General features: G+C 71.9%; 49 protein-coding genes, 1 tRNA gene and 1 pseudogene (1 of these 51 running past the window's edge). 20 read left to right on the top strand and 31 right to left on the bottom strand.

Translation table 11 applies throughout. The annotated features are described in order from the left end of the window. A pseudogene (locus tag HGA03_RS18480) lies at positions 1-320 on the top strand (hypothetical protein); the annotation flags it as partial. Positions 321-508: 188 nt separating this feature from the next. Here HGA03_RS18480 and HGA03_RS12760 read toward each other — a convergent pair. Together HGA03_RS12760 and HGA03_RS12755 are read right to left on the bottom strand one after the other, a co-directional pair. Next, positions 509-1600 (bottom strand): sensor histidine kinase, encoded by a 1092-nt coding sequence (locus HGA03_RS12760; RefSeq protein WP_168630661.1) that lies wholly within the window; start codon positions 1598-1600, stop codon positions 509-511. 83 nt (positions 1601-1683) lie between these two features. Beyond that, on the bottom strand, positions 1684-2340 hold the full coding sequence (locus HGA03_RS12755; RefSeq protein WP_168630660.1) for a response regulator transcription factor: 657 nt from the start codon (positions 2338-2340) through the stop codon (positions 1684-1686). Between the two features lie 153 nt (positions 2341-2493). Here HGA03_RS12755 and HGA03_RS12750 point away from each other — a divergent pair, with 153 nt between their 5' ends. Then, positions 2494-3225 carry a hypothetical protein gene (locus HGA03_RS12750; RefSeq protein WP_168630659.1) on the top strand — a complete coding sequence of 244 codons (732 nt, stop codon included), beginning with the start codon at positions 2494-2496 and terminating at the stop codon, positions 3223-3225. A 46-nt stretch (positions 3226-3271) separates the two neighbouring features. Then, positions 3272-3673: a hypothetical protein gene (locus HGA03_RS12745; RefSeq protein WP_168630658.1), complete on the top strand. Its 402-nt coding sequence runs from the start codon at positions 3272-3274 to the stop codon at positions 3671-3673. A gap of 8 nt (positions 3674-3681) precedes the next feature. Here HGA03_RS12745 and HGA03_RS12740 read toward each other — a convergent pair whose 3' ends face one another. Beyond that, complete coding sequence (locus HGA03_RS12740; protein WP_168630657.1) at positions 3682-4290, bottom strand: TetR/AcrR family transcriptional regulator; 609 nt, start codon at positions 4288-4290, stop codon at positions 3682-3684. A gap of 183 nt (positions 4291-4473) precedes the next feature. Between HGA03_RS12740 and HGA03_RS12735 the strand changes: the two genes are divergently transcribed. Further along, positions 4474-5727, top strand: a complete 1254-nt coding sequence (locus HGA03_RS12735) for an MFS transporter (RefSeq protein ID WP_168630656.1) — start codon at positions 4474-4476, stop codon at positions 5725-5727. Between the two features lie 47 nt (positions 5728-5774). Next, a complete protein-coding gene (locus tag HGA03_RS12730; RefSeq protein ID WP_168630655.1) occupies positions 5775-7298 on the top strand; it encodes an alpha-N-arabinofuranosidase in 1524 nt (507 codons plus the stop codon). Position 7299: 1 nt separating this feature from the next. Here HGA03_RS12730 and HGA03_RS12725 read toward each other — a convergent pair whose 3' ends face one another. The 6 genes from HGA03_RS12725 to HGA03_RS12700 all read right to left on the bottom strand — a co-directional run bounded on the left by HGA03_RS12725 (position 7300) and on the right by HGA03_RS12700 (position 14227). Beyond that, positions 7300-8655, bottom strand: coding sequence for a sensor histidine kinase (locus HGA03_RS12725; RefSeq protein ID WP_168630654.1), 1356 nt, complete (start codon positions 8653-8655; stop codon positions 7300-7302). Further along, the gene (locus HGA03_RS12720; protein WP_168630653.1) at positions 8648-9325 is read right to left on the bottom strand and encodes a response regulator transcription factor; all 678 of its coding nucleotides are present in this window, start codon (positions 9323-9325) and stop codon (positions 8648-8650) included. Before HGA03_RS12720 ends, HGA03_RS12725 begins: the two co-directional genes overlap by 8 nt. Positions 9326-9394: 69 nt before the next feature. After that, positions 9395-10270: a PRD domain-containing protein gene (locus HGA03_RS12715; protein ID WP_168630652.1), complete on the bottom strand. Its 876-nt coding sequence runs from the start codon at positions 10268-10270 to the stop codon at positions 9395-9397. 49 nt (positions 10271-10319) lie between these two features. Continuing rightward, positions 10320-10811, bottom strand: coding sequence for a PTS sugar transporter subunit IIA (locus HGA03_RS12710; protein WP_168630651.1), 492 nt, complete (start codon positions 10809-10811; stop codon positions 10320-10322). A gap of 13 nt (positions 10812-10824) precedes the next feature. Continuing rightward, the gene (locus HGA03_RS12705; protein WP_168630650.1) at positions 10825-12714 is read right to left on the bottom strand and encodes an oxidoreductase; all 1890 of its coding nucleotides are present in this window, start codon (positions 12712-12714) and stop codon (positions 10825-10827) included. A 73-nt stretch (positions 12715-12787) separates the two neighbouring features. Further along, positions 12788-14227 carry a PTS transporter subunit EIIC gene (locus tag HGA03_RS12700; RefSeq protein ID WP_168630649.1) on the bottom strand — a complete coding sequence of 480 codons (1440 nt, stop codon included), beginning with the start codon at positions 14225-14227 and terminating at the stop codon, positions 12788-12790. A 410-nt stretch (positions 14228-14637) separates the two neighbouring features. Here HGA03_RS12700 and HGA03_RS12695 point away from each other — a divergent pair, with 410 nt between their 5' ends. From HGA03_RS12695 to HGA03_RS12690, 3 genes are all read left to right on the top strand, one after another. Continuing rightward, the gene (locus HGA03_RS12695) at positions 14638-15060 is read left to right on the top strand and encodes an SRPBCC family protein (protein ID WP_168630648.1); all 423 of its coding nucleotides are present in this window, start codon (positions 14638-14640) and stop codon (positions 15058-15060) included. 46 nt (positions 15061-15106) lie between these two features. Next, complete coding sequence (locus tag HGA03_RS19705) at positions 15107-15193, top strand: putative leader peptide (protein ID WP_373307672.1); 87 nt, start codon at positions 15107-15109, stop codon at positions 15191-15193. 66 nt (positions 15194-15259) lie between these two features. Continuing rightward, positions 15260-16636: a dicarboxylate/amino acid:cation symporter gene (locus HGA03_RS12690; RefSeq protein WP_168630647.1), complete on the top strand. Its 1377-nt coding sequence runs from the start codon at positions 15260-15262 to the stop codon at positions 16634-16636. A 63-nt stretch (positions 16637-16699) separates the two neighbouring features. On the opposite strand, the gene HGA03_RS12685 is transcribed toward HGA03_RS12690, so the two are convergent. From HGA03_RS12685 to HGA03_RS12645, 9 genes are all read right to left on the bottom strand, one after another. After that, a complete protein-coding gene (locus HGA03_RS12685; protein WP_168630646.1) occupies positions 16700-17449 on the bottom strand; it encodes a FadR/GntR family transcriptional regulator in 750 nt (249 codons plus the stop codon). 144 nt (positions 17450-17593) lie between these two features. Then, the gene (locus tag HGA03_RS12680; protein ID WP_168630645.1) at positions 17594-18271 is read right to left on the bottom strand and encodes an N-acetylmannosamine-6-phosphate 2-epimerase; all 678 of its coding nucleotides are present in this window, start codon (positions 18269-18271) and stop codon (positions 17594-17596) included. A gap of 2 nt (positions 18272-18273) precedes the next feature. Continuing rightward, positions 18274-19212, bottom strand: a complete 939-nt coding sequence (locus HGA03_RS12675) for an ROK family protein (RefSeq protein ID WP_168630644.1) — start codon at positions 19210-19212, stop codon at positions 18274-18276. Next, complete coding sequence (locus tag HGA03_RS12670) at positions 19205-20131, bottom strand: dihydrodipicolinate synthase family protein (RefSeq protein ID WP_168630643.1); 927 nt, start codon at positions 20129-20131, stop codon at positions 19205-19207. Before HGA03_RS12670 ends, HGA03_RS12675 begins: the two co-directional genes overlap by 8 nt. A gap of 23 nt (positions 20132-20154) precedes the next feature. Then, positions 20155-20982, bottom strand: a complete 828-nt coding sequence (locus HGA03_RS12665) for an ABC transporter ATP-binding protein (RefSeq protein ID WP_203767353.1) — start codon at positions 20980-20982, stop codon at positions 20155-20157. A gap of 2 nt (positions 20983-20984) precedes the next feature. Continuing rightward, entirely contained in the window at positions 20985-22928 is a 1944-nt protein-coding gene (locus HGA03_RS12660; protein WP_168630641.1) for a dipeptide/oligopeptide/nickel ABC transporter permease/ATP-binding protein, read from the bottom strand. Between the two features lies 1 nt (position 22929). Continuing rightward, positions 22930-23886 (bottom strand): ABC transporter permease, encoded by a 957-nt coding sequence (locus HGA03_RS12655; protein ID WP_168630640.1) that lies wholly within the window; start codon positions 23884-23886, stop codon positions 22930-22932. Between the two features lie 103 nt (positions 23887-23989). Next, positions 23990-25525 (bottom strand): ABC transporter substrate-binding protein, encoded by a 1536-nt coding sequence (locus HGA03_RS12650; protein ID WP_239073534.1) that lies wholly within the window; start codon positions 25523-25525, stop codon positions 23990-23992. Between the two features lie 286 nt (positions 25526-25811). Beyond that, positions 25812-30965 carry an SdrD B-like domain-containing protein gene (locus HGA03_RS12645; protein WP_168630638.1) on the bottom strand — a complete coding sequence of 1718 codons (5154 nt, stop codon included), beginning with the start codon at positions 30963-30965 and terminating at the stop codon, positions 25812-25814. A 207-nt stretch (positions 30966-31172) separates the two neighbouring features. Between HGA03_RS12645 and HGA03_RS12640 the strand changes: the two genes are divergently transcribed. From HGA03_RS12640 to HGA03_RS12630, 3 genes are all read left to right on the top strand, one after another. Beyond that, complete coding sequence (locus tag HGA03_RS12640) at positions 31173-33038, top strand: sigma-70 family RNA polymerase sigma factor (protein WP_168630637.1); 1866 nt, start codon at positions 31173-31175, stop codon at positions 33036-33038. 225 nt (positions 33039-33263) lie between these two features. Then, complete coding sequence (locus HGA03_RS12635; protein WP_168630636.1) at positions 33264-34532, top strand: endo-1,4-beta-xylanase; 1269 nt, start codon at positions 33264-33266, stop codon at positions 34530-34532. Beyond that, positions 34529-34915, top strand: a complete 387-nt coding sequence (locus HGA03_RS12630; RefSeq protein ID WP_168630635.1) for a VOC family protein — start codon at positions 34529-34531, stop codon at positions 34913-34915. Before HGA03_RS12635 ends, HGA03_RS12630 begins: the two co-directional genes overlap by 4 nt. On the opposite strand, the gene HGA03_RS12625 is transcribed toward HGA03_RS12630, so the two are convergent. Continuing rightward, entirely contained in the window at positions 34905-35834 is a 930-nt protein-coding gene (locus HGA03_RS12625) for an aldo/keto reductase (RefSeq protein ID WP_168630634.1), read from the bottom strand. The two genes, HGA03_RS12630 and HGA03_RS12625, sit on opposite strands and share 11 nt — an antisense overlap. A gap of 24 nt (positions 35835-35858) precedes the next feature. After that, positions 35859-36719, bottom strand: coding sequence for an aldo/keto reductase (locus HGA03_RS12620; protein WP_168630633.1), 861 nt, complete (start codon positions 36717-36719; stop codon positions 35859-35861). Positions 36720-36819: 100 nt separating this feature from the next. Between HGA03_RS12620 and HGA03_RS12615 the strand changes: the two genes are divergently transcribed. Then, positions 36820-37695: a LysR family transcriptional regulator gene (locus HGA03_RS12615; RefSeq protein ID WP_239073523.1), complete on the top strand. Its 876-nt coding sequence runs from the start codon at positions 36820-36822 to the stop codon at positions 37693-37695. Positions 37696-37746: 51 nt separating this feature from the next. On the opposite strand, the gene HGA03_RS12610 is transcribed toward HGA03_RS12615, so the two are convergent. From HGA03_RS12610 to HGA03_RS12595, 4 genes are read right to left on the bottom strand one after another with little or no spacing between them, the layout of a single operon-like run. Next, positions 37747-38676: a carbohydrate ABC transporter permease gene (locus HGA03_RS12610; protein ID WP_168630632.1), complete on the bottom strand. Its 930-nt coding sequence runs from the start codon at positions 38674-38676 to the stop codon at positions 37747-37749. Continuing rightward, positions 38673-39803 (bottom strand): carbohydrate ABC transporter permease, encoded by a 1131-nt coding sequence (locus HGA03_RS12605; RefSeq protein WP_168630631.1) that lies wholly within the window; start codon positions 39801-39803, stop codon positions 38673-38675. The genes HGA03_RS12610 and HGA03_RS12605 overlap by 4 nt, the downstream gene beginning before the upstream one ends. 10 nt (positions 39804-39813) lie before the next feature. Beyond that, the gene (locus tag HGA03_RS12600) at positions 39814-41127 is read right to left on the bottom strand and encodes an ABC transporter substrate-binding protein (protein ID WP_168630630.1); all 1314 of its coding nucleotides are present in this window, start codon (positions 41125-41127) and stop codon (positions 39814-39816) included. Positions 41128-41153: 26 nt separating this feature from the next. Next, positions 41154-42794 carry a GH39 family glycosyl hydrolase gene (locus tag HGA03_RS12595; protein ID WP_168630629.1) on the bottom strand — a complete coding sequence of 547 codons (1641 nt, stop codon included), beginning with the start codon at positions 42792-42794 and terminating at the stop codon, positions 41154-41156. A 188-nt stretch (positions 42795-42982) separates the two neighbouring features. On the opposite strand from HGA03_RS12595, the gene HGA03_RS12590 reads away from it, so the two are divergent. The 3 genes from HGA03_RS12590 to HGA03_RS12580 all read left to right on the top strand — a co-directional run bounded on the left by HGA03_RS12590 (position 42983) and on the right by HGA03_RS12580 (position 46053). Next, positions 42983-44020: a LacI family DNA-binding transcriptional regulator gene (locus tag HGA03_RS12590; RefSeq protein ID WP_168630628.1), complete on the top strand. Its 1038-nt coding sequence runs from the start codon at positions 42983-42985 to the stop codon at positions 44018-44020. A gap of 402 nt (positions 44021-44422) precedes the next feature. After that, positions 44423-45625, top strand: a complete 1203-nt coding sequence (locus HGA03_RS12585) for an ImmA/IrrE family metallo-endopeptidase (protein ID WP_168630627.1) — start codon at positions 44423-44425, stop codon at positions 45623-45625. After that, entirely contained in the window at positions 45622-46053 is a 432-nt protein-coding gene (locus HGA03_RS12580; RefSeq protein WP_168630626.1) for a hypothetical protein, read from the top strand. The genes HGA03_RS12585 and HGA03_RS12580 overlap by 4 nt, the downstream gene beginning before the upstream one ends. Before the next feature lie 500 nt (positions 46054-46553). Here HGA03_RS12580 and HGA03_RS12575 read toward each other — a convergent pair whose 3' ends face one another. Further along, positions 46554-48848, bottom strand: coding sequence for an nSTAND3 domain-containing NTPase (locus HGA03_RS12575; RefSeq protein WP_168630625.1), 2295 nt, complete (start codon positions 48846-48848; stop codon positions 46554-46556). Positions 48849-49440: 592 nt separating this feature from the next. On the opposite strand from HGA03_RS12575, the gene HGA03_RS12570 reads away from it, so the two are divergent. Further along, positions 49441-49800, top strand: coding sequence for a hypothetical protein (locus HGA03_RS12570; protein ID WP_168630624.1), 360 nt, complete (start codon positions 49441-49443; stop codon positions 49798-49800). Between the two features lie 187 nt (positions 49801-49987). On the opposite strand, the gene HGA03_RS12565 is transcribed toward HGA03_RS12570, so the two are convergent. After that, positions 49988-50074: transfer RNA gene (locus tag HGA03_RS12565), tRNA-Ser, on the bottom strand. Positions 50075-50187: 113 nt separating this feature from the next. Between HGA03_RS12565 and HGA03_RS12560 the strand changes: the two genes are divergently transcribed. Continuing rightward, positions 50188-51066 carry a Sir2 family NAD-dependent protein deacetylase gene (locus HGA03_RS12560; RefSeq protein ID WP_373307667.1) on the top strand — a complete coding sequence of 293 codons (879 nt, stop codon included), beginning with the start codon at positions 50188-50190 and terminating at the stop codon, positions 51064-51066. On the opposite strand, the gene HGA03_RS12555 is transcribed toward HGA03_RS12560, so the two are convergent. Then, on the bottom strand, positions 51063-51338 hold the full coding sequence (locus tag HGA03_RS12555; RefSeq protein ID WP_168630623.1) for a hypothetical protein: 276 nt from the start codon (positions 51336-51338) through the stop codon (positions 51063-51065). The genes HGA03_RS12560 and HGA03_RS12555 overlap by 4 nt on opposite strands. A 54-nt stretch (positions 51339-51392) precedes the next feature. Continuing rightward, positions 51393-51830 (bottom strand): tRNA adenosine(34) deaminase TadA, encoded by a 438-nt coding sequence (gene tadA, locus HGA03_RS12550; RefSeq protein WP_168630671.1) that lies wholly within the window; start codon positions 51828-51830, stop codon positions 51393-51395. A gap of 209 nt (positions 51831-52039) precedes the next feature. Between tadA and upp the strand changes: the two genes are divergently transcribed. The 3 genes from upp to HGA03_RS12535 all read left to right on the top strand — a co-directional run bounded on the left by upp (position 52040) and on the right by HGA03_RS12535 (position 53993). Beyond that, positions 52040-52675, top strand: coding sequence for a uracil phosphoribosyltransferase (upp, locus tag HGA03_RS12545; RefSeq protein WP_168630622.1), 636 nt, complete (start codon positions 52040-52042; stop codon positions 52673-52675). Positions 52676-52945: 270 nt separating this feature from the next. Then, positions 52946-53275 carry a hypothetical protein gene (locus HGA03_RS12540; RefSeq protein WP_168630621.1) on the top strand — a complete coding sequence of 110 codons (330 nt, stop codon included), beginning with the start codon at positions 52946-52948 and terminating at the stop codon, positions 53273-53275. A gap of 49 nt (positions 53276-53324) precedes the next feature. Next, positions 53325-53993, top strand: a complete 669-nt coding sequence (locus HGA03_RS12535) for an NAD(P)H-binding protein (protein ID WP_168630620.1) — start codon at positions 53325-53327, stop codon at positions 53991-53993. Positions 53994-54180: 187 nt separating this feature from the next. On the opposite strand, the gene HGA03_RS12530 is transcribed toward HGA03_RS12535, so the two are convergent. The 3 genes from HGA03_RS12530 to HGA03_RS12520 all read right to left on the bottom strand — a co-directional run. After that, positions 54181-54480 (bottom strand): DUF1540 domain-containing protein, encoded by a 300-nt coding sequence (locus HGA03_RS12530; protein ID WP_168630619.1) that lies wholly within the window; start codon positions 54478-54480, stop codon positions 54181-54183. 84 nt (positions 54481-54564) lie between these two features. Then, positions 54565-55797: a YihY/virulence factor BrkB family protein gene (locus HGA03_RS12525; protein WP_168630618.1), complete on the bottom strand. Its 1233-nt coding sequence runs from the start codon at positions 55795-55797 to the stop codon at positions 54565-54567. A gap of 57 nt (positions 55798-55854) precedes the next feature. Next, positions 55855-55903, bottom strand: the end of a protein-coding gene (locus HGA03_RS12520) for a hypothetical protein (protein WP_168630617.1). It continues 338 nt past the right edge of the window; 49 of the gene's 387 nt are visible here — the last part of the coding sequence; its start codon lies off the right edge, out of view; the stop codon is at positions 55855-55857.

The following is a 55903-nucleotide window of genomic DNA, read 5'->3' as shown; positions in this document are numbered from 1 at the left end:
CCAGATGCGACCTGGACCACACCATCGAGTTCAACGGCCCACCCCCCACACCACCCGGGCAACCACCACCCCCGCCCGGCACCACCGCCGCGACCAACCTCGGGCCCCTGTGCCGCCACGACCACACCCTGAAGTCCGGGGCCGGGTTCGTGCTGCGCCAACCCGAACCCGGAGTGTTCGAATGGCTCACCCCGACCGGACACAGGTACCGGCTACGCCCGGGCGCGGACCGGGCACCCGCACACCTGTCCACCGACCCCCGATGGCTCACCGGGCGGGCCCTGACCCAGGCCGAACTCGACGACCCACCACCCTTCTGACCCACGCCGCGCGCGAACCGCGCTGCTGCGCCCTGCACCGCGGGGGGTGCTGCACGAGCGCCACCTCGGGGTTCGACCCCGGGCACGCCCTGGCCCCGCATCCGACCGGCTCGGATACATGTGCCCAGGTCAGCGGGTATCGCGCAGATCGGCGACCCCTGGCCCAACGAGGCTGCGCTCGGGGACCGTCACGGACCGACCGGCCGATCACGCTCCGTGGGCAGATCGACCCGGGCGTCCAGCCCACCCTGGGGTCGGGAGGCGAGGGTCAGCGTGCCGCCGTGACGGGTGACGATCTCCTCCACGATGGCCAATCCGAGTCCCAGGCCGGTGCCGACGGTGGCGGTGCCGGCCGCCAGGGTGGCGCGGGGCTGGAGCCGGGACTCGGCGCCGCGGTGGAACGGCTCGCGCAGGGCGTCGACACTGCCGGGGTCCAGCACCCGTCCGTCGTTGCTGATCTCCAGGATCGTGCCGGTGGCCGCGGTCCGGCAGCGGACCGTGATCGCGCCGCCCGGCCGGTTGTGCACGATCGCGTTGTCGATCAGGTTCGCGCACACCTGGGTGAGCATCGCCTCGTTGCCGGGCACGACCGCGGGGGCCAGGTCCAGCTCGACACCGACCTGCGCCTGCTCGATCGCCGGCGCCCGCTCGCTGAGCACGACCTCGAGCAGCATCGGCAGGTCGACCGGGTCGAGGTGATCGGGCGTGACGCCGGTGGTTCGGGCCAGGGTCAGCAGGGCGTCGAGGATGCGTGCGCTGCGATCGTTGGCAGCGAGGGCGGTGCGCACATCCGGTTCCAGGTCGGCCGGGACGCGCCCCTGGGCCAGCGGGATGTCCAGCGCGGTGCGGGCGGTGGACAGCGGGGTCCGCAGTTCGTGCGAGGCGTTCGCGACGAACCGGGTCTGGGCGGCGAGGGCGGTGGTGAGCCGGTCGAGCATGGTGTTGATCGTCTCGGCGAGCACGCGGACCTCGTCCCGGGGCCCGTCGGTGGGCAGCCGGGTGTCCAGGCCGTTCGCTCCCACGGTGCGGGCGGCCGCGGTGACGACTTCCAGCCGCCGGAGGGTGCGCCGCAGCACGAACCAGATCGCGACCGAGGCGATCGTCACCAGGGCGATGGCAGCCAGGATCGACCAGACGACCACGGCCTGGGTGATCTGGATCTGGAGCAGGTAGCCGGTCTCCTCGACCGCCGCGCCGGGCGCCCGGGCGAAGTGGGTGCGAGAAGAGCGGTCGAGGACCAGCGCGAGCACGATGATCAGCGCGGCACCGAAGGCCGCCACCAGCAGAATGGTGCCCAGCGTCAGGCGTGCCCGCAGCGAGGATGCGCGGTCCCCGTTCGCGGCCGGACGAGGCAGGAACCGGGTCATGAGATCCGGTACCCGTGGCGCGGACCGGTCTCGATCAGCGGCGGGGACCCGAGTCTGTTCCGCAGCCCGTGCACGGCCATCTTGACCACCGATCGGTCGCGGTCCTGGCGTCCGTCCCAGACCACCTCGAGCAGCTCGTCGACCGAGACGTAGCCCCCGTTCGCGAGCAGCAACACCTCGAGCACCGCGAACTGGGTGGGTGTGAGCCGGACCGGCCGGCCGGCGCGCTCGACCACCCGGCGGGCGCTGTCCAGCCGGAGGTCGCCGCGCTCGAGCACCGGTTCCTCGCCGGCAGCGGCGCGCCGGCCCAACGCCCGGATCCGTGCCACCAGCTCGACGTAGGCGAAGGGTTTGGCGAGGTAGTCGTCGGCGCCCAGGTCCAGGCCGTTGACCCGGTCGTCCAGTGAGGACGCGGCGGTCAGCATCAGGATCCGGGTGGGACTGCCGGCGGCGACCAGCGCCTGGCAGACCGCATCCCCGCTGATCACCGGGAGGTCGCGGTCCAGGATCAGCACCTCCGGCTGCCCTGCGGCGACCGCGGCCAGCCCGGCGGCGCCGTCGTGGGCGACCTCGACGGTGAACCCGTCCGCGCTCAGACCCGCGGCGAGCGACTGGGCCAGGTCGACCTCGTCTTCGACCAGCAGCACGCGCATGGCGACTTCCTCTCGTCCGGACCGGTGTCCACCCAGCATGGCCCAGCACCGGTCAACGAAAGGTTTGTGGCTTCTTGACCGGTCGGAAACCGGTCCGTGAGTAGACCTGGACCACCGACCCGGCCGGGCCGGTGGGAAGAAAGGACATCCATCATGGACACGACCACATCCCGGCGTTGGACCACCGTCGGCACCGCCGTGCTCGTCGTCGCCCTGGTGGCGCTGGCCACGGTGGCCTGGCGCGCCGCGGTGCGACCGGCCCACGGGTCGGACGCCTCGGTCGCCGGCGGGGCACAGCTCAGCCAGCTCGCGAGCAACCGTTCGCCGGACGGCTTCGCCGAGTGCCTGGAGCAGGCCGGCGTCCCGGCGACCGTCTCGGACGGCGGAGGGTTGCAGGTGACCGGTCCGGGGAGCCTGTCGATGAGCCGCAACGCCGACGGCACGATGCGCAGGCTCAGCATCGGCGGCACCGACTACGCCGAGGCGTACAACACCTGTCTCGGGCAGTTCCCGGATGCGGGCGTGGACCCGGACCGGGCCCGCGCACTCGAGGAGGAACTCCGCCTGCTCGCCGATCCGGTCGGTCCGGCCGGCGACACCGCAGTGGCCGACGAGGCCGCCGGCCAGTGGGTCGGCTGTGCCCGGGAGCACGGCGTCGACTCCGCCCCCGATCCCCGCGACGGCACGGTGACGATCCCCGGCGACCTGGACGTGGACACCGCGCGCCGGGTCGCCGAGGCCTGCCCGCTGTCCGAGTTCGGCTCGTTCGGGCTCGGGATCAGCGCCGAGCAGGGCCTGCCCGCCGACGGGGTGATGGAGGCACTGACCGGCGGCAGCCTGCGGCTCCAGCGCGAGGACCACGACCCGGCGGCGCCGACCACCTGAGCCGCCGTTCAGAGCACACCCCACGACGAACCCAGGAGGCACGACCATGACCACGCCGAACGACCCCTCGCGCCCGCGGCCGGACACCCCCGTGCAGCCCGCCGGCACACGTCCCACCGGCGGCGGACGTCGCCGACCACGGCTGGGCGCCGTGGTCGCCACCCTGGCCGTGCTCGCGGTGATCGGCGGCATCGTCGCCTTCTTCGCCACCGGCGACTCCCGGCGGGCCTCCGGGTCGATCGACCGGGACGCCGCCCGCGAGCTGTGCACCCAGGGTGACATGGTGGCCTGCGACGACCTGTTGTTCGTCGCTCCGCAGGGGTCCGAGGACCAGGACTTCGCCGTGACCTGCGGCAACCGGCGCAGCGGCGCCGTGGGCGGTCTGGCCCTGTTCGGCCGTCAGTTGATGGTCGGCGGCAACTGTGAGGAGTGGGGCGCCCGGCAGTAGGCCGCAGCTCACCGGCAGCCGTCCCACTCCGGCGCGCCGAACAGTGTGCGCTCGACCCGAGCCCAGAGATCGGCCATCGACTCCGCGGGGTCGGTGAGCGCCTGGATCTCGGTGCCGTCCATCGCGCAGAACGCCGTTCGGAGCAGGTCGGCGAACGCGTGCTCGTCGCGGAACCGCTCCGGCAGTCGCCAGGGCAGCGAGGCCATCAGCGACAGCAGGCGGGCGTGGCGCACGGCGTAGTAGTCGTGCGCCGGGTGGGCGGGGTCGTGCGCCTCGACGGCGAGGCGCATGAACAGCGAGACCAGTTCCGGGCGCTGGGTGTTGTTCTCGACGATGCGGCGCAGGCACGTCGGCAGGCTGAGGGTGCCGTCGTCGTCCGGGTCGGCCAGCCCACGCAGGTGGGCGAGCATGGTGGGTTCGTCGCTGAAGTCGTCGTAGTAGGTCTCGACGATGAGCGCGAGCAGGTCGGCGCGGCTCTTCACGTGATGGTTGAGGCCGGGCAGGGTCAGGCCCACCGCGTCGGCCACGGTCTGCATGGACACGCCGTAGCTGCCGTATCGGGCGACCAGTTCGGCGCCCTTCACGGCGATCTGGCGCCGGCGGTCCTCGACGGACATGCGGTGTCGAGCACGGATCGGGCCGGCCTCGGGTGCGGTGGGAGACACGCCCCCATTGTGACGGTGCGGCCGGGTCTGGCGGCCCGCGACGGAGCTTGACCGCGCGATGAATTTACCTTATACCTTTCAGGTAACAGGTAGCGCGTCGTCGCGCCGCCGGCTCTGATCGAAGGAGATCCGACCATGACCCAGCAGGTGGCGACCCCGGTGCCATCACGGCTGCCCCGCGCGCAGACGATCCGCTACTCGGCGGCCTTCTTCGTGTTCTCGTTCTGCTGGATGTTCGCGCTGTCGATCGTGGCGGCGGTGCTGCTCCCGCAACGGCTCACCGAGATCGCGCCGGACGACAAGGTGGCCATCTCGGGGGTGCTGAACTCGGTGACCGCCCTGGTGTCGCTGGCGTCGAACCTGATCGTCGGGAACCTGTCCGACCGGACCCGGTCCGTCTTCGGCCGCCGCACGCCGTGGATCCTGTCCGGCGGCCTGCTCGGCGGCATCAGCCTGTTCGCGATCGGCGTCCTGCCGAACGTCGTGCTGATCGGTGTCGCCTACTGCCTGGCGATGGTGGGCCTGAACATGATGATCGCCCCGGTCATCGCCTCGCTGGCCGACCGGCTGCCCGAGGGCGTGCGCGGCACGATGTCGGCCTTCCTCTCGGCCGGCACCCTCGGCGGTAACGCGATCGGCACGCTCGTCGGCGCGCAGTTCATCACGATGCAGATGCCCGGCTTCGTGGTCTCCGGCGTCGTCATGGCGATCTCGGGTGTCGCGACGATCGTGCTGTGGCCCCGGGAGCGCTCGGCCAAGGAACTGCCGAAGCTGGACACGAACCTGCGCTCGGTCCTGACCTCGTTCCGCCCGCCGCGCAACGCCCCGGACTTCTGGCGCGCGTTCTTCGGCCGGTCGTTCCTGATCTTCAGCTACTACATGATCCTGAACTACCAGCTCTACATCCTGCAGGACTACATCGGGCAGTCCACCGAGGACTCCGCGGCCACCATCGCCACGATGTCGCTGGTCCTGCTGGCCGTCTCGGTGATCTCCTCGCTGGCGGCCGGGCCGATCTCGGACCGGATCGGCCGCCGCAAGATCCCCGTCGTCGCCGCGAGCGTCCTGCTCGCGATCGGTTACGCCCTGCCGTGGATCCTGCACAGCCCGTGGTCGATGGTGCTGTTCGCCGCCATCGGCGGCTTCGGCTACGGCATGTACGGCTCGGTGGACCAGGCGCTGAACGTCGACGTGCTGCCGAACGCCGAGGAGGCCGGCAAGGACCTCGGCATCCTCAACATCGCGACCACCCTCGGTCAGATGGTCGGCCCGATCGTCACGTCGATCATCGTCGGCGTCACCGGCTCCTACGGCTTCGTGTTCCCGTTCGCGATCGCGCTGGTCGTCCTCGCCTGCATCTTCATCATGCGGATCCGGTCCGTCCGGTAACCCCGTCCGCCCCGCCAGTCCTCGTCCGTGCCCGAAAGGCCCACCCCGTGACCCTGCACATCGACCCGACCGCGACGATCGCCCGGATCAACCCGGCCCTGCACGGACAGTTCATCGAGTTCCTCGGCAAGAACATCGACGAGGGCATCTGGGTCGGCCCGGACTCCGACGTCCCGAACACGGCCGGCGTGCGCCAGGGTGTACTCGATGCGCTGCGCGAGCTGGCGCCCCCGGTGCTGCGCTGGCCCGGGGGCTGCTACGCCGATACCTACCACTGGCGGGACGGCATCGGGGACCCCGGGACCCGACCGGTGACGTTCAACGAGAACTTCGGCACCTACGAGCTCGACGACCACCAGTTCGGCACCGACGAGTACCTGCGGTTGTGCGAGGCGATCGGCGCCGAGCCCTGGATCAACGTCAACATGATGACCGGCTCCGTCGCCGAGGCGCGGGACTGGATGGAGTACGTGAACCGCGCCGAGGGCACCGACCTCGCCCGGCTGCGCGCCGCGAACGGCCACCCGGCTCCCTACGGCGTGCGGTACTGGGGAATCGGCAACGAGGCCTGGGGCGGGGGCGGCACCATGACCCCGCAGAGCTATGCCGACGCCTACCGTCCCTACGCGACCGCGATGCCGCGGTTCACCACGAGCGTGTTCGAGACCCCGGCGAGCTACCCGATCGCCTGCGGCCCGGACGGCAACAAGCCGCGCGAGCGCGTGCAGTGGACCCGCGACTTCTTCCGTGCCCTGACCGCGTACCGGCAGCCGCCGATCGCCGGGTACGACCTGCACTTCTACAACTGGAACATCGACCACGAGGACGACACCCCGACCTCGTTCGACCGTGCCGGCTGGGACCGGGTGATCGCCGGCTGCCTCGAGCTCGAGGAGGTGATCCGCGAGCAGTGGGCACTGATCGAGGAGGGGCTGGCCGCCGTCCCCGAGCCCGAGTCCAGCCTGGACACCAAGCTCACCCGCGTCGACCTGATCATCGGCGAGTGGGGCAACTGGCACCGCGACGCCTTCTTCGTCCGGCCGGCCCTCCGTCAGCAGGTCACCATGCGCGACGCCATCACCACCGCGCTGACGCTGGACATCCTGCAGCGGAACGCGGACAAGGTGACGATGGCGTGCAACGCGCAGACGGTGAACGTGCTCAACTCGGTGATCCTCACCGAGGGCGACGCCACCGTCCTGACCCCGAACTACGACGTCTTCATGATGTACAAGGCCCACCGCGACGCCACGGCGCTCGTCGTGGACCCGATCGAGGCCACCAGCGGCGCGCACGCGTTCGCGTCGGTCGCCGCCGACGTGGTGCTGGTGAACCTCACCAACACCGACATGACCGAGGAGACGGCGGTCGAGCTGTCGTTCACCGTGCCCGTGCGGCTGGAGCAGGTGGACACGCTCGCCTCGGACTTCCCGACCCAGCACAACACCGCCGCCGAGCCCGACGCGGTGCGCCGGACCACCACCAGGATCGAGACGGACCTGGCGCGCGAGCACACGGTCCGCCTCCCCCCGGGCTCGGTCTCGGTGCTGCGGGCGCGCATCGCCCGCTGAGTCAGGCCGGCGGCAACCAGACCCGCAGCCGCGCCCCGCCGGTCGGGGAGTCCAGCACCCGCACGTGCCCGCCGTGCGCCTGCACCACCTCGCGCACGATCGCCAGCCCCAGCCCCGATCCCCCGGCGTCCCGGGCCCGGGACTCGTCCAGCCGGACGAAGCGCGCGAACACCCGCTCCCGGTCCGCGACCGGCACCCCGGCGCCGTCGTCGTCCACGTCGATCACCGCCCAGCCGGACCCGGTGCCGCAGCGCAGTGCCACCGTGCTCGCCGCGTGCCGGGCCGCGTTGTCGACCAGATTGCGCACCACCCGGCCCAGCAGCGACCGGTCGCCGCGCACCCGGACCGCGGTCACGCCGCTGGTGTTCACCCGCAGCCGCCCGGCCGCGCGCACCCGGCGGCCCTCGCCGAGCAGCAGATCGTCCAGGTCCACCTGCCCCGCCGCGGGCCGCAACCGCTGTTCGTCCGACCGGCTCAGCACCAGCAGGCCGTCCACCAGGTCCTGCATCCGCTCGGTCTCGGCGACGGTGCCGCGGGCCAGGTCGGCGGCGTCCACCCGGTCCGGGTAGGACAGCACCAGTTCGGCGTTCTGCCGGATCACGGTCAGCGGGGTGCGCAGCTCGTGCGAGGCGTCCGAGATGAATCGCCGCTGAGCGCGGGCGGCGTGGTCCAGCCGGTCCAGCATCGCGTTCAGGGTGCGGGACAGCCGGGCCACCTCGTCCCGGCCCGCGGTGGCCGGCAGCCGTCGATCGAGCCGGCGGTGCGAGATCGCGTCCGCCTGCTCCCGCATCCGCTCCACCGGGCGCAGGGCCCGGCCGACCAGCCACCAGGTGGTCCCGGCGACCAGGATCAGCAACCCGCCGGCCGCGGCGACCAGCGCCACACTCGCCCCGACCTCCAGCTCGCGGGCTCCGGTCAGCGCCCGGCCGACCACCACCGTGCCGCCGCGCATCTGCTCCGCCCCGGCGTCCTCGGCCATGGACGCACTGGCCAGCACGTAGGACTGTTCGGCGCCGTCTGGCTCGCGCACGGTCACCCGGTCGGTGACGAACCCGGTCAGCAGCGGCAACCCGCGGGCGGTGGCGCTGGCGCCCAGCTTGGCGCCGTCGGCGTCGATCACCTGCACCAGCTCCTCCGGGTCGTCCAGGTCGACCACGGTCAGCAGGTGACCACCCCGTTCCAGCTGATCGGCCACCGCCTGGGCGCGCGCCTCGGCCATCGCCCGGGCGCCGCCGGTCAGCGAGTCCTGCAGTGCCCACTGCCCGACCAGCACGGCGGGCACCAGCACCAGGCCGACCACCACCGCGGCGGCCAGGGTGGTGCGGGCCCGGACCGAGAGCCCGCGCCGCTCAGCCACCGCGGCCGTCCAGCAGGTACCCGGCGCCGCGCACGGTCCGGATCGCGCTCCGGCCGGCCGGCTCGTCGACCTTGGCCCGCAGCCGCCGGATGTACACCTCGACGATGTTCGGGTCCCCGTCGAAGTCCTCGTCCCAGACCCCGGCCAGGATCTCCGGTTTGGTGTGCACGGTGTCCGGCCGCCGGATCAGGTGTTCCAGCACCGCCGCCTCCCGGGCGGTCAGGCCCAGGTCCGTCTCCCCGCGGCTGGCCCGGCGCGAGGCCGGGTCGAAGCACAGGTCACCGGCGGTCAGCACCACCGGCCGCTCCGGCGCACCCCGGCGGATCAGCGCCCGCACCCGTGCCACCAGCACCGGGAACGCGAAGGGTTTGGTCAGGTAGTCGTCGGCGCCGGACTCCAGGCCTTCGACCTGGTCCTCGACCTCGCCCATCGCGGTGAGTATCAGCACCGGCACCCAGCAGCCCGCCTCGCGCAGCCGCCGACAGACCTGGTACCCGTCCAGGCCGGGCAGCATCAGGTCGAGCAGCACCGCGTCGTAGGGGTGCTCCTGCGCCAGGAAAAGTCCGTCGGTGCCGGTCGCGGCCACGTCGACGGCGAAGCCCTCGGCCTCCAGGCCGGTCCGCAACCCGGCGGCCAGCCGCTCCTCGTCCTCCACCACCAGCACCCGCATGACCGCAGGCTGTCAGGGAGGTGCCCGGCTGCCGGGGCGTTGTGTGGTGCACGGGGCCGGAATTGAGTGTCAGTTCCGTGCCGCGGCGGCCCCGGTGAGCCGTGCGACATGCAGACTGAGGTACAGCAGCTCGTCCTGGTCGACCTGCCAGGCGAAGAGGTCCGCCAGCAGCCCGCCGATCCGGACCGCCGAGGCGTACTGCCGGGGCTTGCTGGCCCGGACCGCCTCCAGCAGCGCGTCGGCGTCCCCCTCCGGCCGGCCCACGATCGGCACCGTGGGCTCGGTGTCGTGCAGCCGGGCCCGCACGAACAGGAACCGCAGGTGGGTGATGAACCGGGCCACCTCCACCGATCCCTCGTCGTAGCGGATGCCGTACTCGTCCTCGATGATCTGCAGGATCTGTTCCAGGGCGGAGGTCAGCCGGATGTACTCGCGCATGTCGTCCGAGCCGTACTGCGCATTGACGAAGTGCATCGCGATCGGCACCGCCTCGGAGGCGGGCAGCCGGACCCCGGTGCGGTGCTCGATCAGGTCCAGCGCCTCGTGGCCGTAGGCCAGTTCCGCCGGGTAGAGATAGGACAGCTCGGAGCGCAGCGGGTACTCCACCGCCGCCCCGTCCTGCACCCGGCGCAGCGCGAAGCCGATGTGGTCGGCCAGCGGGATCAGCACCCGGGCGGTGACGTACGACCCCAGCTTCTCCCGGCCGACCCGCATCACCTCCTCGGCGGCGGCGACCGCGTCGATCGAGATCTCCTCGACCATCGCGGCCAGTCGTTCCAGCGAACCGATCCCGTCCGGCACGAAGGTGCGCTGCACCGCCGCCGGATCGACCTCGTCGCCCGGCTGGGACCGGAACCCGAGGCCCGGGCCCAGCATGATCACCTCGGTGCCGTTGTCGTCGACGCCGAGCACGACACTGTTGTTCAGGACCTGCTTGACCCGCATCGGCTCTCCCGTCCTCGGTCCCCGGACGTCGTCGTCCGGTGGCGTGGCGTCATGACCGCACCGTCAGCACGGTCGATCCGGCGGTGACCGGGCCGGGGCCGGCGACCTCGACCGCACCGGCCGCGTCGGCGTTGGGCACCACGACCATCACGGTGGTCGACAGCCCGGCCGCCGCCACCGCCGCCAAGTCCACCGCCGCCAGCGGGGCGCCGGCGGCGATCTGCTGCCCGGTGTGCACCCGCTGGTCGAAGTGCGCACCGCCCAGGGTCACGGTGTCGATGCCCACGTGCACCAGCACCTCCGCGCCCCCGGCCGCCCGGATGCCGTAGGCGTGCGGCATCGCGGAGACCACCTCGCCGGAAACGGGGGCCACCACCTCGCCGGAGTCGGGGCGGACCGCGATGCCGGGGCCCAGCAGCCCGGCGGCGAACGCGGGGTCGCCACAGTCGGCGAGCGCCACGGCGGTCCCGGTCACCGGGGAGACCACCTCCACCACCGCGGCGGGTGCGTCCACGGTCTTGCGTCGGCCGAACAGGCCCATCAGTGCTCCTCGATCAGAGATTCATCGCGTACGTGTGGCCCTCGAAGACCGCATCCATGATGATCCGCGGCCGCACGCAGTCGCCGACCACCACCGTCTCCGGGGTGAGGCCGTAGAAGGATGCCGCCAGGTCGGCCCGGGGCTTCATGCCGACCGAGACGATCACGTGGTCGGCGGGCAGCAGGTGTTCGGCGCCGTCGGCGTCCGCCACCCGCACCCCCTCGGGTTCGATGCCCAGGCAGCGGCTGTTCAGCCGGAAGGACAGCGTCGGGGTGTCCTCGATCTTCTGCCGCAGCGCCTCCCGGTACAGCGAGTTGCCCTGCGGGGCGTAGACCGGGCCGATGTCCACCATCGTCACGTCCTTGCCGCGCAGCCGGGCCAGCTCCAGGCCGATCTCGGTGCCGATCGCCCCGGCGCCGACCACCACCACCCGGTCGCCGAGCTCGTCCTCGCGCAGGATCGCCTGGTTGCCGGTCAGCACGTGCGGCAGGTCCAGGCCCGGGATCGGCGGCACGACCTCGGTGGCGCCGACCGCGATCACCAGGGCGTCCGGGGCCAGCTCGGCGACCAGCTCGGGGGTGGCCTCGGTGCCGAGCCGGACGTCCACCGTGCTGGCAGCGATCCGGCGCAGCAAGTAGTCGAGGTAGGCCTTGATGTCCTGCTTGTAGTGCTCGCGCGCCACGTACTGCAGCTGCCCACCCAGGACGTCCTCCCGCTCGATCAGCACCACCTCGTGCCCGCGTTCGGCGGCGGTCAGGGCCGCGGTGATGCCGCCGGGGCCACCGCCGATCACCACGGTGCGCCGCGGCCGGGTGGTCAGCGTGAGCTCGCGCGGCACGAACTCCTCGTTCCAGAACCGCGGATTCACCGAACAGCCGACGTTCCGGCGGTTGGTGCTGATGTGGTAGCACTGCAGGCACCGGATGCAGGGCACGATCTCCTCCGCGCGGCCCTCCTGCGCCTTGCGCGGCCACTGCGGGTCGGCGATCAGCGGGCGGCCCAGCGCCACCAGGTCGACCATCCCGGCCGCGATGATCTCCTCCGCCTCGTCCGGGGTCATGATCGCCCCGACCACACTGACCGGGATGCCGACATTCGCCTTCACCTGGGCGGCCCAGGCGACATTCGGCATGTGCGGCTCGAAGTTGGTGGTCGCCAGGTGCACGTTGCCCTGGATGCCGATGTCCACCCCGGCGCTGATCTGCACGGTGTCGATGTACGGCTCGGCCAGCCGGATGAACGCCAGGGTGTCCTCGAAGGAGATCGAGTTCTCCATCCACTCCACCGCGCTGATCCGCATGTCCACCGGGAAGTCCGGCCCGACCGCGGCGCGCACCGCCTGCAGGATCCGCAGCGGGAACCGGGCCCGGTTCTCCAGCGAGCCGCCGTACTCGTCGGTGCGGAAGTTGGTCCGCGGGGACAGGAACTGCGCCGGCAGCCAGCCGTGGCCGAAGTGCAGGAAGACCATGTCGAAGCCGATGTCCCGGGCGTTGCGCACGCACCGGGCCCACAGCTCCAGCACCTCGTCCATGTCGGCCTCGGTCATGCCGCGGACCTCGACGCCGTCCTCCCGGACGAAGCTGGACGGACCCCGGGCGAAGTCCTTGACCCGGGCGTGCAGACCGCCGTGGAAGATCTCCAGCGACGCCTTGGCCCCGGCCTGGTGGGCCTTGAGCACCCGGCGGCGGGTGTCCTCCACCTCGTACTTGAAGAACGCGTCCGGCTCGTCCGGGCTGGCATAGCTGGACCGGCCCGGCTCGACGATGGCGTGGCCGGTGATCACGATGCCCGCGCCGCCGAGCGCCTTGTCCTCGAAGAAGTCGCCGGTGGGGGTGGCGACGATCCGGTTCTTGGTGGTGACCCGGTTGATCCGCAGCGGCGCGAACAGGTGCGGGTAGTCCATGGGGGCAGTGCCTTCCGTGCAGGGGGGAACGGGGCGGGTGGCCCGGTGCGGGGGCGACCGGGCCACCCGCCGGTCAGCGGGCGGGCACCGGGTCCGACTCGGCGGCGGTCACCGGCTCCTCGATCGACTCGGCGCCGCGCCGGCGGGCCTTGCGGTCCAGCCAGAGCGTCACCAGGAAGCTCACCGCGATCGAGAAGAACACCGCCACGAAGTACGGCACCGCCCGCGGCGAGGACAGGAAGGCCGGTGCACCGAGCACGCCGGAGAACGCGAAGGCGGTCACGTAGACGTCGAACAGCCCGCAGATCAGACCGCCGACGAACCCGCCGGCGATCACCGCGATGAAGTACTTCTTGCTCTTGACGATCACGCCGTAGATGCCCGGTTCGGTGATCCCGGCGATGCCGTTGACGAAGGCGGCCGACCCGGCGACGGTGCGGGTCTCCTTGTCCCGGGTGATCAGCAGCACGGCCAGCAGCACGCCGAGGATCGCGTAGTTGCCCATCCCGCCCGCGGCCAGCGCGTACTCCTTGCCCTGGTCGGCCAGGATGCTCAGCAGGATCGGGGTGATCAGCCAGTGCGCGCCGATCACGATCACGAAGACGAAGAACGCCCCGAAGATCGTGCTCAGGACCACCGGGTACTGGACCAGCCAGTCGTAGCCCGCCACCACCCCGTTGGCGACGGCGAAGCCGATCGGGCCGAACACCAGCAGCATCAGCGGGACCATCACCACCAGGGAGATCACCGGCACCAGCAGCAGCTGGGTGATCTGTGGCAGCACCTTCTTCAGCCCGCGCTCCAGGTAGGCGAACGCCCACATCCCGATCAGGATCGGCAGCACCGTGTTGGCGAAGGACTGCCCGACGAACGGGATCCCGAGGAAGTCCAGGTGCTCACCGGTGACGTTGATCGCGGTCAGGCTGGGCTCCATCAGCGCCGCACCGATCGTGGCCCCGATGTACGGGTTCGCCCCGAACTGCCGGGCCGCGGTGAACGCCAGCAGGATCGGGAAGAAGTAGAGCATCGCGTTGCCGGCCGCGGACAGGATCGCGTAGGTGTTCGAGGTGTCGGACAGCCAGTCGAACTGCAGGCACAGGGCCAGCAGGCCCTTGATGATGCCGACCGAGGCCAGCACCGGGATGTACGGGGTGAAGATCGCCGAGATGGTGCCCAGCAGCCGGTCGAACCAGGTGCCGTTCTGCACGTCCTTCCCGCGCTTGGCCAGCGCACCGCCGGCCGGAGCGGAGTCGGGGCTGTCGTCCGAGGGCACGCCGGGGATGTCCGCCACCGCGCGGTAGGCGTCCGGGACGTCGGTGCCGACGATGATCTGGAACTGGCCCTGGGACTCCATGATCCCGACGGCCTGGGGCAGCGCCTCGATCCGCTGCCGGTCGACCTTGGCCGGGTCGACGAGCCGGAACCTCAGACGGGTCGCGCAGTGGGTGACGTGCCGGATGTTCTCGGGACCACCCACCGCGTCGACGGTGACGCGGGCGAACTCGGTGTACATGGCTCTTCCTCTCGCTCCGCGACGCCGCGGACCGGGTCAGGCTCGGCCGGGGGCGGCCGAGGGCTGGGGGAACCGGCGCGCGGGGGCGAGGGAGAGTCGATGCCGCGGACAGGGGACGACCGCGGCGCGACAGCCTCGTGCGGGGGAAGGACGGGTTCAGTCCTCCTGACCAGGATCCGTGACACCGGTCCTGGTGGGGGGAGATCCAGACCCGGGGACACGGACGACCGTGCGCCGGGCCACTGATCTTGCCTCCGAGGAGTAACAACCCTGTGGCCTGAAGCGGATGCTTCGGTTCGGAAGCTTGCTCCCTGGGAGCGGGTGGGCGCAAGTCCCCTGGTCCTCCCCTGGCGCCCCGGGCGTGCCGGGGTAGCGTGAATGGCTCCCGCCACCACGGATCGGAGACGACGATGTCCGGCACCACGGTCGTGCGCACTTTCCCCGTCCCCCGCGAGCGCCTCTGGCGGGCCTGGACCGGCCCGGAGTTCGCCATCTGGTTCGGCACCGAGCAGGTCCCGGTCGCCGACCTGAAGCAGGACGTCCGGACCGGCGGCCGCTGGTCGGCGACCATGCACCTGCCGGACGGGACGGTGAAGCACTGGGTCGGCGAGTTCCTGGAGCTGGACCCGCCGGAGCGCCTGGTGCTCACCCTCACCGACGAGCCGGAGCACCCCGGCCGTGCGCTGATCACGGTGCACTTCACCGAGTCCCGCGGGGTGACGACGATGACCATGTTCCAGACCGGCAGCGGACTGTCCGAGGAGGAGTACGCGCAGGTCAACGCCGGGTACCAGAAGTTCTTCGACACCCTGGAGAAGCTGGTCACCGGCTGAATGCCCTAGGGTGTGGCCCGACACGATTCGGGCAGGGGGATGACGCATGCGCAGGTGGCTGTTCAGCGCGCGCCGCGCCGTCGATCTCCAGCGCGTCGCCAGCGCGCTGTGTCCGGGCACCGCGACCGCCTGACGGTCACCGCCGGTCCCCCTTCCCATCTGTCCGGGTGCGCCTGCCGCGCGCCCAGGAGGAACCCTCATGTCCTCGACCACCCCTCGCTCCCGCGTGCGCGCCACGCTGGGCAACTTCGGATTCCAGATCGTCGCCGCGCTGGTGCTCGGCGTCGCGCTCGGCTGGCTGGCGCTCGCCATCGGCCCGGTGGACGCCGGCACCGATGCCGAGTCGCCGAACTGGCTGACCACCACCCTGGACACCCTCGGGTCGTCCTTCGTCACCCTGCTGCGGGCGATCGTCCCGCCGCTGATCTTCGCCGCCATCGTCGCCTCGGTCGCCAACCTGCGGAACGTCGCCAACGGCGCCCGGCTGGCGGCGGCGACCCTGCTCTGGTTCGCGATCACCGCGCTGATCTCGGTGCTGATCGGCATCGGGCTCGGCCTGGTGCTCCAGCCCGGGCGGCACACCTCGCTGGACGTCGCCGACGGGTCCGAGCCCGGCCGCACCGGATCCTGGCTGGACTTCCTGGACGGGCTGATCCCGGGCAATGTGCTCGGCCTGGGCGCCAGCACCTCCATCGCCGAGGACGGCAGCGCGTCCACCTCGGTCAGCTTCAACGTGCTGCAGATCATCGTGGTGGCGATCGTGATCGGCATCGCGGTGCTCCGGGTCGGCGCGAAGGCCGATCCGTTCCTCGGCTTCGTGCGGTCCGCGCTGGCCGTGATCCAGAAGGTGCTGTGGTGGGTGATCCGGCTCGCCCCGCTGGGCACCCTCGGCCTGGTCGGCAACGCGGTCGCCTCCTACGGCTGGGACTCGCTCGCCTCGCTGGGCCGGTTCGCGATCGCGATCTACGTCGGCCTGGCGCTGGTGCTGTTCGTGGTCTACCCGGTGATCCTGCGGGCGAACGGGCTGGCGATCGGCCGCTGGTTCCGCGGTGCCTGGCCGGCGATCCAGCTGGCCTTCGTCTCCCGCTCCTCTATCGGCACCCTGCCGGTCACCCAGCGGGTCACCGAGCGCAACCTGGGCGTCCCGGCCGAGTACGCCTCCTTCGCGGTGCCGCTGGCGGCCACCACCAAGATGGACGGCTGCGCGTCGATCTACCCGGCGATCTCGGCGATCTTCGTGGCGCAGATCTTCGGCATCGACCTCTCGCTGCTGGACTACCTGCTGATCGCCTTCGTGTCGGTGGTCGGGTCGGCGGCCACCGCCGGGCTGACCGGGGCGATCGTGATGCTGACCCTCACGCTGTCCACCCTGGGGCTGCCGCTGGCCGGGGTCGGCCTGCTGCTGGCGATCGACCCGATCCTGGACATGGGCCGCACCGCGGTGAACGTCGCCGGGCAGGTGCTGGTGCCGACGGTGGTGGCCAAGCGGGAGGGCATCCTCGATCAGGAGCAGTACGCCCAGGCGGACGCCAGCGACCTGTTCACCGAGGAGCCGGAGCCGGCCGGCGTGCGCTGACCGGGTCCCGCCACGACGCCCCTGCCGGTTCGCCCGGTGGGGGCGTCCTGCTTCCCCGGCGCCTCAGGCGGTGGCGGACTTCGCGATCGCGCGGATCAGCGGCTCGTAGTGCCGGCGCACCGCGCCCTGGTAGGCGGCGGCATCCCCGGCCTCGGCGGCGCGCAGCATCTCGTGGTGGGCGTGGGCGGTCTGCTCCAGGTCGTCCGGCAGGCTGACCCCGAGCCGGGGCATCACCGCGGTGTGCACATCCCAGAACGCGCCGACCAGCGGGCCGATGATCGAGTTCTCCATCCGGCCGAGCAGCGCGGTGTGGAAGGCCCGGTCCTGGGCGGCGAAGGTCTCCCCGCGCCGGCTGGCGGCCTCCATCTCCTCCACCAGCAGCCACAGGTCCGGGTTGCTGGTGCCGGCGACCGCCTCGGCCAGCCGGTCCGCCATCGCCAGGTCGAGCGCCAGCCGGATCTCGATGATCTCGCGCAGCGCCCGCAGGTCGTCGCCGGGCAGCAGCGCCCCACGGAACACCAGGGTCTCGACCAGGGCGTCCAGCGACATCTGCCCGACGAAGGTGCCGTGCCCGTGCCGGACCTCGACGATGCCGAGGGTGGTGAGGGTCCGCACCGCCTCCCGCACGCTGGACCGGGACACCCCGAGCGAGTCGCACAGCTCGGTCTCGGTGGGCAGCGGGTCGCCGGGGTGCAGGTTGCGGGTGAGGATCAGTTCCTTGATCTGGGTCGCGGTGGCCGAACTCCGCGACGGCGCGATCCGTCCCGCCCGCTGCGGGCCCGACCTGTGCGTCCCGACGGTGCTGTCGACCATGTACGTGACCCCTGATTCCGGCGGATTCTCTGACCTCAGGCTACTACGTCAGACATCAGATGTCTGCCACTGCTGTGGTGATCATCGTGCTGCACAGCGCCCCGATCAGGGAAGACGTCGATGCCGCCCGATCGGGGGACACCGTCAGCCGCCATCGATCGCCTGGACGAACCAGCTGGTGATCGTCGCCGGGTGGGTGATCGCGGTGCCCACGCAGACGCAGAACGCCCCCCGGGCCATCACCTCGGCCGCCTGCTCCGGGCGGTGCACCCGGCCCTCGACCACCACCGGCACCGTGCAGGCCGCCACCATCTGGTCGACCAGCTCGATGTCGGGGCCCTCGGTGCGCGGGCGCTCTTCGGTGTACCCGGCCAGGGTGGTCCCCACGCAGTGCACCCCCGCCTCCTGGGCGGCCAGCGCGTCCGGCAGCGAACCGCAGTCCGCCATCACCGCCACCCCGGGATACTGCGCGCGCAGCTCGCGCACGGTCGCCGCCAGGGTCAGGCCGTCCGGCCGGGGACGCCGGGTGCCGTCCAGGGCCACCACCTGCGCACCGGCCTCGGCGACCGCCAGCGCGTGCCGCAGGGTGGGGGTGAGGAAGACCGGGTCGTCGCCGTCCTTCCACAGCCCGACCACCGGCACGTCCACCGCCGCCACCGTCGCCGCGATGTCCGCCAGGCCCTGCACCCGGATCCCCACCGCCCCGCCGCGCACCGCCGACCGGGCCACCTGCTCGGTGGTCCGCGGGTCGCGCATCGGTTCGCCGGGATAGGCCTGGCAGGAGACCACCAGGCCACCGCGCAGTCGTTCCAGGGTGTCCATGGTCAGCCCTCGCCGTTCTGCCAGGCCGCCCGCGCGGCGCCGATGATCGGTGCCGCGCCGCCCAGGGACGCCGGGCGCAGCGGCAGGTCGTGCAGTGCGTCGACCGTCTCGGCCCGCAGGGTGTCCCGCAGCGCCGACCACCAGAGGTCCCCGGCGCCGGCCAGCCCGCCACCGACCACCACCACGTCCGGGTCCAGCACGGTCACCACCGCGGCGATCGCCCGGCCGACCGCGGCGGCGCCCTGCTCGACCGCCCGCCGCGCCGCGGCATCGCCCAGCCCGGCCCGCCGCACCACCTCCCGCGTGTCCGGGGCGTCCCCGCCGAGCGCCCGGTAGTGCCGGTGGATCGCCGGTCCGGCGCCCACCGCCTCCAGGTGCCCGAACCGGCCGCAGCCGCAGCGCAGCAGCTCCGCACCGGGCACCGGCAGGTGACCGATCTCCCCGGCCAGGTGGTGCGCGCCGCGCCGGACCGTCCCGTCCAGCACCACGGCCGCCCCGACGCCGGTGCCCACCGCGACCACCAGCGCACACCGGGCACCGGCGGCCGCGCCGCACCAGGTCTCCCCCGCCGCGTAGGCGTCCACGTCGTTTTGCACCCGGACCGGCAGCACGCCGTCCGGGGTCAGGCCGGCCAGCCGGTGGTGCAGCTCCGCGCCGACCGCCGTGCCCGGCCAGTCCGGGAAGGTGTCGGTGGCCGAGACGATCACGCCGGAGTCCGCATCCACCACCCCGGCGGTGCCCACCCCCAGCGCGGCCGGCGGGCGTCCCGCGGCGGCGGCGACCCGGCGGACCGCCTCGGCCGCGGTGTCCAGCACCGCGGCCGGGCCCCGCTCCGGCCGGGTCGGCAGCGTGACCACCGGCCCGATCCCGCCGCTCGCGTCCACCGCGGCCGCCGCGGTCTTGGTGCCGCCGATATCCAGGCCGACGACCAGGTCAGGCACGGACGAGCCCGGCCTCCCGGACGATCCCGGCGATCCGCTCGGCCGCCTCGCCGTCCAGCGCCCGCACCGGCGCGGCCATCACCGGGGAGTCGATCAGGCCCTGCGCGTGCGCGGCCACCTTGAACGACCCCACCCCCGCGGCATCCCCGGACCGGCCCGCGGCCTGGAACACGATCTCGAACAGCGCCGCCAGCCGGTCCTGCTCGGCCCGGGCCTGCGCCCACTGCCCCGCCCGGGCCAGCTCCCACAGCCGCACGTACCCGGCGGCATCCACATTGCCCAGCCCGGGGACCACCCCGTCGGCGCCGAGCAGCAGCATCCCGTCCACCACCACCTCATGCCCGGTGAACAGCGCCAGCGGCGACCCGGCGGCGGCATTCGCCGCGACCAGGCGACGGAAGCCGACGTCGTCGCCGGAGGAGTCCTTCACCCCGGCGAGCACGCCCTCGGCGCCCAGCCGGACCAGCAGCTCCACCGGCAGTTTGGTCCGCACCCGCACCGGGATGTCGTAGGCGAACAGCGGCACCTCCACCGCCGCCGCGACCGCCCGGAAGTGCGCCTCGACCTCCGCCAGGTCGTTGATCGCGTACACCGGCGCGGTCGCCACCACCGCGTCCACCCCGGCGGTCACGGCGGCCCGGGCCTGCTCGATCACCCGGGCCTGGGTCAGGTCGATCGTCCCGGCCATCACCGGCACCCGGCCGGCCACCACCCGCACCACCGTGCGCAGCACCTGGCCGCGCTGCTCGTCGGTGAGGTAGGCGACCTCCCCGGTGGAGCCGAGGACGAACAGGCCGTGCACGCCGGCCTCGACCAGGTGCCCGGTCAGACGCTCCAGCGAGGCGATGTCGACCGCCCCGTCCTCGGTGAGCGGGGTCAGGATCGGCGGGACGATGCCGTGGAAGGCGGGGGTGGTCACGTGGGGCTCCAATACGAGGTGGTTCACAGCAGGGTGGGCGCGGCGGCCAGCAGGGTGCGGGTGTAGGCGTCGCGCGGGCTGGCGAAGACGTCGGCCGCCGGGCCGCTCTCCACCACCCGGCCGCCGCGCATCACGACGATCTCGTCGCTGATGTGCCGGACGGTCTGGATGTCGTGCGAGATGAAGACCATGCCGAGGCCGAGGTCGTTCTTCAGGTCCGCGAGCAGGTTGAGGATCTGGGCCCGCACCGACACGTCCAGGGCGGAGGTCGGCTCGTCCGCGACGATCACGTCCGGCTCCAGCGCCAGGGCCCGGGCGATCGCCACCCGCTGCCGCTGGCCGCCGGACAACTGCCCGGGCAGCGCGTCGATCGCCGAGGACGGCAGCCCGACCAGGCGCACCAGCTCCCGCACCCGGTCGGCCCGGGCCGCGGGGGTGCCGACCCGGTGCACGTCCAGCGGGTCGCGCAGCGCGTCACCGATCCGCATCCGGGCGTTCAGCGCGGTCGCCGGGTCCTGGAACACCACCGACACCACCCGGCCGATCCGGCGCCGGACCGCCGCGGAGGAGGACCGCACCACGTCGCCGCGGAACCGCACCTCCCCGGAGGTCGCCGCCTGCAGGCCGACCAGCACCTTCGCCATTGTCGACTTGCCGGACCCGGACTCCCCGACGATGCCGAGCGTCCGGCCCCGGTGTACCTCGACCGAGACCCCGTCCACCGCCTGCACCCGTCCGGCCCGCCGCAGCGACCCGGTCCGGGACCGGAAGGTGACGTGCACATCGCGCAGTTCGATCACCGGCACCGGCGGCGCGGCGGCCGGGCTGCCCTGGTCCAGGGTGGCGGGCATGGTCATCGTGCTCCTCCGGTGGTCGCGTAGAGGTGGTCGTCCGCACCCGGCACCGGGGTGAGCACCGGCTTGGTGTCCAGGCCCTCCAGTGGCCGGGACGAGCGCGGGGCGAACCGGTCGCCGGCCGGGAAGTCCCGCGGCGAGGGCACGGTGCCGCGGATCTGGTGCAGCCGGGCCGAGCGGCTCTCGATCGACAGCACCGCGCCGAGCAGACCCTGGGTGTACTCGTGCCGCGGGTCGGTCAGCAGCGCGCTGGTCGGCGCCTGCTCGACCACCTGGCCGGCGTACATCACCGTGATCCGGTGCGCGAGCTGCGCCACCAGCGCCAGGTCGTGGCTGACGAAGACCATCGCGAAGCCGAGCTTCTCCCGCAGCTCATCGAGTAGCGCGACCACCTGGGCCTGCACCGTGACGTCCAGCGCCGTGGTCGGCTCGTCGGCGATCACCAGGCTCGGGTCCCGGGTCAGGGCCATCGCGATCAGCACCCGCTGGCGCTGACCGCCGGACAGTTCGTGCGGGTAGCTCTTCAGGGTGCGCTCGGGGTCCAGGCCGACCAGTTCCAGCAGCTCGGTCGCGGTCCGGGTGCCGCCCCGCCGGGTCAGCTGCTTGAGCTGGGCGCGGATCAGCATCGACGGGTTCAGCGAGCTGAGCGCGTCCTGGTAGACCATCGCGATCTCGGTGCCGCGCAGCCTGGCGCGCTCCCGCTCGGACATGGTCAGCAGGTCCCGGCCGCGGTAGAGCACCTGGCCGGTGATCTCGGCCGCCGGGTCCAGCAGCCCCATGATCGCCAGCGAGGTGATCGACTTGCCGCAGCCGGACTCGCCGACCAGCGCCATGGTCTCCCCCGGCCGGACCGAGAACGACACGTCGTCCACCACGGCGACGTCACCGTGCCGGTGCGGGAACCGGATGGACAGGTTCCGCACCTCCAGCAGGGCCTGCGGGTCGCCGGTGTACACGTGCCGGTCGGTGCGGGCGGACTCCACCGCGCGCAGGGCGGCCAGCCGGTCGGCCAGCGGGACCACCGGCGCGGAGGGTTCGAGCGCCGGCTCGACGGCGGCCTCGGCCACCGCGGCGGTCGCCGGGGAGGCGGTCGCCCGCGGCGAGGCCACCATCGCGTCGGTCATCCCCTCGGACACGATGTTCAGGCACAGGACGGTCAGCATGATCGCCGCACCGGGGAAGAAGGTCGCCCACCAGTAGCCGCCCATCACCAGGTCACGGCCGGCGGCGATCACGTTGCCCCAGGACGGTGCCGGGTCGGGCACCCCGGCCTGGATGAAGGACAGCGACGCCTCGAAGACGATCGCGTCCGCGACCAGCACCGTGGTGAACACCAGCACCGGCGCGGCGCAGCTGCGGGCGACGTGCTTGGCCAGGATCCACCAGGTGCGTGCGCCCATCACCCGGGCGGCGGCGACGTAGTCCTCGCCGTACTGGTCCAGGATGTTCGCCCGCACCACCCGGGTCAGTTGCGGGGTGTAGAGGAAGGCGATCGTGAACACCAGCACCGGCAGCGACCGGCCGAACACGGACACGAACACCGCGGCCAGCGCGATGCCCGGGAAGGACATCACCACGTCCAGCACCCGCATCAGGGTCTCGGACACCGCCCGTCGCGCGGTCGCCACGATCGAGCCGAGCACCGCCGCGGCGGCCAGGGCGACCGCGGTGGCGCCCAGGCCGATCACCAGCGAGTAGCGGGCGCCGTAGACCACCCGGGCGAAGATGTCCCGGCCCTGACGGTCGGTGCCGAACCAGTTCTCCGCGCTCGGCGGCTGCACCGGCGCCCCGGTGGCCAGCGGGTCGTGCTGGGCGAGCAGCGGCGCGAACACCGCCGCCAGGATCACCAGCAGCAGGAAGCCGAGGCTGATCCGCGACCCCCAGGGCAGGGCGCGCAGGCGCAGGCCGGGGGCGGACAGTCGGGCAGTGAGCTTCCGGCGCATGTCACACCGTCCTGATTCGGGGGTTGACCAGCACGTACAGCAGGTCGACCACGATGTTGACCAGCACGAAGGCCAGGGCGACGGTGAGGGTCACGCCCTGCACCAGGTTCGGTTCGTTGTTCGTGACGCCGTTCAGGATCAGGGTGCCCATCCCCGGCAGCGCGAAGATCACCTCGATCACCACCGCACCGCCGATCAGGTAGCCGACCCGCAGGCCGAGCACGGTGATCGGGGTGATCAGGGCGTTGCGCAGCACGTTCCGGCCGACCACGACCACCCGGGGCAGTCCGGCGCCGATCGCGGTGCGCACGTAGTCCTTGTCCAGCTCCTCCACCACGGCGGTGCGCACCACCCGGGTCAGTGAGCCGATCACCGGCACCGCGAGCGAGATCGCCGGCAGCGCCATCCGGGCCAGGTAGCCGCCGGGGTCCTCGGTGAACGAGGGCAGCGGCCCCCCGGCGGGCAACAGGCCCAGGCCGAGCGTGAGGCCCTGGATCAGCAGCACCGCCAGCCAGAACGACGGCATCGCCAGCGATGCGATCGAGATCACCCGCACGGCCTTGTCCACCCACCGGTCGCGGTACAGCGCGGCGAGCACGCCGAGCAGCAGGGAGAACACCACCGCGATCACCAGTCCGAGGAAGGTGAGCTGGAGGGTGACCGGCAGCGCGTCGCCGACCGCGGTGGCCACCGGGGTGCGCCGGGCGCTGTAGGTGCCCAGGTCCAGGTGCAGCAGTCCGCCGAGGAACGAGAAGTACCGGACCAGCAGCGGGTCGTTCAGCCCGTTGGCCTCGCGGTAGCTCTCCCGGGCGTCCAGTGAGGCACCCTCGCCGAGCGCCTGGATCGCGGGATCGACCTTGGAGAACGACATCACGACGAAGACCAGCAGGGTGATGCCGAGGATCATCACGGGCAGTTGCAGCAGGCGGCGGCCGGTCAGGCGCAGCAGTGCGCTCATGTCCGGTTCCCGGCGCGCAGGTCGAGCTCAGGCATGGGGAGTCCGTTCGCAGGGGATGGTGCGGGCCGTGGCCCCGCCGTCGGCCGGCGGGGCCACGGGGTGGTCACTGCGCGATGCCGACGTCCAGGAAGGACAGCCCGGTGACCGGCAGCGGCTTGAAGCCGACCAGGGATTCGGAGTCCCAGGCGCTGGGCAGCTGGCGGTGCAGCAGCGGGTACAGCGGGACCTCGTCCGACACCAGGTCGAAGGCCTGGTCCCACAGCTCCTGTTGCTCGTCCCCGGAGGTCTGGGCGGCCTGGTCGAGCAGACCCTGCAGTTCGGTGAACTTCGGGTCGTCGGCCCAGCGGTACCGGGACTGGGACCACACGTTGTCCCCGTACCACCAGCGCATCAGCAGGTCGGGGTCGTTGCCGAACACCGACGGGTCACCGGGGGCGACCATCACCTGCAGGTCACCGGCGTCGACCTTGGTGTACTGGCCGCCGGACTGGCCGATGTCGAGGGTGGTGCTGATCCCGACCGCGTCCAGGTCCTCCTTGATCAGCGGGGCGACATCCGCCACCCAGCCGGTGTCGGTGGTCAGCAGCGTGATCGACAGGTCCGACACCCCGGCCTCGGCCAGCAGCTCCTTCGCCTTCTCCGGGTCGTAGGTGTAGACCGTCGAGGCCTCGTGGTAGTTCGGGTGGTTCTCCGGCAGGAAGCTGGTCGCGGCGGCGCCGTTGCCCAGCAGCCCGTTGTCGATGATCTTGTCCAGGTCCAGCGCGTAGAAGAACGCCTGCCGCACCCGCACGTCGTCGAACGGCGGCAGGTCGGTGTTGAACATCATGAACAGCGTGCCGAAGGACTGCACCGACTCCACGTCGACCGTCCCCTCCAGCGTCGGGACGTCGATGTACGGCACGTCCTCGATCGCCTGCACCGTGCCCGAGCTCATCGCGGTCACCCGGGCCGCGGAGTCGGACAGCAGGTTCCAGGTCATCCCGGCGGCCTGGGCCGGGCGCGGGCCGCTGTAGTCGTCGAAGCGCTCGAAGGTGATCGCGTCGTCCGGCACCGCGCTGGTCATCGTGTACGGCCCGGTGCCGACCGGCAGGGCGTTGAAGGCGTCGTAGTCGGACTCGACCAGGGACTGCTCGACGATCTTCACCACCGACAGCCGCTCGGGCACCAGGCTGAACGGGTACTTCAGCGCGATGGACACCGTGTCGTCGTCGACGGCGGTGACCGAGTCGATGAAGTCGATGAAGCCCGCGTACAGCGACTCGTTGGCCGGGTCGAGCACCCGCTGGAAGCTGTACACCACGTCCTCGGTGGTGACCGGGTTGCCGTCGTGGAACACCGCACCGTCGCGCAGGTCGACCTCGTAGTGGGTGGCGTCGACCTCGGTCGGCAGCTCGGCGCCCAGGGCGGCGTAGACCTCGCGGGTGGCGGGGTCGATCTCGGTCAGTCCCTCGAAGACGTGCCAGTTCGCGGAGACGGTGACCGCGCCGGTGGTGACCATCGGGTCGAAGCCACCGGACAGCGAGTAGGAGATGCCGGCCTCGATCACGGCATCCGGGTCCACCGCGCCGGTGGCGGCGTCCGCGCCGGTCTCCTCGGTGGACGATCCGCCGCCCGCCGAGCAGGCGGACACGGCAAGCATGAGCACGGTCGCAACCGCCAGTCCCGCGCGGAGCGGGCGACGTGCGGAGGTGCGGGGGCTGGCCTTCATTGGCTCTCCTGACCGTTAGACGTCTGATGTCTGACGTTGTGTAACGGCGACAGTAGGTGCCGGGGGCAAAGGGGTCAAGATGCCCGATCCGTCCGTGACCGGATGGTGATGTCCACCCCCGGATCGGCCCGCCCGAGGATGACACGCGGCGGGCAGCACGACGCCCGGCGGGGTCACGCGCACACCGCGCGACCCCACCGGGCGAGGACGGAACCGCTCAGGCGCGCCGGCGCCGGACCCCGATCATCGTGAGCGCGCCCAGGGCCAGCGCCCCGAGCCCGGCCAGCACCAGCCACCGCGGATCGGCGCCGGTGATCGCCAGGATCACCGCCTGGACCGGACCCGTCGGCGTCCCGGTCGTCACCCCGGGATCGCCCGGGTCGGCAGGGTCACCCGGGCGCAGCGGGAGCGAGACCAGTCCGGCGTCCACCGTCGGGTCGATGAACGCCGCGCTCACCCCGTCGGCCGCCACCGCGGCACGCACCCGGGGCTGGTCCGCGTCCAGCACCACGGTGCCGGTCCACCCGGTGGCCGGATCCGGGTTCGAGTCCAGCTCCGGCTCCGCCGACTCCGCACTGGTGAAGCGGTAGGCCCCGGCGAGGTCCGCGCCCGGCTCGAACTGCACCCGGTACCGGCCGGCGGGCAGGTCGTCCACCACCCAGTGCCCATCCGCGTCGGTGACCGCGGTCCCGGCCACCGCATCCAGGGCGACCGCGGTCCCGGCCACCGCGTCCTCGGGCACCACCCGCACCGTGACCCCGCCGACCCCGGGCTCGCCGTCGTCCTGGCGGCCGTTCCGGTCCCGGTCGATCCACACCCGGTCACCGATCGCGAACCGGCGGTCCACCGCCACCCCGGCCCGGTTCGGCTCCAGCGTCTCGTACACCGGACCGGTGGCACCGAGGCTGGTGGTGCTGACCACCATCGTGTTCCAGGCCGGTGCGTCGGTGTGCGCCGCCGCCAGGTCGTAGGCGGTGGCCGAACGGGTGCGGAAGGTGACCGTGACCAGGTCGCCGGGCTGCAGCGGCGCGGCGGTCACGTCCACGTCCACCCGGATCCCGCGGACTTGGGACAGGTCGGTCACCTGGTCGGCCGGGGTCCACACCGAGGCGGCACAGCCGTCGCCGTACGGGTCGGCCGATCGGGCCTCACCGGTGTACCGGCAGGTCTGGCCGTCCAGCAGGTAGGACACCGTGCTGGTGCCCCCGGCCGGGACGCCGGTCACCACCAGGTCGCCCAGGTACTCGGTGGCCCAGACCGATCCGCGTGCGCTGGAGCTCTGCGAGCGCGAGGTGCCGGTGTCCCCCGGTGCGGGCAGCACGTCCACCAGGGTGAGCGAGGAGGTCGGCAGGTTGCCGGTGTTGGTCACCCGCATCCGCCAGGTCTCGCTGCCGCCCGGCGCCGTCCGGACCAGGCACGGGTTGCGGTAGAAGCCGTCCGCCGAGCTGCACTCGCCCCCGGTGGTGTTGACCACGCCGGTGGGCGCCGCACCCGGGGCGACGTCCTCGGCGACGTCCTTCACCCGCAGGTAGGTGGCCATCGCGACCACGTTCACCGTGGCGGTGGCCTCCCGGGTCAGGCCCTCCGCGGTGTCCAGCACGAACCGGTTGGTCAGGGTGGTCCCGGCCGGGGTGCCGACCCGCACCGCCAGCGGCAGGGTCACCTGGATCCGCTCTCCGGGCAGCAGCCGGGTGCCCGGCGGGAAGGTCACCGTGACCGCATCCGCGGTGGCGGTGACCTCCGGGGTGGCGGACACTCCGGTCACCACCGCCGCCCCGTGCACCTCCGGGTCGTAGTCGAGCAGCGGCCCCGCCGCGTCGGCGGGCAGCACGTCGGTCAGCACCGGGTCGACCAGCGGCGCGGAGCCGGTGTTGACCGCGGTCAGGGTGAACGGGATCGCCGCCCCCGGACCGGTGGTGGTGGTCACCGGGGACTTGGTGACCTGCGCGTCCGGCACCCCGTCGGTGACGGTGTACGGCGCGGTGACCGGGTCGAGCACCACCGGGGTGGTCAGCCGCTCGGCGGTCACCGTGCCGGTCAGCACGTTGCTGACCGTGCCCGCCGGGACCTCCTCGCCGGTGCTGCGCAACGTGCTGCGCGGCGACAGGGCGAACACCGCGGTCGGCCCCTCGAATCCGCCGACCGCGCGGTTGGCGAACCACTGCCCCGGCGGCGCGGTGAAGGTGATCCGGACCCCGGTCACCGCGCCCGCCGTCACGCCGGCCGGCAGGTCGCCCGCACCGGTGGGCAGGCTCGGCATCGCGGTCGCGGTGCCCGGGCACAGCTCACTGGAGACCGCGGCCGACCAGCTGCCGTCCACCAGGTACTGCACGGCGGCGGTCCAGCCCGGACCGTCGGCCTCGACCACCCCGGACAGCGACTGCAGCGCCACCAGGTCGAACCGGTCCCAGAACTCCGGCGTGGTGTCCTCCAGCACGTACTGCGAGGGCCGGCTGACCGCCGCGTCACTGGTGCGGCGAGCGGACATCGTCAACCGCACGGTCCGGTCGGTGGCCGCGTAGCGGGTGCCGGTGTCCGGGGTGACCGACTTGCTCAGCGCCCCGGCCAGCGGCTGGCGGGCCTCCGGGTAGAACACGGTGTCCGCCCGGGCGGTGTCCGACGGGGTGTCCGGCCCGAGGTCGCCGATCAGGGTGTTGGTCGCGGTGGTCACCGGCTCGGCGTCGGCGGTGCCCAGGATCGGGCTGCCGTCCGCCCGCGAGGCCGCCCGCAGCACGGTGTCCGCCCGCACTCGCAGGATCGCCCCGTCCGGCAGGGTGCCGGTGGCCACCGCCTGGATGCTGGCCACCTCCCGCAGGTCCTCGGCGGTCAGCGCGGCGATCTGCTCGGCGGACCCGGTGTGCAGCACGGCGCCGTCCCGGTCCCGCAGTGTCACCAGCACCTCGCGGGCACCGGCCGGCGCCTGCACGGTCAGCCGGGTCAGGTCGACCAGGTCGAAGGCATTCGCCGGTGCCGCGGGGTCGGGGTCGGTCAGCCGCAGGGTGCCGACCGGGATGCCGGAGACGTTCTGCACCTGCAGGGTCAGCCGGTTGGCCGGGCGGTCGGTGGCGGCCGGGTCGTCGTTGTCGACCGGGATCAGTGCGGCGGCGTCCCGCCACGACTTGGCCGCGTCCACCCGGCGCAGGTCCACGGCGGTGCCGCCCGGCCCGGTGGTGGTGGTGTCCTGGCCCTGCGAGCTCCCGGCCAGCCCGGCGTCCTGGTTCTGGCCGGTGCTGCTCGCGGTGTTGGTGAGGGAGGTGCCCGGCGGGACCGTCTCGGTCAGCGTCATCACCAGCACGACGGCGGGGGTGAAGCTGCCGTCGATCGGCAACGAGCCACCCGCGGTCTCCGGGGTGTACACCACCCGCATCCCGTCCGCCCCGGCCGGGACCGCGAGGTCGAGGAAGCCGGTGGCGTCACCGCTGGGCCCGGCCAGCGACACCCAGGACCCGCCGACCCGGACCAGCACCTCGGCCTGCGACCCCGCGGGCACCTGCACCGAACCGATCCGGTCCAGGGCGGCGTGGTCCCAGACCGTGGCGTCCGGACCGGCCACGTCCTCGATCACCAGCCGGTCGGCCGGGACGGTGCTATCAGCGGAGATCCGGCCGGTGATCCGGGCCGCGATCTCCTGACCCGCCACCCCGGAGATCTGCTGCCCGTCCACCCGCTGGGTCAGCTCCTTGCTGGTGGTGGTGACGATCCGGCGGGGCTGGACGGTCAGCGTGGCGTCGGCGGTGCGGTCCTCCGCCGGGGTGCCGTCGGTGGCGGTGCCGGAGACGGTCAGCTGGTTGGCGAAGCCCCGGGTGGTGTCCCAGTCCTCGCCGGTCCGGACCTGCACCGGGATGCCGGCGGTGGCACCGGGCTCGATCACGCCGGTGTAGGCCACCGCGATCCCGGTGACCACGGCGCCCGCGGGCAGCTGCGGCCAGGTCACCGTCGAGCCGGTCGGCGCGGGCACGGTCACGGTCAGCGGCAGTCCGGCGCCGGTCCCGGTCAGGGTGACCTGCGCCGAGGTCGCCCCGCGCGGCCAGTCCGCGGCCGGCGAGCTGCCGGAGCCGTCCGCGCCGAAGCCGGTGACCTCCAGCAGGCCGTCCGCCAGGCTGCCGAAGGGCGCGGTGCCGCCGGTCGGATCCTGCACGGTCATCCCGGACAGCGCGGTGTTGGCCGAGTTCTGCGCGGACAGCCGCAGCACGGCCGTCTCCCCGGCGACCACCTCGGCACGCGGGGCGCCGTCGAAGGTCTTGCCCGCGGTGACCTCCACGGTGACCGGGTTGAGCTGGAGCCGGGCGGTGGCGTCGTCGGTGGCGGTGCCGTGGCCGGTGGTGACCTGCGCCGTGGCGGTGTTCGGCACCGTGGTGGTCGCGTCCCGCGGCGCGGTGCCGTTCTGGCCGGTGATCACGGTGACCGCTCCGGCGCTGCCGTCGGCGGCGAGGGTGCCCTCCGTGGTGGTGTCGCCGTGGAAGCGCAGGGTGAACGCCGTGATCGTGCTCAGGTCGATGCCGGTGGTGTCGATCGGGGTGCCGGGCGCGAACGGCCCGGCGGTGACGGTGCCGGCCGGGCCGGTCAGGTCGAGGCTCAGCCCGGTGGCGCCCTCCGGCGCGGTCCAGTCGCCGAACCCGCGCAGCTCGATCGGGGTGCCGGGGCCGAAGGCCGGGTCGGCGCCCGGGGCCGGGTCGGTGACCGTCAGCGCGGTGGCCGGCACCGGGGAGGTGTTCGCCACGCCCAGGACCAGGTGCTGGTCGGTGTCGTCCCCGGCGACCTGGTCGGTGGGGGTCCAGGTCTTGGTCAGCGCGACCTGCGGCGTCACCGGCACAGCCAGGACCAGGCTCGCGTCGTCGGCGACCGGGTCGGCGTTGGTGGCGGTGACGTCGGCGGTGTTGACCACGGTGCTGCCGTCCCAGCTCAGCCCGAGGTCGGCCGGGAGCACGGTCTGCACCAGCACCGACACGCTCTGACCGGCGGCCAGCCCGGTCAGGCCGGGCCCGGAGGCGTCGGTCTCCCGGAAGGTCACCTGCACCCGGTTGCCGGCGACGTCGGTGCGGGCGGTGCCGGTGCGCTGCCCCTGCACGCTCGGCTCACCGTCGATCACGAACGGCTCGGGCACCGCGTCGGTCAGCACCACATCGGCGCACATCGCGGTGATCGACTCGCAGGTGAGGTCGATCGACCAGGTCACCCGGTCGCCGGGCTGGGCGCTGGTGGCGGAGACCGTCTTGGACACCGACAGCGCGGCCCGCCCCTCGCCGCCCGCCCAGGCGCCGGGCGCCACCACCACCGAGGCGGCCAGTGCCAGCACCGCGACCAGCAGCACCGCCCAGCCCCGGATCGCCCGCCTGCCGAGCCCCGGCACCATCGTCGTCCTGACGTCCACCACGTCCCCATGTCCTCCCGGTCGAGGAGAGGCCCGGGCGGTCCCTCCGTGCAGGAGGACCCCGAAGGCGGGTTGTCATGACGCCGGAAGTTTGTCCGATCCCTCCGAGTCTGGGGTTTTCACCCGATCGGAGCAGTCCGTCGGATTTCGGGCATATGGTGGAGCGCCGCCGCAGGTCAGCGGCGGGCACGGCGGAGGTGGCAGGGCATGCAAGCGGGCACGGTGGAACTGGCCGACCGCGATCTGATCGAGCTGGTGCGCGGGGACGATCCCGAGGCATACGGCGAACTCTGGCGACGGCACGCGGCGGCCGGCACCGAGGCAGCCCGCCGGGTGACCCAGCTCTTCGATCCCGATGATCTGGTCCAGGAGGCCTTCGCCCGGATCCTGCACGCACTGCACCGTGGGCACGGCCCGACCGGCGCGTTCCGGCCCTACCTGTACGCCACGATCCGGAACATCGCCGCCGACTGGGCCACCCACGGCCGGGCCACCGCCCCCCTGGACGAGCTGACCGAGGCCGACCACCCCGACGTCGCGGACGACCCCCGCGAGCGCCTGACCGAGGCCGGCCTGCTCGGCCGCGCCTTCGCCGCGCTGCCGCCGGACTGGTCGGACGTGCTCTGGTACACCGAGGTCGAGGAGCTGAGCCCCGCCGACGCCGGCCGGCTGCTCGGACTCCGGCCGGCCGCGGTCTCCTCGCTGGCCTACCGCGCCCGGGAGGGCCTGCGCCGGGAGTGGTTGCAGGCCCATGTCGGCCGGCTGCCCGAGCTGCCGAGCTGCCGCTGGGTGGCCGAACGGGTCGGCGACTACCACCGCGGCGCGCTGGGCAGCCGGGCCCGCACCCGGTTCGAGGGGCACCTGGACCACTGCCCGGACTGCCCGGTGCTGGTGGCGGAGATCGGCGAGGAGGCCGCCGCCCTGATGCGCACCCGCCTGCGCGGACTGCTCGGGCTGCTGCTGCTCGGACCGGCCGCCGCGCCGGGGGCCCTGCTCGGCACCGCCGCCACCCCGGCACCCGCGGCCCGGCACCGCAGCCGCCGGCTCGCCCGCAGCACCGCCCTGGCCGGCACCGCCGCCGTGGTCGCCGCCGCCGTCGCCCTGGCCGTGGTCACACCGCGGGAGCCCGCCGACAGTGCACCCCCGGTCGCGGCCCCCGGCACCGCGGCACCCACCCCCACCGTCCGCCCGGCCCCCGAGGGCGCCGAACCGGCCGGGCCGGCCGAACCGGAGAGCCCCCCGGACGCGCCGGCCGACCCGCCGGGGGTGGCCACCGTCTCCGATCCGGTGATCGCCGAGCCGGAGGCCGACGGCCCGCTGCTCGACCCCGCACCGCTGCCGGAGCCGGCCGACCCCGTCACCCCGGTGCAGCCGGTCGACCCCGGCCCGACCCTGCCGCAGGTCGTCGTGCCGGCCGCGCCCGTGGTCACCCAGGTCGACCACGACCCGGCCTACCTCCCGGTGCTCACCGGCACCGCCCTGCCCGGCGCCGAGGTCGGCGTGCGCACCCTGGCCGGGGAACCCGTCGGGACGACCACCGCGGACGAGGACGGCCTCTGGACGGTCATCGCGCGCCTGGACTCGGCGCTGGCCGGCCAGGACCTCACCCTGGAGGCGGTGCAGACCGTCGACGGGATCAGCTCCGACCCCACCGCACCGCTCGGCCCGTTCAGCACCGAGGGCCCGATCCTGCTCGACCCGGCCGACGGCGACGTCCTGGTCCTGACCGACGTGGACGGCGATGGTGAGCAGGACGACATCTCGGTCCGGTTCGACGGGGTGTCCGGCCTGCGGGTCGAGGCCGCCGTGGACGGGGTCGCCACCGGGAACCTGCACCAGCTCACCGGCACACCGCTGACCCGGATGGTCCGCGACCTCGCCCCCGGCGAGCACACCTTCGCCGTGCGCTACGCCGACGCGGCCACCGGGCGCGCCGGTGCCTGGACCCTGGTGACCTTCACCGTGGCGGCGGACGGCCAGCTGCCGGACCCGGCGTCCGGCAGTGAGCCCGGTGGGGTGGACGACCCGCCCGGGTCGGCACCGGTGCCGGTCGACCCGCCGCCCGCGGCCTGAATCCAGACCGGGACCATGGCCCCTGGTCCGCGGCCCGGCCGGCGGGCTGCGACCGTGGCGAGCCCTGGTGACCCCGATCAGGCCTCGCGTCCCGGCCCGGCGCGCGGTGCGGGATCCCTAGGCTGGACCGCACCGGGCTCATCCGGGCTCGATCGGTCCCACGACGGGGCGCGGACCGGTCGCCGGCACCCACGCCAGGCCCTGCCCCCGGGCCGAGGAACCGACATGCAGACAGCCGCCCTCCGCTCACCGCAGTCCGTGCCGCACCGGATCGCCTCCGCCGAGGTCCAGCTCACCGGCCCGGACGGGACCCCGCTCGCCGATCGCGAGGTCACGATCGAGCAGGTCCGGCACGAGTTCTGGTTCGGCAACACCGGCTTCGACCTGATCGCCTGGGCCCAGGGCGGGGAGCCCGGGGTGTTCGGCGGGGCGGGCGCCCAGCAGGGTGCGGAGCTGGCCCGGCTGTGGCTGGACCTGTTCGATACCGCGACGCTGCCGTTCTACTGGGCCGGCTTCGAGCCGGAACCCGGCCGCACCGACACCGAGCGGCTGCTGGCCACCGCCCGCTGGTTCGCCGACCACGGGGTGCGGGTCAAGGGCCACCCGCTGGTCTGGCACACCCTGGCCCCGCACTGGCTGCTCGACCTGCCCGCAGACCGGGTGGAGCAGACCGTGCGCGACCGGATCACCCGCGAGGTGACCACCTTCGCCGGCCTGGTCGACACCTGGGACGCGATCAACGAGGTGGTGATCATGCCGGTGTTCGACAAGGAGGACAACGCGATCACCCGGCTCGCCCAGCGCCTGGGCCGGGTGGAGATGGTGCGGCTGGCCTTCGACACCGCCCGGGCGGCGAACCCGGGTGCGCGGCTGCTGCTGAACGACTTCGACCTGTCCGCCGACTACGAGCACCTGATCGAGGACTGCCTGGCCGCCGGGATCCGGATCGACGCCCTCGGCCTGCAGACCCACATGCACCAGGGCTACTGGGGGCAGGAGACCATGCTGGCGATGGTGGACCGGTTCGCCCGGTTCGGCCTGCCGCTGCACCTGACCGAGACCACCCTGGTGTCCGGGCACCTGATGCCGCCGGAGATCGTCGACCTCAACGACTACCAGGTGCCGGACTGGCCCAGCACCCCGGAGGGCGAGCAGCGCCAGGCCGAGGAGCTGGCCCAGCACTACACCAGCCTGGTCTCGCACCCGGCGGTCGAGGCGATCACCTACTGGGGGCTGTCCGACGACGGCGCCTGGCTCGGCGCACCGGCCGGGCTGGTCCGCGCCGACGGCACGCCCAAGCCCGCCTACCGCGCGCTGCACGACCTGATCCGCGGCGAGTGGTGGCTCTCACCCACCACCGTGCGCACCGACGCCGACGGCCGGGTCCGGGTGCAGGGCTTCCGCGGCGACTACCGGGTCACCTGCGGCGGCGCGACCGCCGACCTGAGCCTCGGCCGCACCCCCACCACCCAGAGAATCGAGATCACCCCATGATCGACCACGTCGAGATCCAGGTCGCGGACGTCGAGGCCTCGGCGAGGTTCTACGACGCGGTGCTGGGCGCCCTGGGGGCGGAACGCCAGGAGGACAAGCTGCCGTGCGCCCTCGCCTGGGGACGCCGGGGACCCGAGTTCTGGGTCGGCCGTCACCGGTTCGGCGAGGGCTTCCGGGAAACCCACATTGCGTTCCGCGCGCCGTCACGGGCCGCGGTGGACGACTTCCTCGCCGCCGCCCGGAGTGTCGGCGCCGAGGTCCTGCACGAGGCACGCGAGTGGCCGGAGTACATCGGCGGTCCCCTGACGGGGTACTACGCGGCCTTCGTGCGGGACCCCGACGGCAACAACATCGAGGCGAATCACCTCACGTTCAGGGAATGATGTGCCCCGCGGCCCGGGTCAGGGCGTACCACTCGGCCCGGGTCAGCGGCAGCTCCGAGCCCTGCGCCGCACCGGCCACCCGCTCCGGGTTGGTGGTGCCGAGCACGACCTGCATCTGCGCCGGGTGCCGGGTGATCCACGCGGTGGCGATCGCGATCGCCGGCACCTGGTAGCGCGCGGCGAGGGTGTCGATCACCTCGTTCAGCTCGGCGTACTCCGGGTGGCCGAGGAACGTGCCGGTGAAGAAGCCGGCCTGGAACGGCGACCACGCCTGCACGGTGATGCCGTGCAGGCGGCAGTAGTCGAGCAGCCCGCCGTCCCGGTTCACCGACTGGCCCTCGGCGGCCATGTTCGCGGCCAGGCCCTGGGCGACCAGCGGGGCGTGCGTGATCGACAGCTGGAGCTGGTTGGCCACGATCGGCTGGTTCAGCGACGCGCGCAGCAGCTCGATCTGGCCCGGCGTGTGGTTCGACACCCCGAACGCCCGGACCTTGCCCGCGGCGTGCAGCTCGTCGAAGGCGCGGGCCACCTCGTCCGGCTCGACCAGGGCGTCCGGGCGGTGCAGCAGCAGGATGTCGATGTAGTCGGTGCGCAGCGCCCGCAGCGACCCCTCCACCGACTCCATGATGTGCTCGTAGGAGAAGTCGAAGTACGGGCCCTCGCGCACGATCCCGCACTTGGTCTGGATCGTCAGCTCGGCCCGCTCGGACGGGCTGAGGTTCATCGCCTCGGCGAACCGGGACTCGCAGCGGTGCAGCGCGCCGCCGTACACATCCGCATGGTCGACGAAGGTGATCCCGGCGTCCCGGGCGATGGCCAGGAGCTCGCGGATCTCGTCGTCGGTCTTCTCCGCGATCCGCATCAGGCCGAGCACGACGTTCGGGGCCTGGATGTCACCGGGCAGGGTCAGGGTCTTCACGGGTGGTGCCTCTCGGGTGGGGGGTCAGGACGCCGACAGCAGGTCGATCTCCTGCTGGGTCAGCTCGAGTCCGGCGGCGCGGGCCGAGTCGGTGATGGTCTCCGGCCGGGACGCGCCCGGGATCGGCACCACGACGGGCGCCAGGGCCAGCTCCCAGGCCAGCGCCACCTGCTGCGGGCTGACCCCGTGGGCGGCGGCGACCTGGCCGAATGCGCCGTGCTCGTCGCCGAGCCGGCTGGACGCGGAGATGCCACCCAGCGGCGACCAGGGCAGGAAGGCGATCCCCAGCTGCGCGCAGTGCCGCAGCTCGTCCAGGCTGGACCGGAACGCCGGGGAGAACTGGTTCTGCACCGACACCAGCCGGCCGGACAGGATCTGCTGCGCCTGGTCGATCTGCTCGATGGTCGCGTTGGAGATCCCGGCCTGCTCGATCACGCCCTCGTCCAGCAGCTCGACCAGCGCCCCGATCGAGTCGGCGTAGGGCACCTGCGGGTCCGGGCGGTGGAACTGGAACAGGCCGATCGCCTCGACCCCCAGCCGCCGGGCCGACTCCCGGGCGCTGCGCTTGATGTACTCCGGGCGGCCGTCCTGGGTCCAGCTGCCGTCGCCGGGCCGCAGATGACCCGCCTTGGTCGCCACCAGCACGCCGTCGGCACCCGGGCCGTAGCTGCGCAGGGCGGCGGCGATCAGCTCCTCGTTGTGGCCGACCTCCCCCGCGAGCAGGTGATACGAGTCGGCGGTGTCGATGAACGTCACCCCCGCGTCCAGGGCGGCGTGGATCGTGGCGATCGACCGCTCCCGATCGGGCCGTCCCTCGATCGACATCGGCATCCCGCCGAGCCCGATCGCACTGACCTCACGCTGACCGATAGTGCGCTGCTGCACGTTCCACCTCACGTCCTCAGGAGATGACCTCGACCCTAGGTACCCTGGGACCCACAAGTCCAACAACTGACAGTCATGTCATTCAGAAGCGGAGTCGATAGTGGATCTGCGGCAGATGGAGTACGTCGTCGCCCTCGCCGACGAGCAGCAGTTCACCCGCGCCGCTGCCGTGTGCGGCGTCAGCCAGTCCGGGCTGTCCGCCGCGATCCGCGCCCTGGAGGACGAGCTCGGCACCAAGCTGTTCACCCGCACCACCCGCAGCGTCGACCCCACCACGGCCGGCCTCGCCCTGCTCCCGCACGCCCGCACCGCCCTGGAACAGGCCGCCGCCGGGCGGGACGCCGTCGTCCGTGCCACCCGCGAGCTGTCCGGCACCCTGCGGCTGGGCGCCGAACAGTGCCTCGGCGTGCTGGACGTCCCGCCGCTGCTCGAACGCTTCCGGCGCCGCTACCCCCTGGTCGACATCGCCTTCACCCAAGCCGGCTCCGGCGACCTGCTCACCGCCGTCCGCTCCGGCGACCTGGACCTGGCCTTCGTCGCCACCGGCGACCACCTGCCCTCCGGTCACCGGGTCGAACTCGGCCGCCGGGAGATCGTCCTGCTCTGCCCGCCCCAGCACCCGCTGGCCGGCACCGGCCAGACCACCTGGGACGCCCTGACCGGCTGCGACTTCATCGACTTCCACCCCGGCTGGGGCATCCGCTCACTCAACGACGCCGCCTGCCACGCCCACGCGGTCACCCGGCACGTGCGGTGTTCGGTCAACGACGTGCACACCCTGCTCGACCTGGTCACCCGCGACCTCGGCGTCGCGCTCGTCCCCCAGCACGTGGCGAACAAGCCGCAGGCGGCCGGGCTGAAGACCGTGCGGCTGACCGAGCCGTGGTGGTGGGTGGTGTCCGCCGCGACCGGGTCCGCGCCCGGTCACGCGGCGCTGCTGCTGGAACTGCTGGACAGCCCGGAGGTCGCGGCCTGACCCCGGTCTGACCCACATGCGGGGCGGGCCGATCGCCCGCCCCGCGCCGGATCACCCCTTGACCGCCCCCGCCATCACGCCGGAGACCAGCTGCTTCCCGGCCACCACGAACACCACCAGCAGCGGCGCCGCGACCAGGAACACCCCCGACATCACCAGCCCGGTGTCCGTGGTGAACGCGCCCTTCAGCTGCGGCACCACCAGCGGCATGGTCAGCTGCGAGCGCATCACCACCGAGGGCCAGAAGAAGCTGTTCCACGACCCGACGAAGGTGAACAGCGCCAGCGTGGCGGCGGCCGGGCGGGCGGCGGGCAGCGCGATCGACCAGAACGTGCGGAACATCGACGCCCCGTCCACCCGCGCCGCCTCGACCAGCTCGAACGGCAGTGCCTCCTGCAGGTACTGGGTCATCCAGAACACGCCGAAGGCCGTCACCAGCGTGGGCACCGCCAGCGCCGCCAGCGAGTCGATCCAGCCGAAGTCGTTCATCATGATGAACATCGGGATGGTGCCGACCTGCGCCGGGATCGCCATGGTGGCGATCACCGTCACGTAGAGAAACTGACGCCCGCGGAAGCTCAGCTTGGCGAAGGCGAACCCGGCCAGGGTGGAGAAGAACACCGTGGACGCGGTCACCGACACCGCGACCAGCACGGAGTTCGCGAAGGCCATCCAGAAGTTGAACTGCGAGGCGGTCACCACCTCCCGGAAGTTCTCCAGCAGCACCATCGTCGGGAACCAGGTCGGCAGGTCACCGACCGCCCGGGCGATCTCCTGGGTGGTCGAGGAGCCGTACATCGCCGCCGCGTAGAGCGGGAAGATCGACACCACGAACACGACGGCCAGGAACAGGTAGGACACCCAGCCGGGCCGGCGCCCACCGGTGTCGTGCTGCCGGACCTGACGGCCGCGCGCCGCCCGCTTCTGTGCGTACCGCACCGCCCCCTTGCCGGCGGTGTTCCCGATGTACCCGGTGCTCATCGACGTGCTCCTTCCTGGACGTCGGCATCGTGGACCGGCCGGTCACCCGGTGGACCGTCCCGCCCGGTGGCGTCCCGCTGCGCACGGTCCGCTGCCGCCACGGCCGCCCGGGCGCGTGCCACGGCGGCCCGGTGCTGGGCCCGGGTGACCCGGGGACCCCGTGGCCGAGAGGAGGAGATCGACCGGGTGAGCAGGAAGTTCAGCAGGGAGAACACCGCGATGATCAGGGCGAAGATCCAGCCGACCGCCGCGGCCTGGCCCAACCGGTCCTGCCAGTCGCCGAAGCCCAGCTCGTAGAGGTAGAGCACCACGGTGGTCCACTGGTTGTCCGCGCCGCCCTTGCCGCCGCCGGTCCCGCCGCCGTCGTACAGCCGGACCTCGTCGAAGATCTGCAGGCCCCCGATCGTCATGGTCAGGGTCACGAAGATCATCGTCGGCCGGATGCTCGGCAGGGTGACCGAGAAGAACTGCCGCAGCCGCCCCGCCCCGTCGACGGTGGCCGCCTCGTACAGCTCCCGGGGCACCGCCTGCATCGCCGCCAGGAAGATCAGCGCGTTGTAGCCGGTCCACCGGAACACCACCATCGCGCCGATCGCCATGTGGGACAGCAACCGGTTCTGGAAGAACGGTGAGTCGGAGCCGGTGAGCAGGCCCATCTCCTGCAGGTTCGGCACCAGCAGCCCGAACTGCCCGAACACCTGGCCGAAGATCATCGCGGTGGCCACCGGCATCACGACGAACGGCACCAGCACGCTCATCCGCCAGAACGTCCGGACCCGCAGGTTCTGGTCCAGCACCGTCGCGATCAGCAGGGCGAGGACCAGCTGCGGGATCGCGCCCCACAGGAAGATCGAGAACGTGTTCTCCAGCGAGCGCCAGAACAGTGGCTGCCGCAGCACCCAGGTGAAGTTGTCCAGCCCGACGTAGTCGCCCATCCCGGCCCGGCGGTGCCAGTCGTGCAGCGCGACGACCACGTTGAACAAGAGCGGGAACGCCCCGAACACCGCGAACAGCAGGAAGAACGGGGAGATGTACAGGTAGGGCGAGACCTTGATGTCCCACCGCGAGAACCGCCGCCCCCACCCGACGCGCCGGGCGCCGGGTGGGGTGGCCGACCTGGTCGACATGGGTGGTCGCTCAGTCCGCGGTCTCGAAGCCGAGCGCGTTGAACTCCGCGACCACCGAGTCCCAGGCCGCCTCCGCGGTGGCGCTGTCCGACTCGACCAGCCGGATGCCGTCGGTGACCAGGGTCTGGATCCCGGCGAAGTTCTCGCCCCGGTAGCCACCGGCGGCGGAGTCCCCGGCGGCCGCTGCGAGGTCGCCGTAGATCTGCCCGACCTGCTGGTCGCCGAAGAACGGGTTGGTGGCCTCGGCGATCTCGGGGGCGGACATCGCCTCCAGCTGCGAGGGGAACTGCCCGGTGGTGTTGAACCAGTCGATCGCCGCATCCGGCGAGGTCAGGTAGTCGGCCAGCTCGATCGCCCAGGCGGTGTTCTCCCCGGTGGCCGGCACCGCGAAGAACGAGCCGCCCCAGTTGCCGCCGCCGTTCGGGAACTCGCTCGCGATCCGCCAGCCGTCCACGCCGTCGGCGTTCTCCGCGATGATCCCGGTCATCCAGGCCGGGGTGACCACGGTCGCCCACTGCCGGTTCTGGAACCCGGCGCCCCAGTCGGCGTGCCCGATGGCGATGCCGGCCGAGATATCGTCCTCGGCGGCGTCGGCGAACATCGCGAACAGGTCCTTGACCTCGGTGTTCTCCGCCAGGTCGTAGGGCAGGCCGGACTCCGGGTCCTCGAAGGCGTCCGGCAGCAGGTTGATCGCCGCCTGGAACGCGTTGGTCAGCGAGTCGACGAAGTAGTTGTCGCTGGTGGCCACGTACTCGCGGCCCGCGTCCAGGAAGGTCTGCCAGGTCGCGTCCTCGCCGCCGATGAACTCGCCGAACGACGCCGGGTCGGTGGCCAGGCCGGTGCCGCTGAGCATGTCCTGGTTGAAGGCGATCGCCAACGGGCCGATGTCGGTGCCGTAGCCGGTCACCACCCCGTCGACCGAGCCCTGGGCGACCTTCCAGTCCACCCAGCGGTCCGGGATCTCCGGCAGCTCGGCCCAGTCCTCCGGGACGGCCATCATCTCGGTCCACCAGTCCAGCTCGACCAGGTGCACATCCGACAGCCCGGCACCGTTCGAGGACAGCCCGTTGCGCAGCACGGTCTGGGCCGAGGCGCCGTCCGGGAACCGGTTCACGACGACCTCGATGCCGGTCTCCTCCTCGAAGGAGTCCAGCAGCTCCTGGGGGAAGTCCATCCAGGCGGCGACGGTGAGCTTGTCCGGCTTGTTGGCCTCGTCGGCCTCCTCGGATGCCCCGCCGCCACCGCCACCGCCACAGGCGGCGAGGGTGAGGGCGGACACGGCGGCGAAGGCGACAACGCCGGCGGACTTCGCGGTGATCCTCATGGTGGGTCCTCTCGGTTTCTCCCGCGTCAGCGGGTGGTGGGGACAGGGCTGATCGAGGTGACGGCCCAGGCCGGCAACTCGAGGTCGATCGTCAGGACGCCGTCGTCGGCGACGGCGAGGGTGCGGCGGTCCAGGGCATCGGCGACCGCGGCGAGTTCGGTGACGTCGCGGCGGGACAGGTTCAGCGGCTCGCCGCGGCGGTGCCACTCCTCGGCCACGTTGCCGTGCGTCCAGTCCAGGAGCTCCACCCGGTACTCGGCACCGGGCCGCAGGCCGGACACCGTGTGCGTGATCCGGCGGGCAGGCCCCTCCTCCCGCAGCTCGCGGGTGGCGGCGTAGCTGGTCGCGCTGCCCACCGAGCGGTCGCCCATCGAGTCCGGGTAGTTGAAGAACACCCCGGCCACCCCGCCGTCGGGGGTGGCGGTGAGGATGCCGTGCTCGGTCTGCGCCAGGATCCGGTCCCCCAACCGGTTGAGCATCGCCATCGCGTGGAAGGTCGGCTTGTGCAGGCCCTGCTCGTTCACGAAGCCGAAGCCGCCGTGGAACGGCCCGATGCCGCCGCCGCCCTCCTCGAAGATGTCGGTGAACGTCCAGTAGGAGATCGAGTCCGCCAGGTCCTGGCACTGCAGGAACGCCCGGGTGATGTAGGTCGCGGCGAACAGGGTGTCGTGCATGTGGTCCCGGCTGGACGGCGAGGTCGACCACTCCGTGACGTGCACCTCGGCCGCCGGGAACGGGCTCGCGGCCAGCAGCTCGCGCAGCTGCAACAGGTCGTCCCGGGTGGCGTCCCGGTTCCGGCTGATCGGCCGGCCCACCCCCTGGGTGTCGAAGGCGAAGTCGGTCGGGTACAGGTGCGTCGACACGAAGTCCAGCGGCAGGTCGCGCTCGGCGCAGAACGCGATCAGCTCGCTGATCCAGACCGGCTTCCAGCCCAGCGCGTCCGGGTCGTCGGCCTCCGCGGTCGCGGCCTCGACCGACTTGTCGTGGTACTCCCCGTCGTAGCGGGCGTCCGGCACGAACACCGACGACGACGGCCCGCCGACCCGCAGCTCCGGGTCGATCGCCTTGAGCGCCCGGGCGGTCGCCTCGTACAGCGCGAAGTACTCCGAGCGGGTGCCGGTCCAGAAGTGTGGCACCAGGTTCGGCTCGTTCCACACCTCGAACGGCCACCGGCGCACCTCGTCCAGCCCGTACCGTCCGATCCAGTGCCGGACGGTGGCGGTGACCAGCTCGACCCAGGCGGCCATGTCGGTGGGCGGGCTGCCGTGCGCCTTCCACCAGAACAGCGTCTCGGTGTCCCGCGCCAGCTCCCGGGGCATGAACCCCAGCTCGACGAACGGCCGCGCCCCGGCGTCCAGGATCGCGTCGAACACCTTGTCCACGTAGGCGAAGGTGTGCACCGGCGTGGCCAGCGGGGTCGGCGGCCCGAATCCGCCACCGTTCGAGGCCCGGTACACGAACATGTCGTCGTGGAACACCCCGTGGAACCGCACGTGGCGCGCGCCCAGCACCTGGACGGCCTCCCGGAACTGGTCCTGCCAGTCCGCGCGCAGCGCCTCGTTCGCCCGGCCCGCGCCCAGGCACTCGCTCCACACGTGCCGCAGCGGCAGGCCGGACGGGGGGCGGCCGTCGATCAGTAGGGTTGACGGCGGTGCCTCGACAGACACGCAGACCTCCTTTGGTCGGCACGGGGCGGCATCGGCGCCGCCCACTCGGTCCGAAACGGTTTCGCAACTGGTATCGTGAGCCGACCGTAGGAGATAGGCGAGTTCCAGGGCAATGCCCGCGGCGATTCTGCCCCCGTCCGTGCCAGGACTGTTATAGAATCTCGAAACAATTTCGGGGGAGGATTGCCATGACGAGTGCACCCGGGCGGCGCGCCACCCTGTCCGACGTCGCCGCGGCCGCGGGCGTGTCCAAGGCGACCGCCTCCAAGGCGCTCAACGGGCGCGACGACGTCTCCGCGGACACCCGCGAGCGCGTCCTCGATGCGGTCACCGCCGTCGGCTACCGGCCCACCACCGACCCGCGACACCCCCGCGACCGCCGCACCCTCGCCGTCGTGTTCAGCCTGCCCGCCTCGCCCTACATCCTCGGCGTGTTCCAGGGCGCCCTGGCCGCCGCCACCGACGCCCACGCCGACCTGCTCACCCGGATGGCTCCCGACCGGCCGACCCGCACCCAGGCCGCCGGCGCCCGGGACTGGATCGCCGACCTGCGTGCCGCCGGCGTCGACGCCGTGGTCGGCCTGACCCTCTCGGTGCCCGACACCCTGATCCGCGCCGCCCAGGAGGCCGGACTGCCCTTCGTCGTCGTCGACCCGGTCGACACCCGCGACCGCCAGCTGGTCAGCATCGGCTCCAGCAACTGGGACGGCGCCCGCACCGCCACCGACCACCTGATCGGCCTCGGCCACCGCCGGATCGGCTGGATCGGCGGCCCCGAGACCTCCGACGCCGCCCGCGAACGCCTCTACGGCTACTTCGCCGCCCTCGACGCCGCCGGACTCGTCCCCGACCCCGCGCTCATCCGCTGCGACCAGTTCACCGTCGGCAACGGCACCCGGCACGCCCACGACCTGCTCACCGCGGAGCACCCGCCCACCGCGATCATGGCCGCCGACGACGAACTCGCCGTCGGCACCCTCGCCGCCGCCCACGCCCTCGGCATCCGGGTGCCCGACCAGCTCAGCATCTGCGGCTTCGACGACACCCCCCAGGCCGCCTGGACCACCCCGCCGCTGACCACCGTGCACCAGCACCTGGACGACATGGGCCGGATCGCGGTCCGGACCGCGCTGGCGATGTGCGACGGGCAGGCGCCGGCCTCACCCCGGATCGAGCTGGCGACCTCGTTGACGGTGCGCGGGAGCACGGGGGCGGCGGCGGGGTGAGGGGGCGGCCGGGCAAACCGAAAGCCCCCGCCAGGTCACCCTGGCGGGGGCTTTCGTCACGCGGGGCGATGACGGAACTCGCGCTCTCTATGCGTCCGGGTGGAGCTCTGACCTGCGATCACAGTTTCTTGCGGTAGCCGATCACACCCTCGAGTTCACGGAGTGGACGGGCGTTTCTTGAAGAACTCCGCTGCCGTGATCGAGCATCCGACAGCGTTCGTTCCAGCCGACCGCGGAGCGCGTTTATCGCCGGATCTCGGGTCAGCGCTGTGATGAACCCGAGGCGTGCCGAAGCCCTGCCTCGATCTTGGTGTCGATTGGGAGGGGCTCTGCCACCTTCACATGATGTGCGGCTCCGCCGGGCCCGTTGACGGACAGGTCCGGACCCGCCAAGCTACTCACGTGCGAATCGCGCCCGAACATGATGGTGGTCCCATCGCGCTTCGTATCGATGGCGCTGAGGTTCCGCTCGACCGGACCACGTTCACTGCACTCTTCGATTCGTCAGTTGTGTACGCCTACGCCCCTTACCGCCATGCCTTAGAGGACTCAACCATCGGCTTCAGGGACTTCATCGGGCTGGCCCGCAGGGCAGAGATTCCGTATCCGCTCTTCTTCGCGCCAACAGAGGTTGTCACCGCCCAACTTGAGGCCAAGACTCGCAAGCTTCTGGCCGGAGTGAGCAAGAGCTCGTTCTCGCTCACCTCCCGTAGCGCCGTCAGGTTGCGTGACGTTGAGCTCATCGTCAAGGACATCCTCCGCAAACAAGCGGCGATCAAGGGCCTCGATGCTTCGCTTGGACCGAATCGAGTGATCAACCGCCTTCGCCGCTCAGCTGGAAGCGTTCACGAGGATGCTGACAAGGTTCGGAGCCTGCTGGGCTTGAACCTGGTGGAGCTTCGGACTCGCACAACGAACCAGAAAGCTCTCGAGTTCCTGATCGAACGTCTTGAAGCCAACCAGATCTTCGTCTCGCGCAGTCAGCAAAGCGTCATGCCGCAACGGCTTCCCCGCGACGTCTCGTTCTCTGGACTCTGCGTACGGGACCGGAAGGTCCCGTTCATCTTCCTGACCAGCGGCGAGCACGGATCCGACCTCGAGCCCGCTGGACGCAAGATCTTCACCTTGGTCTTGCTCTCGATCTTCATCGCCCGCGGCAGGTTCGCACCGGTGAGCTATGAAGACCAGACGGGCAACGGGGTCGAGGACCGTGACTACGAGCTCGCCGAAGAAGTGCTGATGCCAGCCTCGGACTTCAGTTCGTTTGCCGTCGACGCGCTCGACGATGTCAAGGACGCCGCGCGGCGCCTGCACGTGACCCCCAGCGCGTTCGTGATGCGGGCACGACGCCTCGGTGCGATCAGCCCGGGGGAATCTCGCGACTACCTCGACGAACTTGCCGAACAGTTCGCAGCTCGAAGCAAGTCACCGGCCCGCACGCCCCTGACACACAACGCTGTCCGTTCGTACGCGGGCGCCGAGTTCACTCGACGGATGCTCAACCAGCTCGACCGCGGCACCATCACGCCTGGAGAGTTCTGCCGCGTTGTGTGCCTCAACAGGCTACGCCCGAACGATCTTCACCTCCTTCGGGCGGCAAAGTGAATGAGGACTGGTACCTGATCGACGCGAACGTCCTCACGCGCTTGACCGCCGTGCAGCGTTCAAGCGCGTTCGTGCGCGATCGGTGTCGGATCCCGGCCGATGTGATGCACGAAGTTCGCGGGCTGCCGGACCGGTCCGCGATCGCCCACCTCGAGCTCCCGCTCGACGCCCCGATACTCCTACGCCTCCGGGACGTGATGGCAACGATCGACCCGGGTGACTTCTCTCTCATTGACCTCTACCACAACAAGGGCACCGCCGACCCTGTGCTCATCGCCGCCGCACTCGCCCTCGATCACGGCGAGGGGCGGCTGTGGCCCATCCGGTGGCATGTCGTCAGCGACGACCACGCCGTTCGCGAGACTGCCTCAACTCTCGGGGTGCCGCGGCTCAGCCGCGATGAGCTTCTCAACCTGATCGGCTGTTGACGTATCGCTCCCTCACCCTGTTCGCACCGTTGGACCGAGGGGCATGTCCACCGCGGCGCCTGAGGTCCAAGTCCGGCGCGCATCTGCGTGAGCAGCCGCCCTTCCCGGTGCCCTGCACGCGTTCTACGGTCACCGGCCACACCACACCGTCATGCGAGCACGTAGGCTGACGCGGTGATCGGTGAGTGGCGGCGGGCATACGAGCAGTCGCCAATCGGACCGTCGGGCGGGGCTGCCCGATTGACGATCTCGGTGAACCACCCCGGCTCTCGTGGAGGCTCTCAACCGACGGAGGATGCTGTGCGGGTGGGTCAACCGGGTCGAAATCGACGCTGGCGACCGGCCCGGGACCGCGACCAGCGACGCCCCGAACTGGAACGGGAGAACCGGGCCCACGCTAGATATCGGGGCCGACAGAGTCGGCGATTCCGAGCGCGATACGGCGCGCCCCGGGTCTGTGGTCGCGGGGCACCAGACCGGCCCAGCGGCGACGCCGACGCTCAGTGGCCGGCAGCGACATCCTCGAATGGGTCTCGCGCACTCAGCGTGCTGGCCGAGGCAGGTCTCGCAGGCGCCGCCAGCCCCGAGGTCGCGGCCGGTGTCTCGTCTTCGTCTTCTTCGCTGGACGCGCGTTCATTAATGTGTGCTTCTGCGCGGTCACAGAGTTCAAGAACGTCCTGGCGTTCGGGGAAGGCGCTTCGGACAGCGTCGACGTAATCCCGCGGAGTTTGGTATAGCTCCTCGATGGTCATATCGCTGACGATCGACCGCACAAAGTCGTCAATGCGCTGCTCCAGGTCTGGCAGTACTTCCTCTTCCACTCGCCTACGCAGGCCCGTGCGCTCGTCTACCGTGAAGAGCCCGGCGAGGGAGGAGTCTGCCCAAGCCGGGTCCAGGTCGTCGATGCTGTACGCGACGATCCGCTCGACCGCTGCCCGGCGCACACCTTCGGGCAACGCCCCCGCTTCGTTGAGGCGGCTGAGGACAGCGGGCTCCCACATCGCGTCCACCATCATCCCGAACGACGCCATACCCGGCACCGCGTCCTTGTGAGCATCTACCCACATGCGCAGGAATTCGTCAGAGCACCGTGTACGCAGGAACCACGCGCGGGGGCCTGTCGACCCTTCCCGCGGCACGGGGACCGGTACGCGCGAGGCGATCAGCGGATACATGGCGGGTGGGACTCGGACCAGGGTCCCCCGCTGGTTCGAACCGCCGCAGTCGAGTTGAGAGACAAGCTCGTCAACGGTCATGCCCTCGAGATACACCGATAGCGTCGAGATGTCACGGGCGACGGCGGCAGCAAAGCCTTCTCTGATGGTTGGGTGATGGAAGCGCCAGACCGTGTTTCCGTCGACTCTTGTGTTCTGGGACAGGAATGTTCCCTCAATGGCCGAGAAAGCGCGGGCCGTCTCGGCGACCGTCGCGCCCAGAGCCGTCACCGCCGCAGTCAGCCGCTCGTCCGGCGCGAACGGCGCTAGCAACTCTCCGCCTGCGAGGTAGACCGCCGCGAGTGCTGCGCGCTGCGCAGGGTCAAGGCCGTTGAGAACGTCAACCAGAAATTCGTTCGGGTGCTCGAAGTACGACACCAGAGCGGCCTCGTCCTGCAGCCCGGAGCCCGGCACGAAGTCCTGCAGGGAAAGACGTCGCGCCACCTCTGGCTGGAATCGAGTTGCGGCCGCGACGGCGCGCAGATGCGGTCGCCAAGCGTCCAATATCGCGCTCGGCTGATCACCCGCCTTCAAGTGATTGTAGAGCATCTGCTCCTTTTCGGAGATGCTCAGGGCGGTGATGTCGATAACCACCTGCTGCTCCCGCAGCCGAGGAAAGGCGTACTCCTTCAACCTCGGGCGGGCTTCCCGGTAAATGTAGTCGCGGCTTGTCATTAGCACACGAGCGCCGTGGCTGACAGCGGCCATGACCTCGGGCATCCGTCGCACCCACGCATCGGTTAGGTGCGGTTCGTGGCGGATACTGCCGAACGCGTCGTCAACCCAGAACACTTGCCGGGGGTCGTCGGGGTTCCAGTGTGCAAGGAGTTCGTCGGGACCGTCGACCCGCATCACGTCGCATTGCCAGTTGTCGAGCGCAGTCATGCAGAGCATCGCGGCGATGGTCGACTTCCCGCTGGCAGGTTCGCCGAGGAGCAATACGAACCCATGTTCGGTGATTGCGTCGCTTGCGCCTCGATACGCGCCAGTAGGGACGAACGTCTCCAATTCTCGGGTCAGGCTTGTGAGGAGCGCGCGTGCCTGGCGCATCCTGCGCTCGTCCAGAATGCTCGTGAGGTCACCGAGACCGTAGACGCGCGGTACGTAGCGGCGTAGGTTCCAGTTCTTCGCGATTTGCGTGCAGATCCACGGCCCCGGAAGTATCGCCGCGACCTTGGGTCCACGTCTCCGCACTTCCTCTGCGAACCAACTCTGAGTTCGCCCGGTGACGCGTAAGTTCGTCAACACCATGTACCCGTCGCATAGCCCGCGAGCGTGCAACGCCTCGATCTTGGCGAGTTCGCCTCCAAGGTCCGAGGGCGCCAGCGTCCGTGACGGGTCGACGCTGAACTTGCACTGCACGACGACCGGCATCGCAGGGGCGGTGAAGTCTTCGAGCTCGGTGAGCACCTTGTCACCAGGCGCTGCCCAGAGGCCGTGAAAGGCGCCGTCTTGACCGGCGTCATTCGTGTCCGCAAACGCGGTGAAGACTTGCCCAAGCGTCTCCTGGAGGACGACAGCACAGAGGTCTTGGAAGGCTCGCCAGCCGAGCTTGTGGAGCTCGTAGTCAGGATCAGGCATTGAGGTCGAGGCTACCAGAGTTGAGGCCCCTAGAGGAGATGCTCGGTCGACGCGGGACCAGGCAAGTTCGGGGAGCGACGTTGGCACCGCCTTCACAACCCGAAGAAGACTCGCGACACCCTCACGCAGATCTGCATCCGACAAAATGTTGTTGGTTTCTCGGGGTGATGGATCATATTTCGGACCGCGTAGGGAGTGTCGTTGTTTCTGGCCCCAGACTGCCGTCCGGATTGACCTTCACATACGTCGTCGCCTTGGGCAGCCCGTAGCCTGCGAGCGAGGAGTCGATGCTCTTCACGGTGGGCTTTCCGGCGTAGTCCTGGAGTCGCCCCGTAGAGCGTAGTGTGGTCGATGATGAGGCTCTCTCGGTCGATGTCCGTCAGCTCTTCACGCGATACCCACCCGCTCTCGCCCGCAGGGAGTTCGACCTGGCGCGCGAGATCATGCAGGCGCATGAGCCGTACGAGCTGGTCCATAACACCGGCAACGGTGCGGGCAAGGAGCAGTACATCTGCCAGGCGCTGCGAGGTCACGCGATCTGCCCGTTGCGGCGTTCACGCTCCAGTCGCAGAACGCGGAGTCTCTGACGCTGGTGTCCCCTCCGCCGCCGCACCTGGTGGACCCGAAGGGCATCTACGTGCAGAAGTCGATCGTCGCCCCCGCGGAGGTCGACGCGAAGAACCGCCGGCGGCACCCGTACTTGTCCGAGCAGTGGTTCGACGAGTACCGCAAGCGGTCCACAGTCGCGCGGAGCTGCGCCTCGATCAAGCACCCTGCGAACGAGGACGTCGGCCGTGGCTGGGTCGAGCTGTTCGGCCTGTCGAAGGTGACGTTCATGTTCGCGGTCGGGGCGATGTTCCAGAACTTGCGTCTGGTGGTCCGGTACCTCGCGAACCACCCGGAGGCGATCGACGAGTCAGACCTGATCATGTGGGCCCGGCGGCGGCGTTAGGCCACGAGGAGCTCAACGAGGTCGGTGAGATCGAGTTGCACGACAAGCTCGTCAACCGCGACCCCGATGACGAGAGCGCCGACGACAGCAACGACGAGAGCTGAACCCGAACGAACGAAACCCCCGCCGGAGACCCGACGGGGGTTTCGTCACTCCGTGGCCCTGAGATTCGTCAGGCCCACTCACGCGGTAGCGGTGGGATTTGAACCCACGGTGGACTTTCACCCACACACGCTTTCGAGGCGTGCTCCTTAGGCCGCTCGGACACGCTACCTCGGTCGGGGAGTCTAGCCGATGACGCCCCCACCTCCGAACCGGACCCCGCGCACCGCTCAGCCGTGAGCAAACGCACCGGGCTCCGGGCGCCGGCCGGACGTACCGTGAAGCGTGATCTGGACCGCCCCCGCCACCCGCCCGCATCCCGCCGACGCGGATCAGGTGGTCCAGTTGCTGCGCGGTCGCCGGCTGGCGGTGCTGACCGGCGCGGGGGTGTCCACCGACTCGGGGATCCCGGACTACCGCGGGCCGGACTCGCCGCCGCGCACGCCGATGACCTACCAGCAGTTCGTCGGGGACGAGGCGTTCCGCCGGCACTACTGGGCGCGCAACCACGTGGGCTGGCGGTTCATGCACCGCACCGAGCCGAACGCCGGGCACCGGGCGCTGGCGGCGATGGAGGCGCACGGGATCGTGCTGGGCGTGATCACCCAGAACGTCGACCTGCTGCACGAGGAGGCCGGGTCCCGCCGGGTGATCGACCTGCACGGGCGCTACGACCGGGTGATCTGCCTGCGCTGCCGCCGGGTGGTGTCCCGCGAGCAGATGGCCGAGCGGCTGGAGGCGCTGAACCCGGGCTTCATCGAGTCGATCGGGTCGGTGGAGGACGTGGAGATCGCGCCGGACGCCGACGCGGTGATCGAGCGCACCCAGCACTTCGTGGTCGCGGACTGCTGGCAGCCGGATCCGGACGGTGGACCGGGGTTGTGCGGCGGAATGCTGAAGCCGGAGATCGTGTACTTCGGGGAGACGGTGCCCGCGCCGCGGGTGGCGGAGGCCTACGCGCTGGTGGACGAGGCGGAGGCGCTGCTGGTCGCCGGGTCGTCGCTGACCGTGCAGTCCGGGCTGCGGTTCGTGCGCCGGGCGGCCGAGGCGGGCAAGCCGATCGTGATCCTCAACCGCGGTGCGACCCGCGGCGACCCGCTGGCGACGCTGACCTGGGATGCGGGGGCGTCGGAGAGCCTGGAGCTGCTGGCCGGACGGCTCTAGCCGTCCCGCCGAGCGGCGGTCACCGCGCGGAGCACGAACGACCCCGCGGCGAGCACCGCCCCACCGACGGCGAGGAACTGGGTCACCGGGTACAGCACGGTGTTGACGGCCATCGACGCCCCGAGCCCGATGGCCGGGTACAGCCAGTCGTTCAGCACCCGGTCGGCCAGGGCGGCCCCGGCGGCGACCGCGATGCCGGTCCACAGCATGGTGGCCGGGCTCATCAGTGCCGGGGGTCGCAGGCCGGACGAGGGGTGCTCCTGGTCGCTCATGGTCGGACGGTAGCCAGCCGGACGGTGCCGGTCCCAGGCGCTCCCCCGATCGGCTCAGTCCCGCCGGTGCCCGGCGAAGAACTCGCGGAGCACCGCCGAGCACTCCTGCTCGCGCACCCCGCCGACCACCTCGACCCGGTGGTTCAGCCGGGAGTCGCGCACCACGTCCCACTGCGAGCCGCACGCCCCGGCCTTCGGGTCCCAGGCGCCCAGCACCAGCCGCGGCACCCGGGCCAGGACGGTCGCGCCGGCGCACATCACGCAGGGTTCGAGGGTGACGACCAGGGTGCAGTCGTCCAGCCGCCACCGGCCCAGGGTGGTCGCGGCGGCGCGCAGGGCGAGCACCTCGGCGTGGGCGGTCGGGTCGTGATCGGCCTCCCGGCGGTTGCGGCCGGCGCCCACCACGCCGCCGTCCGGGCCGAGCACCACCGCGCCGACCGGCACGTCACCGGTGGCCAGGCACGCGGCGGCCTCGGTCAGGGCCAGGCCCATCGCAGTGAGATCGTCGGGGCGGGCGAACACGGGGAGCTGCACTGCTCCATCGTGGCCTACGCCGGACATGGAAAGGGCGATGACGGCGCCGGCAGGGGGGTGTTCGGCACCGTCATCGCCTGCGCTCCATGGTTACTCACCGGTAGCGGCCGCGTCTGGGACGTTCGGCCCGACGCCGGAGCCGGGTCCCGGCACGGTAGGTTGGGGCCATGCGCCTGCACGTCGCCGACCACCCTCTCGTCGCCCACAAGCTGACGGTCCTGCGGAACAAGGACACCTCGTCCCCCACGTTCCGCAAGCTGGTCGACGAGCTGGTGACCCTGCTCGCCTACGAGGCGACCCGGGAGGTGCGCACCGCGCCGCTGGACATCCAGACCCCGGTCGCCCCGTTCACCGGCGTGAAGATCGCCGAGCCGCTGCCGCTGGTGGTGCCGATCCTGCGCGCCGGGCTGGGCATGCTGGACGGGATGACCCGCCTGATGCCGACCGCGGAGGTCGGCTTCCTGGGGATGCAGCGCGACGAGGAGACCCTCGACGTCGTCACCTACGCGAACCGGCTGCCCGACGACCTCACCGGCCGGCAGTGCTTCCTGATCGACCCGATGCTCGCCACCGGCGGCACCCTGGTCGCGGCGATCAACTACCTGTTCGAGCGCGGCGCCCGCGACGTCACCGCCGTCTGCCTGCTGGCCGCGCCGGAGGGCCTGAAGGTGGTCGAGGAGGCCGTCGGCGACCGGGTCGACGTCAAGATCGTGGTGGCCGCGGTCGACGACCACCTGAACGAGAAGGCGTACATCGTGCCGGGCCTCGGCGACGCCGGCGACCGCCTCTACGGCGTGGTCTGACCCGCACCGTTCATCTCACCCGCCGAGACGATCGGCGGATAGACCTTGGTGTCCGGCCCCACGGCTGACACCATCGACCTGTGGTCACCACCCCGCTCCGCATGATCGGCGCCCATCGGGCGTCCTTCGTCATGCGCGGGTATCCGGGGTCGGTACGCCGTGACGCACGGCGAACTCCGCGTTGTTGGCACTGAGCCCGACGCCCACCCGACCACCGCTCGCTCGCCCCTCCCCGTGAGGCGGCGGCACCCCTCACCCCCGGAGCCCTCGATGGCACGTCGTCACCTCCCCGTCCCCCGGAACCCCGAGCACCTGGAGCGCGCGCCCCAGCACGTGCCGACCACCGACCCCGCCGCCCGTGCCGGGTTCGTGCTGTACGTCGGGCTGAACGACGGCGACGGGCACACCGCGGAGCTGGCCGAGGTCGCCGAGGCACTGCGCGATCTGGCCCGCGACCTGCTGCCCACCGCCGAGACCTACACCGCCCTGTCGCTGGTGCCCGGCGCCGGGACCAACGACGTGCGGGACCTGCGCGACCGGCTGGGACGGCTGCGGCCGTTGGAGGGCGGCGGCGACGAGCCGGTGGCCGAGACCGCCTGACCGGCATCCCCGCCGCGCGCGACCTGGGCCCCCGGCCTACCGTGACCAGATGCGCATCGTCATCGCCGGAGGACACGGACAGATCGCCCGGCGGCTCAGCCGCCTGCTCGCCGACCGCGGGGACTCACCGGTCGCCCTGATCCGGAACCCGGACCACGTCGCCGACGTCGAGGCCGACGGTGCCGCCGCGGTCCTGATCGACCTGGAGCACACCGACGCCGCCGAGCTCGCCGCGCACCTGACCGGCGCGGACGTGGTGGTCTTCGCCGCCGGTGCGGGCCCGGGCAGTGGTGCCGCGCGCAAGGACACCGTCGACCGCGGGGCCGCCGCCCTGCTCGCCGATGCCGCGGAGCGGGCCGGGGTCGACCGCTACCTGCTGGTCTCCTCGGTGGGCGCCGGTGCCGAGCCGCCGGAGGGCACCGACGAGGTGTTCGCCGCCTACCTGCGCGCCAAGACCGCCGCCGAGGAGGACCTGCGCCGCCGCGACGCACTGGCCTGGACCATCCTGCGACCCGGCGGCCTGACCGACGACACCGGCACCGGCCATGTCCGGCTGGGCGCGGACGTCCCGCGCGGCCAGGTGACCCGGGACGACGTCGCCGCGGTGCTGGTCGCCCTGGCCGACGAGCCCCGCACCGCCGGCCTCACCGTCGAGCTGTCCGAGGGCCCGACCCCCATCGCCGCCGCGGTCGCCGCCCTCCTCGAGACCGAGGACTGACCCCGGCTCCCCTGACGAGTGCGGAGAAACTGCTGCGATACGGGCGGTTCGGGCGACAGCTTCTTCGCACTCGTCGCGGATCGCTCGTGGGACCGGGGGTCGGCAACGTCCGGGTGTGGGCAGCCAGGCACGACGACGGCCGCTGTCCGGCGAGGGGCAGCGGCCGTCGTGCGGTGAGCTGGGGGGCTCAGGCCTTCGCGTAGGTGAGGCAGTCGGCGGCGTCGTGGCCGGAGCCGACCCGGATCGAGTCGGCGCCACACTCCAGCGAGTGGTTGTGCGTGCAGTCGACGCGCTGGCAGGCGCCGACGTGGGAGATCACCCGGTCCAGGCCGCCCTTGATGTTGAGCGGGATGAACGTGGCGCACTGGGCGTCGGATCCGGCGGCACCGACCGTGATGGCGGCGGCCCCGCAGGCGTGGTCGTGGTTGTACGAGCAGCCGGCCACCGAACACTCGGTGATGGCCGGAAGATCGGCGAGTGTGCTCATGGTTCCCCCGGAGGCATAGCAGTGCGGCTGACCTTTCCGACGGTAGGACGCCGATCCCGGGCTGTATAGCAAGGTTGGCCTGGCTTACTCGGCGGGCCGGCGGTCGAGTTCGGCGCCGATCACGCCACCGACCAGCACCGCGATGCTGCACAGCCAGATCCAGAGTGCACCCGCCAGCACCAGGCCGAGCATCTGCGCGGCGGCCTGGACGACCATGGCGCTGTCCGCGTCCGCGCCGGGGGTGTCCGGCACCGCGATCCGGATGTAGAGCGTGTAGCCGCTGGACACCAGCAGCACCCCGAGCGCGCCGACGATCGCGCCGGGCAGGCAGCGCCGCCAGTGCGAGTGCACGCGCGGGGCGTACCGGTAGAGCAGGGTGAGGAAGGCGACCGTCACGGCGAACACCGCGGGCCAGCGCAGCACGTCCCAGGCGGTGTGGAACGCCTGGCCGAGGCCGAGCCGTTCGGCGAGTTCGGCGCCGCTGCCGACCAGCGGGCCGACCACCACCAGCAGCAGGACGGTGACCAGGGTGAGCAGCGCGCCGATCGTGAACGCGAAGCCGAGCAGGTACTGGGCGATCCAGTTGCGGCGGGACTCGACCCGGTAGGCGTCGTCCAGCGCCCGCACCGCCGCCCGGAACACCCGGCTGGCCAGATACAGCGTGACCACCAGCGCACCGATCGCGAACCCGCCGCGCTGCTCGTCCAGCAGCCCGTCGACCAGCGGCGCGAGCACGTCGGTGGCCAGCTGTTGGGCGAAGACCGAGGTCAGCGTGTCGACGACCTGGGTCGGCAGCTCCTCGACCTGCTGGTCGCCGAGCAGCGGGCGCAGGTAGCCGAGGCTGGCGCCCAGGGCGGTGGCGATCGGGACCAGGGAGATCAGCGCGTAGTAGGTCATCTCCGCGGCGAGCCCGGTCACCCGCACCTCGCCGGCCCGGACCACCGACCGCACCGCCAGCGATCCGACGTTCCGGCCGCGCACCCGCACCGGGTGCCGGTCCGCCCAGCCGACCGCCCGCGCGGCGAGGGTCGGGCTGCCCTCCAGCCGTGCCCGGCGCCTGGCCAGCGGCCCGCGCACCCGGCCGACCAGCCACCCGGCGGCGAGCACCAGCAGCACGCCGAGCAGCACGGTGACCGCGGCGCCGAGCACGGTACGCCCCGTCCCGGCTCCCATCCCCGCCAGACCGACCGCGGTCATCCCACCGACGGTCCAGGTCAGGATGGTGGTCGCCGCCACCGGCAGCCGGTCCCGGACCCACGCCGACCGGCGGACCAGCACCGACAGCAGCACACCGAGACTGAGGACGACGGCCGGCATGCTCCCCCTCGGTTCCGATGGCGGCCCCCATTCTGACCCAGCCCCGGCCCGGGACGCTCAGCCCGGCACCCGGACCACCAGCACCATCACCGCCAGGTTCACCAGC

It is taken from the genome of Cellulomonas denverensis (assembly GCF_012396125.1).
In the GTDB taxonomy this organism is placed as follows: domain Bacteria; phylum Actinomycetota; class Actinomycetes; order Actinomycetales; family Cellulomonadaceae; genus Cellulomonas; species Cellulomonas denverensis.
The sequence above is the reverse complement of the archived record's forward strand: the minus strand, read 5'-3'. Positions and strand labels throughout refer to the sequence as shown.

Excerpts from the sequence above, each read along its gene's own strand:
- HGA03_RS12755 (WP_168630660.1), bottom strand. The coding sequence starts at position 2,340 with ATGCGCGTGCTGCTGGTCGAAGACGAGGTCGACCTGGCCCAGTCGCTC.
- HGA03_RS12750 (WP_168630659.1), top strand. The coding sequence starts at position 2,494 with ATGGACACGACCACATCCCGGCGTTGGACCACCGTCGGCACCGCCGTG.
- HGA03_RS12745 (WP_168630658.1), top strand. The coding sequence starts at position 3,272 with ATGACCACGCCGAACGACCCCTCGCGCCCGCGGCCGGACACCCCCGTG.
- HGA03_RS12740 (WP_168630657.1), bottom strand. The coding sequence starts at position 4,290 with ATGTCCGTCGAGGACCGCCGGCGCCAGATCGCCGTGAAGGGCGCCGAA.
- HGA03_RS12735 (WP_168630656.1), top strand. The coding sequence starts at position 4,474 with ATGACCCAGCAGGTGGCGACCCCGGTGCCATCACGGCTGCCCCGCGCG.
- HGA03_RS12720 (WP_168630653.1), bottom strand. The coding sequence starts at position 9,325 with ATGCGGGTGCTGGTGGTGGAGGACGAGGAGCGGCTGGCCGCCGGGTTG.
- HGA03_RS12715 (WP_168630652.1), bottom strand. The coding sequence starts at position 10,270 with ATGCGGGTCAAGCAGGTCCTGAACAACAGTGTCGTGCTCGGCGTCGAC.
- HGA03_RS12710 (WP_168630651.1), bottom strand. The coding sequence starts at position 10,811 with ATGGGCCTGTTCGGCCGACGCAAGACCGTGGACGCACCCGCCGCGGTG.
- HGA03_RS12705 (WP_168630650.1), bottom strand. The coding sequence starts at position 12,714 with ATGGACTACCCGCACCTGTTCGCGCCGCTGCGGATCAACCGGGTCACC.
- HGA03_RS12700 (WP_168630649.1), bottom strand. The coding sequence starts at position 14,227 with ATGTACACCGAGTTCGCCCGCGTCACCGTCGACGCGGTGGGTGGTCCC.
- HGA03_RS12695 (WP_168630648.1), top strand. The coding sequence starts at position 14,638 with ATGTCCGGCACCACGGTCGTGCGCACTTTCCCCGTCCCCCGCGAGCGC.
- HGA03_RS19705 (WP_373307672.1), top strand. The coding sequence starts at position 15,107 with ATGCGCAGGTGGCTGTTCAGCGCGCGCCGCGCCGTCGATCTCCAGCGC.
- HGA03_RS12690 (WP_168630647.1), top strand. The coding sequence starts at position 15,260 with ATGTCCTCGACCACCCCTCGCTCCCGCGTGCGCGCCACGCTGGGCAAC.
- HGA03_RS12685 (WP_168630646.1), bottom strand. The coding sequence starts at position 17,449 with ATGGTCGACAGCACCGTCGGGACGCACAGGTCGGGCCCGCAGCGGGCG.
- HGA03_RS12680 (WP_168630645.1), bottom strand. The coding sequence starts at position 18,271 with ATGGACACCCTGGAACGACTGCGCGGTGGCCTGGTGGTCTCCTGCCAG.
- HGA03_RS12665 (WP_203767353.1), bottom strand. The coding sequence starts at position 20,982 with ATGCCCGCCACCCTGGACCAGGGCAGCCCGGCCGCCGCGCCGCCGGTG.
- HGA03_RS12660 (WP_168630641.1), bottom strand. The coding sequence starts at position 22,928 with ATGCGCCGGAAGCTCACTGCCCGACTGTCCGCCCCCGGCCTGCGCCTG.
- HGA03_RS12655 (WP_168630640.1), bottom strand. The coding sequence starts at position 23,886 with ATGAGCGCACTGCTGCGCCTGACCGGCCGCCGCCTGCTGCAACTGCCC.
- HGA03_RS12650 (WP_239073534.1), bottom strand. The coding sequence starts at position 25,525 with ATGCTTGCCGTGTCCGCCTGCTCGGCGGGCGGCGGATCGTCCACCGAG.
- HGA03_RS12640 (WP_168630637.1), top strand. The coding sequence starts at position 31,173 with ATGCAAGCGGGCACGGTGGAACTGGCCGACCGCGATCTGATCGAGCTG.
- HGA03_RS12635 (WP_168630636.1), top strand. The coding sequence starts at position 33,264 with ATGCAGACAGCCGCCCTCCGCTCACCGCAGTCCGTGCCGCACCGGATC.
- HGA03_RS12630 (WP_168630635.1), top strand. The coding sequence starts at position 34,529 with ATGATCGACCACGTCGAGATCCAGGTCGCGGACGTCGAGGCCTCGGCG.
- HGA03_RS12610 (WP_168630632.1), bottom strand. The coding sequence starts at position 38,676 with ATGAGCACCGGGTACATCGGGAACACCGCCGGCAAGGGGGCGGTGCGG.
- HGA03_RS12605 (WP_168630631.1), bottom strand. The coding sequence starts at position 39,803 with ATGTCGACCAGGTCGGCCACCCCACCCGGCGCCCGGCGCGTCGGGTGG.
- HGA03_RS12600 (WP_168630630.1), bottom strand. The coding sequence starts at position 41,127 with ATGAGGATCACCGCGAAGTCCGCCGGCGTTGTCGCCTTCGCCGCCGTG.
- HGA03_RS12590 (WP_168630628.1), top strand. The coding sequence starts at position 42,983 with ATGACGAGTGCACCCGGGCGGCGCGCCACCCTGTCCGACGTCGCCGCG.
- HGA03_RS12575 (WP_168630625.1), bottom strand. The coding sequence starts at position 48,848 with ATGCCTGATCCTGACTACGAGCTCCACAAGCTCGGCTGGCGAGCCTTC.
- HGA03_RS12555 (WP_168630623.1), bottom strand. The coding sequence starts at position 51,338 with ATGAGCGACCAGGAGCACCCCTCGTCCGGCCTGCGACCCCCGGCACTG.
- tadA (WP_168630671.1), bottom strand. The coding sequence starts at position 51,830 with ATGGGCCTGGCCCTGACCGAGGCCGCCGCGTGCCTGGCCACCGGTGAC.
- upp (WP_168630622.1), top strand. The coding sequence starts at position 52,040 with ATGCGCCTGCACGTCGCCGACCACCCTCTCGTCGCCCACAAGCTGACG.
- HGA03_RS12540 (WP_168630621.1), top strand. The coding sequence starts at position 52,946 with ATGGCACGTCGTCACCTCCCCGTCCCCCGGAACCCCGAGCACCTGGAG.
- HGA03_RS12535 (WP_168630620.1), top strand. The coding sequence starts at position 53,325 with ATGCGCATCGTCATCGCCGGAGGACACGGACAGATCGCCCGGCGGCTC.
- HGA03_RS12530 (WP_168630619.1), bottom strand. The coding sequence starts at position 54,480 with ATGAGCACACTCGCCGATCTTCCGGCCATCACCGAGTGTTCGGTGGCC.
- HGA03_RS12525 (WP_168630618.1), bottom strand. The coding sequence starts at position 55,797 with ATGCCGGCCGTCGTCCTCAGTCTCGGTGTGCTGCTGTCGGTGCTGGTC.